Here is a 57,671-nt window from a genome sequence, read left to right as displayed (position 1 = left end):
GTGTCCTCGAGGGTCATGCTCGGCTGGTTCCACCAGGTCGACGGCGCCTTCAGCGTGGCGACCGGAGTGCTCGTGCCGGATCGCCTCAGCTCGTAGGTGAGGTCCATGTCGTCGCGATCCCAGTTGGCCGTGAAGGAGACCCGCGCCCGGTCCGAGACCACGGAGTTGCCGGTCGGCTTCCAGGAGGAGCCGGAGAGCCGTGGCCCGTTCTTCGCCCCCGCGGGAGGGTTCTTCGCGAACCGGACGATCCCTTCGAACTGCGCATTATTGACGCTGACGAACTCACCGGCGATCGAGATGGTGTCTCCGACGCCCGTGATGGACAGGCCAGCCTGCCCCAGCCCGGAGGTGGTCCCGACCAGGAAGTCCGGGTACCAGGCATAGGCCGACGGCCCCGGCGTGCCCTCCCAGTTCTGGTAGGTGCCCCCTGCATGGGGGTTACGACCCAGCAGTCCCCGCGCTTCGGTCGTGTACGCCTCGGCATATCGGTATTGGCGCGTGCTCTGCTCCGGGTGCAGCCCCATGGTCGAGCAGGCATGCGTGTGACTGGTGGTGTAGACGGTCTCCCCGGTCGAGTAGACGCCGTAGTGATCGCCGAGACAGTCCGCGATCCAACGCACGGCCCCGGTCTCAGCCTCCGCGGCGAAAGTACCCTCCAGATTGCCAGTGGTCACGCCAGCGAACACCCATCCCGTTCCATAGACGCCGCTGGCGTCCGCAGCGAGCGCGAAAATACCTGCCTTACCGGCATCTCCACCTGAGCTGGACCCGTTCTTCACGGTCTGCGTGAGCGCCCAGTTCGCATCCACAGCGCCGGTCAGTTCATTGACAGCGGCGGCACCGCGCATCGCCGTGTTCCCGTTCACGCTGGCAAAGCGCCCGGCGACGATGATCTTCTGACCACCGGGGTCAGCGACCATGGCGTCAATCTGCCGATCCGACTGGGGCGCCCACGGCATGAGAGCACCATTGCCGATGCTGAAGGCCGCCGCGTTCGTCCGCGGCGTCCCATTGGCCTGTGTGAACAGACCGCCGGCGTACACCGTCGCACCCTTGGCGACGAGGGCATAGACCCCGCTGCCCCCGACTGAAGGCTTGAAGCTCGTGATCAGCTGTCCGGTCGTGGCGTCGAGCGCGGCGATGTTGTAGCGGACCTGTCCGTTGACCGAGCTGAACGAGCCGCCGATGTAGATCCGGCTGCCGTCGGGCGACGCCGCGACGGCCTTGATGACTCCGTTGACCTGGGGCGCGAACGGCAGCAGCTCCCCGGTGTTGATGTCATAGGCGAGGACGTTCGAGCGGGCGGTCAGCTGCGTGCCGGGCACCGCCAGCGGAGCTCGCGCGTTGTCGAAGTCCCCGACGGCGAAGACGGTCGAGCCGATCGTCGCCTGCGCCCAGACGTAGCCATTGTCGATCTGGACGGTCGGGATCGGGTCCGCGGTGACGACGTTGTCGTCCCGCTGGAGAAGGGGCGGTGGGGACGGCAGCTCGACGGCGTCTGCTGCGAGGTCGGGGGTGAGGGCGAACGCTGCCGTGAGCCCTCCGATGACCAGTGTCAGCGCGGTCAGGAGGCCGAAGCCCCGCCGCATGATGTCGCGCCTGGGCGAAGTGCTCATCGTGGTCCCCTGTCGGGTGGTCCTGGAGGTGGAGCTGCGAGGGATGCTCACGGGGTGCCACCTGTGAACACGGCGACGGGTTCGCCGGCGGAGTAGTTGACGCTCACCGTGACGGATCGTTCGTCCGCCGGGTCGAGCATGAAGACGTAGGTGCCCACTGCCGTGGATCCGGCCGGCACCTCGCCATGCAAGGGATCATGCGGGGCTGCCCAGGTGGGGATGCCCATCTCGCCGTCGTCAGCGATCAGAGAGACGACGGCGGAGCTGACCGGCAGTGGAGCCTTCGTGCCGTTGGCAATCGTCACGCTGACGACGACGGCGCTCCCCGAATACTCACCGGGGGTGGAGGCCTTGATCGAGGTGGTCTCGATCGAGGACAGGGAGACCACGACATCCGTCGGGAGCGCGATGGCGTCATCGAGAGAACCGTCGACCTCCGGGAGCTCGGGCGCCGCGGTCGGGCCCTCCTCCGTCGGATCCTCGGGCGCCTGCCAGGTGCTCGAGGTGGGATCCGTCGGGTCTGCGGGCTCGTCGTCCGTCGTGGGATCGCCCTGGCCCGATGGGTCCCCAGCCTCTGTCGGGGAGTCCGTGCCGGGAGTCCCACCATCGGTGGTCGGCGAGTCCGTCGGAGACTCGTCGGCGGCCGGAGTCTCCTCCTGGGGCGCAGACATCCCGCCCTCAGGCTGCGAAGGCGGCTCATCGCCCTCTGGTGGGGCCGGGGTGCATCCGGCGAGCGTCAAGGCGACCACGAGTGCGGGCGTCGCGAGAGCGGCAGCCACCCGCCGGCGCCGGACCCCGGAGGGCCGAAGGCAGAACGTGCTGAGCATCCCCAGCCCCCAGTCTCCCGCAGATCCACGGACCGCCACAGTGCGGTCATACCGCGAAGGTGCGGCTCAGTCGACATCGTAGATCTTCGGACATACTTCGCGCAACGGGCATTTCGGACTTACGGGTGGGCTGTCACACCTCTACCTACCGCGCGCACACCCAACTGCCCGAGGATCACCGCCGACGCCTCGGCGACATCTTGCAAAGTCCGGCGATGCTCTCGCGGACCATGAATGTGCCCATCGACGATGTCGCGCCCGTCAGCACCGCGCACCCGCCACCATCCCGAGCGCCGCGCGGGCACCGGACCCCTGGCGGTTCGCGCACCGTCAAGATGCATGGCGTACAAGGACACGGCCCCGACGCGCCGAGCGGAGGGCTGAGGCACGAAACCCGCCCCGAGGTAGGCGGCCTCTCGCATCGTGTAGACACGGTCTCGCACCTGGGGCGCCATGCCGACGACGTCCGAGCGCACATCCCTGGCCATCGCCAGGATCAGGGTCGCCTCATCCAGCAGGCCCGTGGTGAGCGGCCGCGAGCGATGGGATGCCGCACCGTCCGTCCGACCGCCGGCCTCCAGCTGCTCGGCGGCGAGAGCACACATCGCGGACCCCGTCCGGGCATGGACTCCTGCACTTTCGATCCGAACGCCTGGACTATCGCCCAGTCCGTGGCGCAGAAGGAGCTCCGCCAGTGGGGATCGACAGATATTGGCTGAACAGACGAGCAGGATCAGTTCCGATCCGGAGGTGTTCACCGCACAGTCCCGAGTTCGCCCATCTCGCGGAACCATTTCACGGCCGTGAGCGCCAGGAAGGCGATGGAGACGAGCGCCAGTGCGCCGTACCCCAGCAGGAATGCAGGCGCCCACCCCCAGAGCACGAACACCAGGCAGACGAGCCCGAAGTCGGTAGGGAGCACGAGGAGCGAGCGACGCAGGGTCCCCCCGCCGCGCTCATGAGTGGATGCGACCGCATGCTTGCCCTTGAGCAGGTCGTTCAACAACATCGCCGTGAAGGTCGTGGAGGCGACGACAGCGAAGGCCAGGGGGATCACCAGGGTCCATGCCCACCCCTCGGGCAGGCTGCGGTAGAGGCCGACGAGCACTGCGAGATGCAGCGAGGAGATCTTCAGGGTGTCAATGAAGTGGTCCAGCCACTCCCCTTGCGGGCTCCCGCCACCTCGGAGCCGCGCAACCTGACCATCTGCCGAGTCCCAGGCGTACCCGAGGACCAGCAGCAGCGCGACCACGATTCCCATCACAGGGCTGACCGGCGCCAAGGCGATCAGGACGATCGCTGCGAACGAGTGCAAGGCGCTGATGGCCGAGACCTGATTGGGCGTGAGTCCCAGTCGATGCCCTACCGCAGCGAGTGCGCGACCCAGCTTGCGATTGACATAGACGGAGTAAGCAGGGGCGCCACGGGCATGACCCTTCTGGGCGCTCTCGAGACTGCGGTACGCCGCGATGGTCACGGTGGCTCCTCCCTGCCGTGCGCTCACGCCGACAGCTCACCGCCCGGGAAATCCGGGGGATATCGTGACATGATACGCATCTGGGGCGAAACGGACATGGGTTCTCGTCATGAGCGCCCGAAGGGCCAACGAGTCCCCACGACGAGGACTCCCCTTCGGACGGACGGGCCGGGATCGTTACCGGCGAGAGAGGTGACGCGAACATGTCTGAGCTGAGCACCACCGCGTATGCGGTGATCATCGTCAACTATGGCGATCCTGCACTGGTCGCGGCGAACATCGGTGCCGATGTAGATGCGGACGAGAACGCCCTGGTCGTGGTCGTCGACAACTACTCGACCGACAACGCTCGGGCCCAGGCCCAGGATCTGTGCCGAGACCGCGGATGGGCGTTCGTCGCCTCGCCGAACGATGGATTCGGCGCCGGAGTGAACCGTGGAGTCGCTGCAGCCCGCGCCCACGGGCACACCGCACTCATCACCCTTAACCCCGATGCGGTCGCCTCGGCGGACGTGCTCCGAGAGCTCGGCCGTCATGTCACGGACGATCCGCTCGCGCTGGTCTCCCCATTCATGGACTCCGGAGACGGACGCCCCCATTTCCGCGGGGCGCGGGTGAACCGGCGCACCGGGCAGATGAGATCCGGCTGGTCGGAGGGCGATCAGGACTCCGAGTGGGCGAACTGGCTCAGCGGCGCGTGCCTCGCGTTCAGCGCCCAGGCCTTCGAGGCGCTGGGCGGGTTCAGCGAGGATTTCTTCCTCTACTGGGAGGACGTCGACATCTCCCGCCGAGCCGCAGAGCAGGGGATGCAGCTAGAGATACGCCCCGACCTTCTCGTCGTGCACGATGAAGGCGGCACGCAGGACGCAGGGAGCGCACGGACCAAGTCGCCGGCCTACTACCGATACAACATCCGCAATCGGATGCTGTTCGGGAGGCGGCACGTGCGAGGGAGGGACTGGGCTCGATGGGTGCTCGCCTCCCCTCGCCAGTCCGCCCTGATCTGGATGCGCGGCGGCCGGAAGCAGGCGTTCACCGAACCACGCGGGCTCCTCGCCGCCGCCCGCGGATTCCTCGATGGGCTGGCGCAGCTGACCCGTACCCCTCGCTCCCCGGAGACCGCCCCGTCCACGAAGCCCCTTCCCCCCGCACCCACCCGAGACCTCACCAGTCCCGTGCGGATCACGGTCGCGATCCCTTCGTACAAGCGCCCGGAGCAGTTGGCCGCCCTGCTCGCGGCGCTGCCGGACCGCATCGCGGAGACCGTGGACGCCACCGTCGACGTGCTCGTGGTCGACAACGATCCGGCGGGCTCCGCACGGGAGAGCGCCGAGACGGCACCCCTGGACGTCCGATACGCCCACGAGACGACTCCAGGCATTTCCGCCGTCAGGAACCGGGCGCTGGACGAGTGCCGCAACAGCGACCTCCTCGCATTCCTCGACGACGACGAGATCCCCCGACCCGGGTGGCTTTCGTCCTTGGTGGAGGTATGGCGCGACCATCATGCGTCCGCAGTCTGCGGACGACTCGTATCCGTCTTCGCCGACAACACCGACCCTTGGATGATCGCCTCGGGAACCTTCTATCGTCGGCAACGCCGCACCGGCACCCACCTCCCGACAGCCTCCACAGCGAACCTGCTCCTGGACGTGCAACAGATCGGAGTGCTCGGCCTCCGATTCGATGAGTCGCTCGGACTCAGCGGCGGCGAGGACACGATGTTCACTCGACAGCTCGTTCAGCGTGGCGGCTCGATCGTGTGGTGCAACGAGTCCGAAGTCGAGGACACGGTCGTCTCCCATCGGCTCACTCGGGAGTGGGCGGCTCAGCGCGCCTTCAGCGCCGGCAATGGCCATGTGCAGGTGAGTCTCCGTCTCACGCCGAGCCCGACCCGCCGCCTCGCCCTGCGGAGCCGATTCCTCCTCGGAGGAGCCGCGCGCATCGCGGCAGGACAGGCGAGGCACCGGTACGGCCGCGCGTCCCGCAACCTGCATCACGACGCCCAAGGCTCCCGCATCTTCCACCGGGGACGAGGAATGGTCGCCGGCGCCCAGGGCCATCTGTACGAGGAGTACTCGCGCACCTGACGCCAGATCGTGCATCCCGCCCAGCCCTCAACTCCTCCCTCAGCTCGTCCACTCCACATCAGAACGGACCCCTCCATGACCCTCAAGGCAGCGACCTTCGCGGCAAAGGCCTCCACGGTGAAATCGGCTGCAGGCCGCTTCCACAGCGAGCTGCTCGCCAACGAGAGAATGTCCCCCGCTGCATTGGCAACCCTGCAGGACCAGTTGGCTCTCGGCATTGTCCGGACTGCGATGAGCACCTCCTCGTACTATCGCAACACCTATGGCGCCCTGGGAGTGGATCCGGAGACGCTCGCCGAGCCGGGCGAATGGGCAAAGCTGCCGATCCTCGATCGAGCGACCGTCAAGGAACGCGCCGCGGAGTTCCCGACCCCCGACGCCGTGGGCCGGAACGTGCGAGATGCGCGCACCGGAGGCAGCACCGGCGAACCGCTCCGCACGATGCACGACGCCCGCGTGCCCTCCCTGGCGTTGAGCTGGCGCATGTACTCCTGGTGGGGGGTGCAGCCGTACGACGATCTCGCACGGATCGGGCGATGGAACTTCGGTCGTCGAGCTACGGTGAAGAACACTGTCTCCTGGTGGCCGACCCGGCAGGTCTATCTCGACGCCAGCGAGCTCACCACCCAGTCGATGACCGCTTTCCACAGTTCACTGAACCGCATCCGGCCCCGACTGCTCGAGGGATACGTGGGCGCTCTGCTCGAGTTCGCCGACTTCCTGGAGCGGAAGGGTCTCACCGTGCCCGCACCTCTTGCGGTCGCCACCACTGCCGCTCCGCTGACAACCTCAGCACGCTTACGTCTCGAATCCGTACTCGGCGCCCCGGTCTTCGACGAGTACCGCGGCTCGGAGTTCGGGTGGATGGCAGGAGAGTGCGAGCAGCGCGATGGGTTGCATATCTTCTCGGACGTACGGCGCATCGAGGTCGTGGATGAGAACGGTGACCCTGCGGCCCCCGGGGAGCTGGGAGATCTGGTCATCACTGATCTTCGCAACCGCGTGTTCCCGCTGATCCGATACCGCACCGGCGATCGCGGGATCCTGCGAGCACAACCCTGCGCCTGCGGCCGCTCCCTCCCGCTCATGGAACAGCCGCAAGGACGCACGATCGACATGATTCGACTGCCCAGCGGAGCCGTCCTCGCTCACCGCATCACGGGTATGTTCGGAGCGCATCCCGAGGCAGTCCGGCTCTTCCAGATCCACCAGCTGGCGGACCATTCGATCACCATCCGCGTGGTTCCCGGCGACGGCACAGATGCTCGCTCGCTCATCGAGTCCACGGTCCAGGACCTGCGGAGCCGCATCCACCACGAGGTTCCTGTGCGGATCGAGTACGTCAATTCCCTGCCGTACACCGGAGGTAAAACGAAGTACATCCTCAGCGACGTACCTGCCTCCTGACCGTCACTGCTGTTCAGAAGGTCGACGTCGGCTGTACGCAGCGGGACTGATCTCTCAGGAGCTATCGTCCGCGTGGCCGCCGACGTGGACGTCCGTAGGACCTGGACCGGATTCCCAGGCATCCCGCGAGGACGCCCAGCCCGCTGGCCACCTTGCTCTCGCCGGGCGCCCGTCGGCCCAGATCGCGGGTGGCGCCACCGAATCCGGCAAGGATCAGGCCTTTGAGGATCTGTCCCGCCCCGATCACGGCCCAGCGCGCCGTGACTCCGAAGCGGCCGCGCAGCGAACCCGCCAGCTCGCGGTCGACCCGCACGTGGGATGAGGCCTGCGCGTACCGTCGCGACAGGTTGAAGCGGCGGGTGTTCCTCGCCGCAGGGACGAGATCGTCCACGACGGACTCGGCGCACACGACGATCTTCCCGCCGGCGGCGGTCAGCTGCCCGGTGAACAGGGAGTCCTCACCCCCGGTCAGGCCGAAGCGGGGGTCGAAGCGCAGCCCGAGCGCTTGCACCCGGGCCATGTCCAGCAGGAGGTTGTTCGTCGCGGCGCGCCGGATCACGGTGCCCGTCGCCACGCCGGTGCGGCGCTGCCCGAGGTAGTACCCGCTCGCGGCGATCCACGGGTCCTCCCCGCCCTCGAAGACGGCGTGCACCGGACCGCAGACGGCATCGGCATCATGCTCGCGATAGGTGCTCAGGTGGTGGACGAGCCAGCCGTCGTGCGGGGTCTCGTCGTCGTCGAGCAGGACCAGCACATCGCTGCCTGCGGCCTCGTCGAGGAGCCGGTTCCGGGCGCTGCTGATCCCCGGCTGCCGCTCCACGACGTAGGTGATCCGTGGATCCCCGACTGCGGCTGCAGCGTTTCTCCCGCTGGCGTCGGGGTCGTTGTCCACCACGAGGACCCTGAACTGGGGCGCCGGATCGAGGACCGTGGCGGCGTGCTCGATCTGCTCGATCACCCGCGGCAGGAGCGCCGCCAGGAGATCGGGGCGCCGGAAGGTGGCCATCCCGACCACGACGCTCTCCACAGATCGCACCGAGGCCTCCTCCGTCGCAGGGAGATGCCCCGTCGACGCCCGACGCGGCCCCTGCCCATCACTCCGCGAAGCTTAGACCGACCCCGGCATTTCGGACAATCGTGCCGGCGTCGCCGCCCTCTGCTCGAGGCATGCACCATCCCAATGCGGACGACCACGCCCTCTCGGAAGAGGACGTGGTCGTCGAGATATTCGGGTGGGCGACGGTGGATTCAGCCTCGGCCGAAGCGGCGCCGGATGATGCCGACGATGCCTCCACGCTCCTTGAGCGATCCCCGGTTTCGCCGGTGGCCGGCCTGCTCGCCCGCCCCGCGGGTCGACCCTGAGGCGGACGACGGCGACGAAGCCGACGGCGAGTGGTTGCGCGCCGTGACGCCCGGTGCCGCCGAGCGCTGGCTCTGCTCCTCCGCCGCGCGCTGCTGGCGCTCCTGCTCGGCGCGGTTCGCCTCGCGCTTCTGCGCGGCGGCCTTCTCCCGGGCGTCGCGCAGCTCGGCGTCACGGGCCTCGTGGCGCAGCCGGCGCCGCTCCCCCGGGCCCTCGGCGATGCGGTAGAGCACCGGCACGATGAGCAGGGTCAGCAGCGTCGAGGAGACCAGGCCACCGATGACCACCACAGCCAGCGGCTGGGCGATGAACCCGCCGTTGCCGGTGATGCCCAGGGCCATCGGCAGCAGCGCGAAGATCGTCGCGGCGGCGGTCATGAGGATCGGCCGCAGACGCTTGGCGGCGCCGGCGTGGATGGCCTCGTCGAGACCCATCCCGTGACGTCGGTACTGGTTCACCAGGTCGATCAGCACGATCGCGTTGGTGACCACGATGCCCACCAGCATGAGCAGACCGATCATGGAGGGCAGGCCCAGCGGCACGCCCGTGATGATCAGCAGGCCCAGCGCGCCGGTCGCCGCGAACGGGATCGACACCAGCAGGATCAGCGGCTGGATGAGGGACTTGAAGATCCACACCAGCAGCACGTACACGAGCAGGATCGCGGCGAGCATGGCGATGCCGAGCTGGCCGAAGGTCTCGTCGATGTCCGCGGCGGTGCCGCCCACGGTCGCCTCGACGCCCTCGGGCAGGTCCGCGTCCTCGATCGCGGCGTTCGCGGCGTCGGTCGCGGGCTTCACGTCGTCACCGTCCGGCGCGATGGAGACGGTGACCGTCTCCAGGCCGTCCTGGGTGGCGATCGAGGGGCGCGAGTCCACCTCGTCGATGGAGGCGACGTCGCTCAGCGGGATGCCGCCGGCGAGCTCGATGCCCTTGAGCTGGTCGAAGGTGTCGATGCCCTCGCCCTTCTCGACGTAGATGTCGAGCTCGGAGTCCCCCAGGGTGACCGTGCCGATCGCGCCGGGGTACATCTGCCCGGCGACCATGCCGATCACGGCCTCCTCGGTGAGCCCGAGCTTCGCCGCCTTCTCGCGGTCGACAGTGACGACCGCGGTGGGCTGATCGGCCTCCAGGTCGCTGGTGACCTCGGTGGCGCCGTCCGGCACCGGGTCGAGCTCCGCGAGGATCGCGTCGTTCGCGGCCTTGCGGTCCTCGGCGGTGGGGCCGGTGATGAGGATGTCGATCGAGTTGGACCCCGTCGGCGAGGCGACGTCGGCCGCCTCGATGGTGCCGGCGTCCGGGATCGCCTCGAGCGCCGCGACCATGTCGTCCTGGAGGGCGGTCTGGTCGGCGTCGGGGTCGGTGGTGATCGAGAAGCTGACCTCGTTCGGTGCTCCACCGGCGCCCATGCCGAACTGGCTGCCGCCGATGGTGGTCTGCACGGTCTCGACACCGTCGAGATCCATGAGGGCCTTCTCGCTCTCCTCCGCCTTGTCGGCGTACTGCTGGAGGCTGGTGCCGGCCGGCAGCGACTGGGTGAGCGAGGCGATGTTCTGCCCGGTGTCGCCGAGGAAGTTGACGTTCACCAGCGGGTACAGGAAGGCGGTGCCCACCAGGACGAGGATCGCGGCGCCCACGGTGATCAGGCGGCGCGGCAGCGAATCAGTGACCAGGTGCAGCAGCGGCGCGTAGATCCGGTGCAGCCAGCTGCGCTCCTCCGTCGCCTCGGCCTCCTCACGGATCCGGGCCACCTGCTCCGCGTCATCGGGGTCCACGACCCCCTGGCTCTTGGGGGCGCGCAGGAACCAGTACGCGAGCACCGGGACGATCGTGAGCGCGACCAGCAGCGAGCTGAGCATCGCGATGCCGACGGTGAGGGCGAAGGGGCGGAACAGCTCTCCCGCCATGCCGGAGACGATCGCGATCGGCAGGAACACGACCACGGTGGCCAGGGTCGACGCGGTGATCGCGCCGGCGACCTCGCCCACGGCGTCGAGGATGGCGCGCATCCTCGTCTTGCCGTAGGCCAGGTGGCGCATGATGTTCTCGATGACCACGATCGAGTCGTCGACCACGCGGCCGATCGAGATCGTGAGCGCCGCGAGGGTGAGCATGTTCAGCGTGTAGCCGGTGACCAGCATGCCGATGAAGGCGATCAGCAGCGAGGTCGGGATCGAGATCGCGGTGACGATCGTGGGCCGCACGCGGCGCAGGAACAGCAGGATCACGCCGACGGCGAAGACCAGGCCCAGCAGGCCCTCCTCGGCGAGCGCGAGGATCGAGTCCTGGATGAAGGGCGCCTGGTCGAAGACGATCGCGCTGTCGGCGTTTCCGCCCACGCTGGGCAGGGTGTCCGCCAGGACGCCCTCGACACCGTCGGAGATGTCCACGACGTTGCCGTCGGCGGTGGCGGTCACCATGACCACGAGGGACTCGCGGCCGTCGGTGCGGGAGATCGAGGTGGGGTCCTGGGTGGTCTCCTCGACCGTGGCGACCTCGGAGAGGGCGACGGGCTGCGGGGCCTGCGGGGCCTCCTGGCCGGGCTGGCCCTGACCCTGGTCGGCCTCCCCGCCGGAGGCGCCGTCGGCCGGCATCAGCATGATGCCCTCGAGGCTCTCGATGCTGTCGATCGACTGGCCGAGCACCACGTCCATGGTGCGGTCGCCGTCGGTGACGGACCCACCGGGCAGCGACAGCCCGTTGGCGTCCAGCGCCGTGGAGATGTCGTCCTCGGTGAGGCCGTGCTCCTTCAGAGCGTCGGCGTCCGGGGTGATCCGCACGATCTCCTCGGGGGCGCCGATGACGGCCACCGAGGAGACGCCGTCGACGCGCTCGAGCTCGGGCTTCACGGCGGAGTCCAGGCGGGCGCCCAGCTCGGAGGGGTCCAGGTCGGAGGAGATCGAGAGCACGACGGCCGGCAGATCGCTCGTGCCGCCGGCGATGACCTGCGGGTCTGCGTCGTCGGGGAGCTGGTCCTCGATACCGGTCAGTGCGGCGTCGACCTGGTTGGAGGCGCGCGCGGTGTCGGTGCCGTAGGTGAGCTCCACCGTGACCATGGAGACGCCGGCCTGGGAGGACGAGGAGGTGCTCTCGACGTTCTCGAGCCCGCTGAGGGACTGCTCGACGGGCCGGGTGATGCGTTCCTGCACCTGCTCCGACGAGGAGCCGGGGGCGCTGGTGACGACCTGGATCTGCGGCAGCGAGACCGAGGGGATGAGCTCCTGGCGCATCGTGGTCATCGCGAAGGCGCCGATGATCGACACGGCGATGCACACCAGTGCGATGAAGGACCTGTTGTTCAGGCTGAGTCGGGCCAGGCGGTTCATCCTGCTCCTCGGGAGATGCTGCGGCGGGGTGGTCGACACGGCGATATCCCGCGTCCGAGGGCTCGTCGTCGGACCCTGTCACGAACTGTTCCATACGGACCTGTATCGAGATATACGACCTCCGTAGGAGATTGGCTCCACCGCCTGGGAGGTGCCCGACAGCCAGGTGCGACGCGGCAGAGAACCGTCGGCCGACGTGGCACGGAGCACGCGGGCGATGTGGCGCGGGACACGGGAGAGCGGCATTCGGGGTGACGGACAATGGGGCCGTGCCCGATCCCGTCCCCGCTCCGACCCCCAGCACCCCCGCCTCCCCCCGGGCCGCGCGCCGCATCGTGGACCGCGACATCCTCCGCCTCGCCGTCCCCAGCCTCGGCGCACTGATCGCCGAGCCGCTGTTCCTCCTGGCGGACTCCGCCTTCATCGCCCGGGTCAGCACCATGTCCCTGGCCGGGCTCGGGCTGGCGTCGGCGATCCTCACCACGGTGATCGGGCTGTCGGTGTTCCTCGCCTACTCCACCACCGCCTCGGTCGCGCGGGCCTTCGGGGCCGGCCGACGCCGCGAGGCGATCGCCCGCGGCGTCGACGCCTGCTGGCTGGCGCTGATGATCGGGGCGGGCGCCGTGCTGGTGCTGCTGCTCGGGGGCGAGTGGATCCTCGCCCTGTTCGGCCCCTCCCCCGAGGTGCTCGCCGAGGCCACCACCTACCTGCGGCTCAGCGCCCTCGGGGTGCCGGCGATGCTTGTGGTGCAATCGGCGACCGGACTGCTGCGCGGGCTGCAGAACGCCCGGGTGCCGCTCGTGGTCGCGGTCTCCGGCGCCGTCGTGAACATCCCGTTGAACTGGCTGCTGATCTTCGGGCTCGACCTCGGGATCGCCGGCAGCGCGATCGGCACGGTCATCGCCCAGTGGGGCATGGCCATCGTGCTGCTGATCCTGGTGGCCCGGGCGGCCCGCCGCAGCGAGGTGCCGTTGCGCCCTCACCTGGGGCAGGTGGCCTCCGCGGGGCGCGAGTCGGTGCCGATGTTCGTGCGCACCATCTCCCTGCGGGTGGTGCTGCTGGCCGGGACCCTCGTCGCGACGAAGCTCGGTGACGTGCAGCTGGGCGCTCACCAGATCGCCCTGACGGTCTTCAACCTGCTCGCCCTCGCCCTGGACGCCCTCGCGATCGCCGGCCAGGCTCTCACCGGGAGGTTCCTCGGGGCGGACGACCCCGTCTCCGTGCGCGCGGTGACCCGTCGGCTGATGGTGTGGGGCGTGGGCGGCGGGGTCCTCACCGGCGCCCTGCTGCTCGCCGCCAGCTACGTCATCCCGGGGCTGTTCACCCCCGACGTCGCGGTGCAGGAGAACCTGCGTGCGGCCCTGTGGGTGCTCATGGTCGCCCAGCCCGTGGCCGGCTATGTGTTCGTGCTGGACGGGGTGCTGATGGGTGCCGGCGACGCCCCGTACCTGGCGAAGGTCGGCGTGATCAACGCACTGGTCACCCTGCCGTTCGCGGCGCTGGTGTACTACTCGGGCTGGCAGGGGCCGTGGGCCCTGGCCGCGCTGTGGGTGGCGTGCACGCTGATCTTCCTGATCGCCCGCGCCGTGACCCTGGGGCTGCGGGTGCGCGGGGATGCGTGGATGCGGCTGGGGCGGTAGAGGCAGGGCAGAAGGCAGAAGGCAGAAGGCAGAAGGCAGAAGGCAGAAGGCAGAAGGCAGAACAGTGCCTCAGGATCCGGCGGGTCGCGCCTCCATGAAGAGCTGCGTGACCAGCACTCCGGCCTCGTCGATGCGCACATCGCCGGCGACCACGTACTCGACGTCCATCGTCTGCTCCTCGCCGGGACTCTCGTCTCCTGAGTCGGTGCGATAGGTGACCGTGGCGGTGGGCCCACCGCCCTCCTCGTAGCCCTCCGCCGCGGCGATACCGCCGAGGTGCCCGCTGTAAGTCAGCTCCGCGACCGGCTGTTCGTGGAACTCCCAGCGGCCGCTGCCGAACTCGGCGTCAGGATCCGGCACGCGCATGTCGCACTGCGAAAGCCCCTCGTCATCGACGTCACCGCATTTCGCGACGAGGGCGTCCATCTCCTTCTGCACCGCGAGCTGGGTCTCCGGGGAGAACTCGAGCCGCGGGTCCCCCTGCACGTCGGCGGCCGAGTGGTCTCCGAGCGTCGGGGGGAGTGTCACCGTCTCCGGCACCGTCTGAAGGTAGTCACCGGGCGGCACCACCTCGATCGTGTACGTGCCCGGGAGCGCGGAGAGTCTGATGAGAGAGTCTCCGCTCGACAGGTCGTCCGCAGCGAACTCGACGCCGTTGAGGCGGACGCTCTCGGCCTCCTCGGGCACGTCCACGGAGAGACTGCCCAGCGTCGCCTCTGTCAGGCTCCAGCGCGCTTCGCCGCGTTCCGAGTGCGCGGCCGGCTGGACCGAGAGCGTCCCGGTGAGGGTCCCGCCGTCCTGCACGGCCTCCACCTCGTAGTCGTACCCGTCTCCGCTCTCTGACCGCTCGACGATCTCCACGTCGCCGACGGTGCCGTCCACCGGCGCCGCCTCCTCGGCGTCGAGCAGGAGCGTCGTGTCCCCGCCCCGGGCAGGCCCCACGAGCGTGCGCAGCGTTGCCGCGTCGCCGTCCTCGAGAGCACTCAGATACTGCTCGACGAGCCGATCCGGGGAGGCCCGATGATGCCGCACGACGAGAAAGGTGATGAGCAGTGCGAGGACCAGCGCCCCCGCGACGGCGACCATGATCAGGGGGCGACGCCTCCGGCCGGACTCCGCCGATACCCGGACGTCACCGACCTCGTCGACTCGGCCGACTCTCATCGCATCCCACCCCCGTGCCTCGCACAGTGCGCGGCTGACCGCAGGGTACAGCGCCGCTCGGCCCCGGTCAGCGCCTCTCAGCCTCGGTCAGCGCCTCCAGAGTTCGCGAGAATCGGCCCCGGCGCGGAACCCGAAGCTCTCGACCAGGGCCATGGCCTCGGGGAACCCGTGTGCGAGGGAGTGCGGGGCGTGGGAGTCGCTGCCGAAGCTGATCGATCGGCCGCCCTCCTCGCTCCACCACTGCGCCATCCACGGCCACAGCCGGCGCGTGTTCATCTCCAGGGCGCGGCCGCTCTGGGCGATCGCGCGCATCGCGGCACGGAACTCCTCCTCGAAGGCCCTGGGGTCGACCGGCCCCTCCTGCTCCTCGGGCCAGTACCGCAGGGCGTAGTCGAGGTGGGTGACGACCTCGAAGGGTTCGTCGCCGGCCACCAGCGCGGGGACCTCCGCGAGGTAGCGGCGGATCACCTCATCGGCCGGCAGGCGGCGGAACAGGGTGTTGGGCTCGGCGCGACCGGCCTCGAACTCGAGGGTATGCAGGGAGCCGATGATCCGGTCGAAGCGGCTGAGGTCGAGCTGGCGGCGGGCGGCCTCGGTGCGCAGGTGGGGCTGGCCGAACTCCAGGCCGGTGCCGATGCGCAGCTCCGGGAACGCCGCGCGACACCTCTCGATGCTCTCGAAGTAGCCGTCGACGTCGAAGCGCGGGATGGCGACGATCCCGTCATCCCCCAGCAGGTGCGACTCATGATCACCGAAGTCCTCTGGATCGCTGAACCAGGCGTCCTCGAGGTCGAGGTGCTCGGTGAAGAACAGCGCCGGCAGGCCGATCCGCACCGCACGGGCACAGGTCGCCTCCATCGTGCCCCGAGCGGCGGAATCGGGGCCGCCGGTGTCCCAGGAGAACTCGCTGTGCACGTGGCTGTCTGCGGGGAGGGTCATGGGAACAGCCTGCCACGACGCGCAGCCGGGCCGGGTTCGAGTCCCGCCGTATGCCACGTAGGACAAGCGGCAGGATCAGGGAGAGGCGAGGCCAGCGGAGCACAGGAAGCCGGAGGAGCACGGCGAAGCCAACGGAGCACAGGAAACCGGAGGAGCACAGCGAGGCCAGCGGGGCACGGTGGGGCCAGCGGGGCAAAGTTGGGGGAATCGGCCATCGATAACCCCAACTTTGCCCCGCTGACCCCGCTGAATCCGCTGAATCCGCTGACCCTGATGGATCCGCTGACTCCGCTAACGCTGCTGACCCTGCTGACGCTGCTGACACCGCTGGGCACACTGGCGCTGTCGGTAGGCGTCGGAGGCGGCGTGGTCGGGCGCCGGAGGGGGTGTGGTCAGGCGCCGGAGGCGGCGTGGTCAGGTGCCGGCGGGGACCTCCGCCTCGGCGCGCACTTCGCGGGTGGCCTGGACGAGGTGGCGCAGGCTGGCCTCGGTCTCGGCGTAGCCGCGGGTCTTCAGGCCGCAGTCGGGGTTCACCCACAGCCGCTCGGGACCCACCACGGCGCGGGCACTGCGCAGCTGGTCGGCGATCTCCTCGGCGCTCGGCACGCGCGGGGAGTGGATGTCCCACACGCCCGGGCCGATGCCGCGGGGGAAGGCCCCCGGGTCGATGGCCTCGAGGATCTCTCCGCGGGAGCGGGCCGATTCGATCGAGGTGACGTCCGCGTTCAGGGCGTCGATCGCCCCGACCACCACGTTGAACTCGCTGTAGCAGAGGTGGGTGTGGATCTGCGTGGCCGTCTGCACCCCGGAGGTGGCCAGGCGGAACGAGCGCACGGACCAGTCGAGGTAGTCCGCGTGCTGGGCCACCCGCAGAGGGAGCAGCTCACGCAGCGCGGGCTCGTCGACCTGGACGATGCCGATCCCGGCGGCCTCGAGATCGGTGACCTCGTCGCGCAGGGCGAGGCCCACCTGATCGGCGGTGTCGCCGAGGGGCTGATCGTCGCGCACGAAGGACCAGGCCAGGATGGTGACGGGGCCGGTGAGCATGCCCTTGACGGGGCGCGGGGTGAGGGACTGGGCGTAGGTGGCCCAACCCACCGTGATGGGGGCGGGGCGGTGCACGTCGCCGAACAGGATCGAGGGACGCGTGCAGCGGGAACCGTAGGACTGCACCCAGCCGTGCTCGGTGGTCGCGAAGCCCTCGAGGTTCTCGGCGAAGTACTGGACCATGTCGTTGCGCTCGGGCTCGCCGTGCACCAGGACGTCCAGTCCCAGCTCCTCCTGGAGCGTGATCACGCGGGCGATCTCGTCCTGCATGGCCTGCTCGTAGCCGGCGTCGTCGAGCGTGCCCTTGCGGTGGGCGGCGCGGGCAGCACGCACCTCACCGACCTGCGGGAACGAGCCGATCGTGGTGGTGGGGAGATCCGGCAGGCCCAGTGCCTGCCGCTGTGCCTCAGCGCGCACCGCATACTCCGCGCGGTCGGTGTCCGCTGAGGTGGTCGCCGCGGCGCGCTCGCGTACGGCGTCCACGCGCACCCCGTCGAAGGTGCGTGGCACCGAGCGGGGGCCGTCGATGTTCCCGGGTCGCACGTCCCCCGCGGCGAGGGCGACGATCTCGGTGATCTTCTCGTCGGCGAAGGCGAGGGTGGCCAACAGTTCTGCGGGCAGCGTGGCCTCCAGCTCCAGGGTGTGGGGGACGTGCTGAAGGGAGACGGACGTGGACACGGAGATCGCGTCGGCCGACCCGCCGGCGGCGGTGACGCGCGTGCGCAGCTCGGCCAGGCGCGCCGCGGCCGTGGGCAGCTCGGTGCGCCACACGGAACGGCCCTCGACGAGGCCCGCGACCAGCTGCACGTCGCCGATGCTCGCGAGCTGGTCGACGGTGGGCAGGCCGCCCCGGGTGAGGTCGATGTGCACGGCCTCGGCCCCGGTGGCGAGCAGCACGGGCAGCAGATCGTCGATCCCACCGTAGGGCGTGGTGACCAGCAGCTGCGGTCGCGACACCGTCTCGGCGAGGCGGCCGACGGACCGCTGCAGAGCATCGGCGAGCTGGTCGCTGGTCAGACGCTGATCCGCGGCGAGCGCTGGCTCGTCGAGCTGGACCCAGCCGGCGCCCGCGGCGTGCAGGCGCTCCAGGAGCTGGGCGTACACGGCCACGACGTCGTCCAACCGGTCCAGCGGGTCGAACCCCTCAGGGGCGCCGTCCTGCGCCTTGGCCAGGAGCAGCAGCGTCAGCGGGCCCACCAGCACCGGGCGGGTGCCGGCGCCGTCCTCGAGGGACTCCGTGAACAGCTCCACGAGGCGCTGCGAGGCGAGGTGGAGGTCGGTGTCCGGGCCGATCTCGGGCACCAGGTAGTGATAGTTGGTGTCGAACCACTTCGTCATCTCCAGCGGCGGCTGCTCGGCGGTGCCGCGCGCGAGGGCGAAGAGCCCGTCGTCGTCGACCGTCCCGTCGGGGCCGACCACGGAGGCGAAGCGGTCCGGGATGATTCCGACGGCGAGCGCGGCGTCGAGCACCTGATCGTACAGGGAGAACGACTCCGGGGCGGCGTCGGCGGCATCCAGGCCCAGCTCGGCGAGGCGGGCACGGGTGGCGCGGCGCAGCTCGCGGGTGCGGCGGGCGAACTCGGCGTGGTCGATGCGGCCGGCCCAGTAGGCCTCCTCGGCCTTCTTCAGCTCGCGGCCGGGGCCGATGCGGGGGTAGCCGACGGGCGTCGCGGCGGGCAGGGGCGTGGTCTGCGTGGTCATCGGGGGTCTCCTTGCGACGTGGTGGACCAGCGGTCCAGATCGAGGTGATCGAGCACGTCGAGCGCGTCGGCGTGCGAGTTGAAGGTGAACAGGTGCAGTCCGGGGGCGCCGGCATCGAGCACCCGACGGGCGAGGTCGACGGTGAAGCCGACGCCGATGCGGCGGCGCTCGACGTCGTCGGCCGCGATCTCCAGGCGATGCAGGAGCTCGCGGGGCGCCTCGACGCCGCTGATCTCGGCGAGCCGCTCGAGACGTCGGGGATTGGTGGCGGGGACGAAGCCGGGCACGACCGGGAGGCGGATGCCGGCGACCTGCGCCCGGTCCAGCAGCTGGCAGTAGGCGTCGGCCTCGAAGAACACCTGGGTGATCGCGAAATCCGCGCCCGCCTTCTCCTTGGCCACGAGCACCTCGGTGTCGTGGCTGGTGGTGGGCGATTCCGGGTGACGGTAGGGATATGCGGCGACGCCGATGCTCACGCGTCCGCCGGCGAGAGTGGCGGTGCGCTCACGCTCGATGTCCCGGATCAGCTCGATCAGGGGGCGGGCGAACGGGATCTCGTCGTCCTCGAGGCGGTGGCCCTCGGGCTGGTCCCCGCGCAGGGCGAGGATGCCGCGCACCCCGCGGTCCAGCAGCGCGTGGATGATCGTGGTCAGCTGAGCCCGGGTGGAGTCGATCGAGGCCAGGTGCACCAGGGGGCGCAGGCTGGTCTCGGCGAGCACGTGCTCGGTGAGCTCGAGGACGCGGGCGAGGTTGCCGTGGCCTGCGCGGCTGGTCACGGAGACGTAGTCGGGGGCTGTGGCCTCGAGATGGCCGATGGTGTCGCGCAGGCGCTCGAAGGAGACATCCGACCGGGCCGGGAACAGCTCGTAGCTGAGCGCGGGGCGATGGCGCACCGGGGAGGTGCGCTCGAGCTCGGGCAGCGTGGTGGTCGCGGACATGCAGGGAAAACTACGGTCGTCCAGGAGCGGCAGGGAAGGAAAGTGTGCACGTGTGAACCAGCGCGACGACTCCGCGGCTCCCGAGCCACCGGGGTTCACGCGGGGTCACGCCCGGACGTGCCGAGGGGGCCTCGGCACCCGAAACCGGGGCCGGTACCGGTGCCGGGGCCGGCGCCGGGGCCGCCGGGCTCTCAGCCCGCCTGACGCAGCGTGCGGTGGGCGAGGATCGCGGCGAGCACCATGAGGATCGCACCGATGCCGCTGGTCAGCTGGACACCGGAGTCGAAGGCGGTGCGCGCGGACTCCAGCAGCGGGCCGGCCACGGCCTCGGGCAGGGTGCCCGCGACGGATGCTGCTCCGCCGAGCGTCTCGGAGGCCGCCTCCTGGTGTGCGTCGGTGAGCCCCGCGGGCAGCTCGACCTGGTGGCGGTAGGCGGCGTTGAGCAGACTGCCCAGCACGGCGGTGCCGAGCACAGCTCCGGTCTCGTAGGCGGTCTCGGAGATCGCGGAGGCGGCGCCGGCCTTCTGGGCGGGGACGGCGGCGAGGATCAGGTCGTTGCTGAGGGTCTCGGCCGCCCCGATCCCTGCGCCGAGCAGGCAGAAGGCCGCCAGGAGCACGAGGTCGTTCCCCCCGCTCCCGGTGAGCGCGACCAGGGTGAAGGCGATCGCGTTGAGCGCGAGCGCGCAGCTGATGACGATGTGCGCGGGCACATGGCGCACGATCCGCACCACCACGAGCCCAGCGACGATCGTGACCACCAGCCCGGGGACCAGGACCAGGCCGGCCTCCATCGGGGAGCGGCCGCTGACGAGCTGGAGGTGCTGGGACAGGAAGTAGAGGAATCCGACCAGCGAGAACACGCTGAGCAGGTTCGCGAGGACCGCGCCGGTGAACGCCGGCCGGGTGAACAGCGAGACGTCGAGCATCGGGACGGGCCGGGCGAGCTGGCGGCGCACGAAGGCGACGCCTGCCACCACGGCCACGAGCAGGCAGCCGACCACGAGCAGGCTCACTCCGCTGCTCGCGGCTGTCTTGATGGCGAACACGAGTGGCGTCATGGTGGCCAGCACGAGGAGCACGCTGAGCGGGTCGAGCGGGCCCGGAGCGGGGTCCCGGGACTCAGGCAGGAGGATCGGACCGAGGATCAGCAGCGGCAGCATCACGGGCACGGCCAGCAGGAACACGGAGCCCCAGGCGAAGTGCTCGAGGAGGAACCCGCCGACGATCGGGCCGAGGGCCGCGCCGCCGGAGAACGCGGCGGCCCAGATCGCGATCGCGGTGCGGCGCTGGGACGGGTCCTCGAAGAGGTTGCGGATCAGGGAGAGCGTGGCCGGCATGAGCACGGCGCCGAACACCCCCATCAGTGCGCGGGCGGCGATCAGCGTGGGAGCGTCCGGGGAGAGTGCGGCCAGTGCGGAGACGGCCGCGAAGCCGGCGCTGCCGATCAGCAGGAGCCGACGTCGGCCGAAGCGGTCCCCGAGGGCGCCCATCGGCACCAGCAGTCCGGCGAGCACGAGCGAGTAGATGTCCACGATCCACAGCAGCTGCTGACCGCTGGGCGCCAGTGCCTCGGAGATGACCGGGAGCGCGAAGGCGAGCACGGTGTTGTCCACGGAGACCAGCAGCACGGGCAGCATGAGCACTGCCAGCGCGATCCAGGTCGAGCGCGTGGCGCGCCCGGGGGCGGTGACGTCGACGGCGGGAAGCACAGGGGACTCCGAGTTCTGATGCGAAGGGGGTATCGATGTCGCGAGGAGTCCGAGCCGGGCCGGGTCCGGTCGGGACGGCGACCTAAGCAGACTAAACCGTCCAGACGGTATAGTTCCAGGGGGAGAGGGTCAGATCACCCGTGGGGGGCGGACCGGATCACCAGTAGGGTCGACCCCATGACAGCTCGCGACGCAGTGCTCGACGCCTACCAGGCCATCCTCCTGGAGCACGGCCAGCGCGCCACCACGCTGGCGGCCGTCGCCGCGAGGGCCGGCGTCTCCAAGGGCGGCCTGCTCTACCACTTCACGTCGAAAGAAGCCCTGGCGGCAGGCCTGATCGCCCGCCTCGACGACCTCATCGACGAAGACCTGCGGGAGATGAGTGCCGCACAGGACGGCCCCTCCCGCTACTACGTGCGCACGTCGGTCTGGACCGACGGCCCTCTGGACCGCACCCTCGTAGCCGTCGCGCAGCTCGCCCAGGAATCCCACGCCGACGCGAGGGCCGCGATGTCCCGTGCTCGCCGGCAGTGGCTCGCCCTGATCCGCGAGGAGGTGGGCGAGGAGGCGACAGCCCACGCGATCCTCCTGCTCGGCGACGGGCTCTATTTCGATGCCGCACTCAGCGGGGGCATCCACCCGGACCGCGAGGACCAGTTCTCCGTCGAGCACCTGCTGCCGATCGTCGACCGCCTGCTCGACGCCGCTCCGGCCTGACTCCGCGCAGCGCCAGACCGTCAGGCCTCGGCGCACCTCGCACCACTTGCTGGACCTCACGACTTTCCATGTCCGTTTTTTCCCTTTCTACCCCTTTGCCCGCTATGCTGGAGCGACAGAGCCACCCATGCACGGGCGAGCTCAGGACGCTCGAAGGAGTTCAGGGATGCGGATCGGTTATGCGGCAGGAGCCTTCGATCTCTTCCATGTGGGGCACCTGAACCTGCTTCGCCACGCCAAGGAGCAGTGCGACCTGCTGGTCGCCGGTGTCGTGAGCGACGAGATGCTGCGCGAGGTCAAGGGCATCGAGCCCGTGATCCCGACTGCAGAACGGGCGGAGATCGTCCGCCAGATCCGCTACGTCGACAACGTGCACATCGAGACGACCCCGTCGAAGCTCGACGCCTGGAACGAGGTCGGGTTCACCCACTTCTTCAAGGGCGACGACTGGCGCGGGACCGAGAAGGGCCTGCGACTGGAGCAGCAGTTCGCCGCGGTCGGGGTGGAGATCGTCTACTTCCCCTACACGGCGCACACCTCCAGCACCACGCTGCGACGAGCACTCTCGGCGATCACCTCCGCTGCGGCACCGCAGCCCGCCGCCGCACAGAAGAGCTCCACCGTTCTGCCACTGCCGGCCATCGCCCTCTGACGTCCGCGGCGCAGGCCGCTCCCCACGATCGCCCGACGGGTCGGTCCTCCATCCCGAGGGCCGACCTCTCCTTGTCCTTCGTGCGGTGACACATCTCGTGCGGTGCCAGGTCGCGGCTCCGGCGCCACGTCGCTGCGTCGGACCCGACCACCTGCCGTTCACCGAGGACCCGGAGAAGTGGACACCCCCGAGAGGGGGTCGGTGCCTCATCCTCTCGGGGGCGCGTCGTGATCCGCCGCTCTGCGGGCGCCCGACATCCGGCCCGGCCCGTCGACTCCGTCAGACCCCTCAGTACGCCCCACGCGAGGCGAGGACCGCGCGCACGGTGCGGCCGAGGATCAGGAGGTCCTGGGTGAAGGACCAGTTGTCCACGTAGAAGAGGTCCAGGCGCACCGTGTCCTCCCAGGACAGATCGCTGCGACCGGAGACCTGCCACAGACCGGTGATGCCGGGTCGGACGGCCAGCCGACGACGGGCATCCTCGTCATACCCGGTGACCTCCTGCGGCAGCGCGGGGCGCGGACCCACCAGGCTCATGTCGCCGCGCAGCACGTTCCACAGCTGGGGCAGCTCGTCGAGCGAGTAGCGCCGCAGCACCTTGCCCACCCGGGTGATCCGGGGGTCGTCGGCCATCTTGAACAGCACGGCGTTGCCCTTGTCGCGGGCGAGCTGCTCGAGCTCCGCACGGCGCGCCTCGGCGTCGATCACCATGGAGCGGAACTTGAGGAACTCGAACGCCGTTCCCGAGCGTCCCACTCGGTCCTGACGGAAGATCACTCCCCCGCGATCGCTCCACCACACGCTCAGCGCGAGGACCGCGAACACGGGAGTGAGCAGAATGAGGAGCGTCGCGCTGGCCACGATGTCGAAGGCTCGCTTCGTCCACTTCAGGGCATTGCGTGCGCGCGGGAGATCCATATGGACCAGGGGCAGGCCGGCGACTGGGCGCATCCTGATGCGATCGCCGGAGATCTCGCTGACACCGGGGACGACGATCACGGCGACGTCCTGGTCCTCCAGCTCCCACGCGATCCGACGGAACTCCTCCGCGCTGGCGGACGAGCCCGCGGTGAACAGGACGACGTCCGGCTCCTTGCTCCGCACCAGCGGGAGCAGTCGGGACTCATCCCCCAGGACCGGGACGCCGGCCTCCTCATCCTGGGCATCCTCGTACATCGGTGTGACCGCCCCGAGCACGTCGTAGCCGAGCCAGGTCTCCCGTGCCAGCGTGCGAGCGATGCCGCTCACGTGCCCTGCGGATCCGACGACGAGCACCTGGAGCCGCAGCCGCCCGCGGACGCGCGCGCCGTTGACCGCGCGTCGCGCCGCGAAGCGCACGAGCAGCAGCAGCGGCGGGCCGACGAGGAAGAGCGTGACGAAGAAGGGTCGTGACAGCGGGATGTCGGCGAGGAAGAGGATCGCGCCGAGGATGCCGACCGCTCCCACGCAGGCGGTGAGCACATTGCGGTAGATCTCGGCGCCGCTGGCGATGAGGCGGGGATTGACGCCCCCGAACACCACGATCGCGAGCATCCATCCCGCACCGATGACGATGCTGTTGTGCACGACCGTCCCGGACAGTCCGGGGGCGCTGTCGAGGAACTCCAGGTTCTGGCGGATCACGAACGCGATCAGGCATGCCAGAGCGATGACCATGGCATCGGCGAGGAGGAGCGACCCGGTGATGAGGAGATCCCCCCGCCGGGCCCGTCGCCGACGCCGCCGGGACGGCGCAGTCAGGGGCGTGGCCAGCGGCGCAGCCACCCGTTCGATGACCGGCACGCTCACCGCATGAGGAGCGTCGACAGCCGTGATGGCCTGCTGAACCGACATGAGAAGCCTTTCGGGGAGACGTCGTGCGGACGCCTCGCGCGAGATCAGCCTGGATGTCGACTCCTCGCATCGCACCGTTGCGACCCGAGAGTTCGTCCAATGTCCGTTTCGCGGCTTTCGCCCGTTACGTCACTATACATCCGTTATGACCGATGTGAAGGGTGTCGGTCGGCGCACGTCGACCAGCGCGCCTCGCCCCGCCATCAGGGCATGGAAAAAGCCGGCGCGAACCACGTCATGCGTGGTTCGCGCCGGCTTCGCGGCGTCAGAGGTCGATCAGTGCGTGTTGAGGTGCTGCTGCAGCGCCTTGACGGTCCCGTAGGACGTGCGGAAGTCCCACACACCGTTGCTCTTCAGGCCGATCGCGGCGCGCAGCTTGCCCGTGGTCTCGGAGCCGATCTTGCCGTCGGCCGTAGCACCGACCTTCGACTGCAGGGCCTTGATGTCGCTGGAGGAGAGCGAGCCGTCCTGCGCCACACCCACCCAGGCCTGGAGGGCGCGGGTGCTGGCGGGACCGAACTTGCCGTCCACCACGAGGTTCGCGGAGCTCGAGGAGCCGTCGGTCGACGGCGCGCTCGGGGCCGGGGCGCTCTTGGCGGGGGCGCCGCTGTTGAGGAACGACTGGAGCGCCTTGGTGGTGGAGTAGTTGGTGCGGAAGTCCCAGGCGCCGTTGCTCGTGAGGCCGATCGCGGCGCGCAGCTTGGCGGTGGTCTTCGCGCCGATCTTGCCGTCAGCGGTGGCGCCGACCTTCTTCTGCAGGACCTTGATGTCGCTCGTGGAGAGGTAACCGTTGGGGCTCACACCGATCCACGACTCCACGGCGCGGGTGGTGGCGGGGCCGAACTTGCCGTCGACCGCGAGCCCGGAGGTGGAGGGGCTCTCGCGATCATCGTCGCGGGAGGAGCCGCCACCCGTGGATCCGCCGGGCTGGGCGTTGGAGTCAGCGCCGCCGTTGGCCTTGGTGAGGCCTGCGCGCTTGCCGCAGACGGGCCAGGCGCCGGGGCCCTGCTGCTGCAGGGTGCGCTGGGCGATGGCGATCTGCTCGGACTTCGAGGCCTTGTTGGCGGTCGAGGCGTACTGGCCGCCGCCGAAGGCCTTCCAGGTGGAGCTGGAGAACTGCAGGCCACCGTAGTAGCCGTTGCCGGTGTTGATCGCCCAGTTGCCGCCGGACTCGCACTGGGCGACCTTGTCCCACACGGAGTTGTCGGCGACGGCGACCCCGCCTCCGGCCACGCTCAGGCCGGCGGCGACGACGGCGCCCCCGGTCGCTGCGGCCACCTTCGGCGCCACGCGCACACCGCGGAAGTAGACAGCGGAACCATCGGCACGATGAGAAGGGATTCGGCGTGATGCGGACATCGGGGACTCCTGGGGAAAGGATGAGGAAGCGCACGGAACGGACGCTTCCGACGGGCCATCCAGCGCCGTCCGATCAGCGTGCACGCAGGCCATGAGCCCGCGCGCCCGTTCCGGGCTCCTGCCACCGTGCCCCGGGCGCACCTCCCGGAAAAGGCTTGCAGACCAATCCCGACCGCTAATTTTAGGGTTCTTTTACCGAAACTCCCGGAATCCAGAATGACACCGCGGGAATTACTGAGTACAAAGGGCCGCGCCCGCACAGTCGCGGGGGCCTGCCTGCACCGCGCGCCTGCCCCCGTGCGTACGGGTCAGATCACCGAGCGGCCACCGTCGATCCGCATGTCCTCCCCGGTGATCATCGCGGAGTCCGGGCTCGCGAGGAAGGCCACGAGGGCGGCGATCTCCTCCGGGGCCACGAACCGCCCGGCGGGGATCTGGGCGCGCGCCGCATCACCCTTCTCCCCCACCCAGATCTCCCGCGCCAGGGCGGTGTCGGCGATCGTGGGGGAGATGGCGTTGAGGGTCACGCCGCGGCTGGCCCACTCCACGGCCAGCACGCGGGTGAACCCCAGCACCCCGGCCTTGGAGGCGGAGTAGGCGGCGTGCTCGACCAGGCCGATCCCGGCGGCCTGCGAGGCGATGTTCACGATGCGCCCGTAGCCGGCCTCGAGCATGGCGCGGCCGGCGGCCTGGGTCATGAAGAAGCTGCCGGAGAGGTTGACCGCGAGGGTGGCCTGCCAGTCCTTCTCGGACAGGTCCTCGCCGGGGGCGAAGCGGCCGATACCGGCGGAGTTCACGAGGATCTGGGGTGTCCCGACCTCGGCGACGACGCGGGTGATCGCGTCCTGCGCGGCGGCGGCGTCGGCGATGTTCGCGGTCACGGCCAGGTGCTCTTCACCGGGCAGCGCGGCGATCGCGTCGGCGAGCGCGGGGGCGATGTCGACGCCCACGATGCGGGCGCCGCGCTCGGCGAGGTGGGTGGCGATGGCCTGGCCGATCCCGGCGGCGGCGCCGGTGATCACGGCGATCTGATCGGTGAAGTCGGTGGTCATGAAGGTTCTCCTGTCCTCCGCCGGCCGGCTCGGGGCAGGGACGCGCGCTCGGCCGCGGAGAGGGCCGATGATGCGCGTTCCCGGTGACGGCGGGCCCGCGATGTGATTGCCTGGTCCTCCCAGTGTCTCCCGACACCGTAGTCCTCACCCCGTGGAGCCGCACATGACCTCGCACCCCGCTGCCGATGCAGAGAGTGAGCCCGCACGCGAGCCAGCAGCGGATGCCCTCTTCCCGTCCGCAGCGTGGCAGCCCCTGCCCCGCGCCGAGGGACGCGAGCAGCCGGTGTCGATCGTGCGCCGCGACGACGTCGTCGCCACCCCGCCAGGATCGGGAACAGGGTCAAGGACGGGAACAGAGGCAGGGGCAGGTTCAAGAACGGGAACAGGCACAGGCACAGGCACAGGCACAGGCACAGGCACAGGCACAGGGAACGGCGACCAGCCGGGAGCTGGACCGGCCCGGCTCGAGGAGCGCCGCTCCCCCGTCGGCGGCGAGGGGCCCCGGGTGCTCGCGCGCGACGGCGACACCGCGCTGGTGCGCTTCCGGCATGCGGCCCGCGCGGCCCGGGCGGTCGCCCTGCAGGCCAACGGCTGGTGGCGGCCCGAGCCCCGGGAGGCCTGCGATCTGCTGCCCACGGGGGACGGCTGGTGGGAGGGGACCTTCGAGGTCCCCGCGGACTGGCGGGCGACCTACGGCTACGTCGAGCATCTCGAGGACGGGGAGCCGCCGTGGTGGGAGGCCGGCCTCAAGAGCCCCGGTGCCGCCGTGGTCTCCGACCTCTCCAATCCCCGTCGGCACCGGGCGGGGCGCGGAGGTGCGCTGCGCGCGGTGGTCTCCGTCCCGGACGACGGCCCGTTCGCCCTGGGAACGACACGGGACGGCGAGCCCTCGCCGCTCCTGCACACCTTGGACACCACGGCGCAGGAGCCGCTGACCCGCTGGTGGGCCTCGCGTCCCGGCGATCCGGGCTGCGAGGACCTCGATCCGTCGGCCCCGCTGCCGCTGCTGGTGGTGACCGACGGGCTGCAGCACGTGGACCAGCTGGGCACGCCGGCGGGCCTGCGCCGCGGGGTGGCCAGCGGGGCACTGCCCCCGCTGGCGGCGGTGTTCGTGGAATCCGGTCCGCGGCGCGAGGAGGTGCTCGGAGTGCCGGGCGGGCAGGCCCGCTGGATCGCCGAGACGCTCGTGCCCCGCCTGCAGGAGCACGGCCTCGGCGACGGCCGGACCCGGGTCGCCGTGGTCGAGGACGCCGCGCGCACGATCGTCGCCGGCTCGAGCTTCGGTGCCCTCACCGCCCTGTTCGCCCTGGCGCGGGCCCCGCAGCGGATCGGCGCGGCGATCGCGCAGTCGACCTCCCTATGGCGCTACGCACCAGGGGCGCTGGCCGGGCCGCTGGGCCGCGCCGGCGGGGAGCACCCGGTGCGGCTGCGACTGCATGCCGGCCGCTTCGAGGAGACGATGGCGCAGCAGGCCCACGACCTGGTGGAGACGCTGCGGGCCGACGGCATCGATGCCAGCTCGGCCGTGCACAGCGGCGGCCACGACTGGGCGTGGTGGCAGCCGACCATGCTGCACGAACTGGCATCGCTGCTGGCCGAACGCCCCTAGGATTCTCGGTGTGACACCACCGCGCTCCGTCAGCCCCCTCGGGGCGATCTGGCGCGTCCTCGCGATCCTGGCCTGCCTCGCCGTCCTGGTCACCGGCCAGCTCACGCGATCCAACGACCTCTTCCCCTTCGGCGTGCTCGACCAGTTCTCCTCGGGCACCGATCCGAACGGGCAGGTGGTCAACACCTGCCTCCAGGGGGAGCGCGCGGGCGAGGAGCCCTTCGACATCCCCTTCGGCCCCCGTTCGGTGGGGATCGCCCGGGCCGATGTCGAGAACACCCAGAGCGCGATCGTGGCGGACCCCGAGCTGCTCGCCCCGCTCGCGGCGGAGTACGACCGCCGTCATGCGGACGAGGAGCCGTTGACGGCGCTCGTGCTGTGCCAGCGGATCACCCCGCTGCGCGACGGCACCGCCCACGGCGAGGTGCAGTTCGTGGAGGTCACGAGGTGGACGGCCGCATGAGATCGATCCTGCTGCCCACCCTGCCCGTCGCCCGGGTCCAGGTGCTGCGCGTGCTCGTGTACGCCTTCGTGGTGCTGGACATACTCACCCTGTCCGGCGATGTGATCGCCCTCGCCGGGAACAGCGACTTCTACACGCCGCTGCTGCTGGCCCGCATCCTCCACGTCCCGGCCGTGACCCCGCTGGTCGCGCAGCTGCTGCGGGCGGTGATCCTCGTCGCCTGCGTGGCGGCGGTGGCCGGCTGGAAGCCGCGGATCTCCGGCACCGTGGTGGCGATCGCCTTCTGGGCATGGATGTTCTACAGCCAGGGCTATGGCTACGTCGCCCACGACCACATGGCGCTGATGGTCGCGGTGGCGGTGCTGCCCACGGTCGCGACCCCGTCGGCCCCTCGCCCCGCCGGCCCTGTCGACTCTGCCGGCCATGCCGACCCCGTCGGCCCTGCCGACTACACGGACCCCGCTGCGGGCGGCGCGCCCCTGGACGAGGCGCGCAGCGAGGCGGCCGGCTGGGCGCTGCGCTGCATCCAGCTCGCGGTGGTCGCCACCTACTTCTTCTCCATCGTGCCCAAGATCCTCTACACGGAATCGCTCGCGGCCTGGGGGAACAGCGCCATCCTCACCTGGGCGTCGCTGCGCCGCGGCAGTCTGCTCGCGCACTGGCTGGTGGAGCACACCCCCTGGGTGTTCGTGCCGGCGCAGTGGGGCGGCCTCGCTCTGGAATCCCTCTCCCCCGTGGTGCTCTTCCTGCGCGGCCGGGCGCTGTACATCGCGATCGCCCTGTACATGAGCTTCCATCTCGCCACGCTCGTGCTGCTGGGCATCCACTTCCTGCCCACCGTGATCTGCTGGGCGGCGTTCCTGCCGCTGGAGCGGTGGCGGCAGCTGGGTCGGGGCCGACGGGCTCCGCGCACCCCGCGTGCTCCGCGCACCCCGCGCGCCCTGTGAACCCACGATCCCGCGATCCCGCGATCCTCGGCCGGGGCAGTGACACGATGACCGCATGACATCCCTCCTCCTCGCCGCCCTCGGGAGCTCGTTCGCCGCCGGCCCCGGGATCGACCCGATCGTGGACCACGAGGCCCAGCGCTCCGCCGGCAACTACGCGCACCAGCTCGCAGAGCTCCTCGGCGCGCGGCTCGTGGACCGGACGGTCTCGGGAGCGACGACGGCGAACATCGTGGACACCCCGCAGGTGACCATGGAGGGCCGGGAGCTCGCCCCGCAGCTCGAGGGCGTCCCCGCCGACGCCGACGTCGTCACCGTGACCGCAGGCGGCAACGACCTCCAGTTCGCGGGCGCGATGCTCCACACCGCGTGGCGGCGTCACGATCCTGCCTCGCCCCTGCTCGACCTGCTCGGGGCGCAGTTCCCGCACGGGATCCCCGCTCCGACCGACGCCGCGGTCACCGCGGCCGCCGAGGGCCTGGTGCGGATCGTCGAGGAGACCCGGCGCAGGGCCCCGGACGCCCGGGTCGTCCTCGTCGACTACCTGACCGTGCTCGACGAGGGCACCGCGGCCAGCGGGACCGCATCGTTCACGTCTGCCGAGATCACCGATCTGCTCGCGATCCAGGGAGCCATCGCACGGGCGTTCGCGGACGCCGCCGAGTCCACGGGCGCCGACCTCCTCCGCGCCTCCGCGCTGAGCACCGGCCACGCTCTCGGCGCGAGCGAACCGTGGGTGCAGCCCTTCCACACGGACCCGCTGAGGACCGGCGCCTCGTTCCACCCCGATCGAGCCGGCATGACGGCGATCGCGCGTGCCCTCGAGGAGCTGCTGCGCGCCGATTAACCCCTGGTCTCCTGTCGTACCCGGCGCCTACTCTTCTCCAGTGCACACCTTCGACGACGCGTCCGAGCACACCGGATCGTCCGCCCCCGAGAACTCCTCGTCGACCGGCTCTCCCGTCGGCCCCGCGCCCACCCGCCCCGCCGCGTCGGACGCCATCGACCCCCGCAACCGCAGCGTCATCATCCTGCTGCTGATCAGCGCGTTCGTGGTGATCCTCAACGAGACGATCCTGTCCGTGGCGCTGCCGCCGATCATGGATGACCTGGACCTGGCCGAGACCACCGCGCAGTGGCTGACCACCGGGTTCATGCTCACGATGGCCGTGGTCATCCCCACGACCGGCTACCTGATGGGGCGGTTCTCCACCCGCCAGGTGTTCGGGATCGCGATGACCACGTTCACGATCGGCACGCTGATCTGCGCCGTCTCGCCGGCGTTCCTGCCGCTGCTGCTGGGCCGCATCGTGCAGGCCTCGGGCACCGCGATCATGATGCCGCTGCTGATGACCACGGTCATGAACCTGGTGCCGCCCTCGAAGCACGGCATGGTGATGGGCAACATCTCGATCGTCATCTCCGTCGCCCCGGCGCTCGGTCCCACGATCTCGGGCTTCATCCTGTCCTTCGCGCCGTGGCGCGCGCTGTTCCTGCTGGTGCTGCCGTTCGCGCTGATCGCGCTCGGGTTCGGGCTGCGCCGCATCGAGAACGTCAACGAGGCGACCTCGCAGCCGGTGGACCTGCTCTCCGTGCTGCTGTCCGGCGTCGGCTTCGGCACCCTCGTGTACGGCCTGACCGGCATCTCCGGCGGCGGGCACGGCGGCTCCGGTGCGGCCGACGCCGCCTCCGGCGGGGCACCCACCGCGGCGATCGTCTGCCTCGTGGTCGGCGTGGTCTCGCTGGCGCTGTTCGGGTGGCGCCAGGTGCTGCTGCAGCGGGTGGAGCGGGCCCTGCTGGACCTGCGCACCTTCGCGACCCGCAACTTCAGCGTCGCCGTCGCGCTGATGATCGTGATGATGGGGTCGATGTTCGGGGTCGTGGTGCTGCTGCCGATCTTCCTGCAGCGCGTGCTGGAGCTGACCACCCTCCAGGTGGGCCTGATGATGCTTCCCGGCGGGCTCGCGATGGGTCTGCTCGCACCGCTGGTGGGCCGCCTGTTCGACAAGGTCGGGCCGCGGCCTCTGCTGGTCCCGGGCCTGGTGGCCGTCGTGGTCGGCATCGGGATCATGTCCCGCGTGCCCGATCAGGCCTGGCTGATCGTGGTGGGCCACGTGATCATGTCCCTCGGGCTCGCGTTCGTGTTCACGCCGCTGATGACCACGGCGATGGGATCGCTGCCACGGCGGCTGTACCCGCACGGCTCGGCGATCGTGGGCACCGTGCAGCAGGTGGCCGGGGCCGCGGGCGCCGCCCTGATGGTCTCGATCATGGCGCGCGTCTCCCGCGGCACCGTCGAATCGGGCGGCGACCACCTCGCCGGGATCGCCGACGGCACCTCCGTGGCGTTCACGATCTCCGCCGTGCTGGGCCTCGTGACCGTGGCGATCGCCCTGTTCATCCGGCGGAACCCGGCTGACGCCGGCGACGCACCGGTCGTGGCGGGCGATGCATCCTCCGGCCCGGACGACGTCGCTCCCGAGGGCGGGGCGGGGCCGGCGAGCGGGATACCGGGTCCGGAGGATCACGACATCACGGACCGTTCTGTCGTCGACTGAGGCTCGTGCCCCGCGAGCCGCTCGCCCAGCGAGAACTCAGCGGCATCACACCCCGGCGACGATGCCCGGCTCGCAGAGCTCCACGAGGTCGCGTGAGGTGACCTCTCCGTCCAGGAGCACGATCCCGACGACGTCCCCGGACTCCGGATCGTCACAGTAGGTATAGGAGAATCCGTTCGGGGAGTCCGGCGCCAGCCGCAGCTCTCCGGAGGGTCGGGAGTACGCCATGCCGCTGAACTGGACCGGCTCCTGGATGCCAGGCGCATCGTCACCTCGGCTCCGGGCGGCGCCGTCAGGCGAGAACGTCGCCGTCCCGGTCGCAGTCACGGACAAAAGGAAGCCGCCTGAGCTGCTGACGTCGATCTGCATCGGGTCGTCCAGCACCCAGATGCCCGGAGCCTCCGAGATCTTGTCGCCAGGTCCAGCGGGGTCAGCCTCCGACGTGCCGGACTCCGCATCACTGGACTCCGCAGCGTCGGACGCCAGTCCGTCCGAGACGGTGAACGGGCAGTCCTCGGCGACGTCGGATGCGGTGCCCGGGCATTCCTGAGGCAGCTCATCGACCCGCTTCCGCACCTCCTGGTGCCCCGCCTCGTTGAGAACGGGCTGCAGCTCGCCGACCGGCTTGCGCCAGGTCCCCAGCACGGGCGGCGCCTCGATGGTCACCTCTGGTTCGTCCTGCCAGGGTCCCGGCGCGGCGACCGTGACCTCGTAGGTGCCGGGCAGCAGCTGCACGGCGATCTGCGGGGAGTAGAGGTTCGCCTCGAACATCAGGTCCTCGATCGGCAGCGCCACGCCGTTGATCCGGATCTCCTGCATCCCCAGCGGGATGTCGATGAGGAACTCCGGCAGGTGCACCGGCGCCAGCTCCCAGTCGACCGGGGCGAAGGCACTGTCCGCGTGCGACGTGAGGGCGAGCCGCGTGCTGCTGTGCTCGGAGCCGTTCGAGAGCGTCGCGGTGACGGTCGCGATCCCGGCACCGACGTCCACGTCGTCGATGGTGAAGGAGTCCAGGCGATCCGTCGCGGCGCCGAGGATCTCCGCGGTGAGGGCCGCGCCGCTCGCGTCGGGCGCGTGCTCGACGTGCTCGCGCACCTCCTCGAGGTCACCGTCGACGATCGCCTGCAGGAAGTCCGTCGCCACGGACTCCGGGTCGACGGTCGCGGTGAGCAGGCGCGGCAGGCCGACGACCAGCGCTGCGAGGAGCAGCACGACGGATGCTCCAGCGATCAGACCGCGCCTGCGCCTGGACAGACGGCTCCAGGCGGAGGCCCGGTGCGGCCCACCGTCCCCTCGCTCCTCCTGCCGCATCTCGCCGCTCTGCCCCGCTGTGGTGTGCGGTGCGGCGGCGGTTCGCGGTGCCGTGGCAGGAGCAGTCTTCGCGGTGGTCGGCGGCGCCGAGGGGTCGGTGTCCTCGCCCCAGCCGAGCTCCAGCGAATGTCCCTGACCTCGATCCCGGCCTCGACGGCGGCCAGTGCTCTGGCTGCCGCCCGGCGTGCGGTCGCGTCGTCGCGGCCCCATAGTGCTCTCCCCCGTCGGATCCCTGGTACTACGTCCCGGGCCGGCAGCACTCCTGGCTGGCCGCGGCCCAGATCTACAGCGCTCCGGGATTCGCCTTCTCGCGCGCCCGGTCCGCGAAGCTCACGGCCATCGCGGCCAGCGTGAGCGCCATGATGATCGCGATCGCGATGATGAAGGCCTCGAACCAGTCGTGCCCGCCCTCGGTGAGGGAGAAGATGATGCCCGGGATCATCGCGGTGCCGATGGCGGCACCGATGCGCTGACCCAGCTGCAGGATACCGCCGGCGACCCCGCCGAACCTCGGGTCCACGGAGTTCAGGGTGAGGGTCTGGTTCGGGGAGATGGTCATGCCCTGGCTGAGACCCATGAGCGTCAGCGGTGCGGCGAGCCACCAGAAGGGCACGACCCCGTTCTCCACGAACCCGGCCAGCAGGCCGGTGCCGAGCAGGCCGCAGAAGGCGACGGCGAAGCCCACGATGACCATCCGTCGGCCGAAGGTGAGCACATAGCGCCCGGCGATCTGCGAGGAGATCGCCGCCGCGATCGAGGAGGGCAGGCCCATCAGCGAGGCTTCGAACGCGGTGTGCCCCAGGTGCATCTGCAGGTAGAGCGGCACGATGATCCACACGCTGGTGGCACCGAGGAAGTACACCGAGACCACGAGGATGCCGTTGCGGAACGCCTGGTTGGAGAAGATCGCGGTGTCCACCATCGGGGGCTTGCCCGCGCGCTTGTAGCGCTGCTCCCAGAACCACCACAGCCCCAGCATCAGCAGCCCCACCGGGAACGACAGCCACACCAGAGCGCCCGCCCCGCGCTCGAGGAAGGGCAGCATCACGCCCAGGATCGCCAGGCACAGCAGGACCGTGCCGATGGGGTCGAGGTCGGGCCGGCTGCGACCGCGTGCCTTGTCGTCGGGGATGTATCTGAAGGCGCCCAGGATCGCGACCAGACCGATCGGGATGTTCATGAGGAACATCCAGCGCCAGCCCTGCTCGGGGCCGAGAATCTGGATCAGCAGACCGCCGATCACAGGACCGATCGCCGTCGCGACGGCGACGGTGGTGGCCAGCAGCGCGAAGGCGCGGGCACGGTCCTGACCGCGGAAGTGCTGCTGGATCAGGGCGACGGTCTGCGGGTTCAGCAGGCCCGAGCCGATGCCCTGCAGGATGCGGGCGAGGTTGAGCATCTCGACGTTCGGGGCGAGACCGCTGAGCAGGGAGCCGAGCGTGAAGATCCCGACGCCGATGATGAACATGCGGCGCCGGCCGGTGGCGTCTCCCGCACGACCGGCGGGCACCAGCAGCATGCCGAAGGCGAGCGCGTAGCCGGAGATCACCCACTGCAGCCCGCCGGAATCGGCGTCGAGACCCTCGCCGATGGCGGTGAGTGCGACGTTGATGACGCTCACGGCGATCAGCGCCATGAACAGAGGAGCGAGGAGGACGGCGAGCAGGGGTTTGCGGCGCACCGGAGGAGTCGGCGCACTGGGGTCAGGGATCACCTGGCCACCTTATGCATCCACTGCAGATTTGAGGAGGCCGAGGTGAGCAGAGGGACAGCGCGCCGCCCACGGGCTGGGCTCGGGGACCCGGCACGTGGGCGGCTGCGGCGGGCGGATCAGTCCTGCGGCGGCTGCCCGCCCATCCAGTCCTGGGAATCCGCCGCTGCCGGGCGTGGCACCTCACGGGCATCGTCGCGGTACGGCCCGGCCGGGATCACGTAGCCGGTGCGACCGGAGAGCTGGGGCGCGGCCAGCTGAAGGTCACGGGCGGCGGGGCGCGCCGAGTAGTCGGCCCCCGGGAAGCGGCCGAACTGGCCGGCGCTGCCGGCGGGGCGGCGGCGATCGGCGTCGTCCAGCATCGCGAGGGCGTCGCCCGGGGTCGGGAAGCGCGAGGACCACACGTGCCCCGGGGGCAGCGGGGACTGGAACGCGGTGCCGGAGGGACGGATCCACAGCGAGCCGGGCTTGGAGCGGTCGCGCAGGGAGTGGGCGCGCCAGGTCGTCACGGGGTGGGAGGACAGCAGGTTCACCCAGTGCACGAAGAAGCTGGGGTCGGTGGCGGCTCGATCGGCGAGCTCGTGGACGTTGACCTCGGCGTTCAAGTACTTGCCGCCGGAGAGCACGGCCACCACGCCGGGAGAGCCGGCCGGGGCGTAGGAGTAGCCGAAGTTGTCCGCCGTGTACTCCTGGGAGCGGGAGAGCGCGGGGCCCAGGATCGGGATCATGTTGATGATCGTGGTGAACACCAGGCGGAAGTAGGAGACATGACCGGCCGCGAGATGGCCCACCTCGTGGCCGATCACGAAGCGCAGCGCCTCGGGGTCGCGCACGCTCCCCCCGATCTCGAACAGGTCGGAGTAGACCACCACGAAGCGACGGAAGCCGTGACCGGAGGCGAAGGCGTTGATCGTGCCGTTGCCCAGCTGCACGTAGGCGTCGGGAACGCGGCGCATCCCGTACTGCTGGGCGGCCTCGACCACCATGCGGTAGCCCTCGGGGAACTGGGTGGGGCTCATCCGCACCGCGTTCGTGCGCAGCTGCGCGTACATCGTGGCGCGCACCCACCAGAAGATCAGCGGCGCAAGGGGAAGGATCGCCACGAGCTGCGCGATGAACGGCACGATGTTGACGTACTTCCAGAGCTCGTTGACCGTCCGCTGGCCCTCGGCGAAGTACAGGTAGCCGGTGGTGACCAGCAGTGCGGCCCACAGGAGATACCCGAGGATCGTCAGCACCACGCCGAGCACCAGCAGACGCATCTCCCAGGGGTGGCGGATCGCTCTCTGTCCGCGGAACCCGTGGATGGTGGAGCCGTTGACGAGGGTGGGATCGCCCGGGTGGAACGGGTCGGGCGCCTCGCTGCGGGGCGCACCGTGCTCCTCGGCACCGGGGTGCTGCGGAGCTCCTGGGGGCGGGATCGTCATGGTGGGGTCCTTCCGTCGGCCGGCCCGTGGTGGGTCGCTGCGACCGACGGTAGAACTCGAGCCTGGGCGGCGCCAGCTCGTGGCCCCCGTTCGGGCTGATCATGGCCGCAGGGCCGAGCAGATCGAGCCGAAGGGCGGGGGTGGGTCCACCGCAGGGCGGACCCTGCTCCACCGTGCGGCGGATCCCTGCGCCCTGGATCCCCTGAGCCGAGTGGAACAGGCCGCTTCGCGACCCGGTCGGCTCAGCGGAACAGCCGGCCCAGCAGGGCCTTCTTCGCGCCCTTGTACGGCGGGTAGACGAGCTTCAGGGTGTCCGGGGTGAGCGGCTTGCGGGCGACCGGCTTGGCGTGGGTGAACGTCTCCAGCCCCGCTCGCCCGTGGTAGGCGCCCATGCCGGACTCCCCCACGCCGCCGAAGGGCAGGGTCGGGGTGCCGATGTGGGCGAGGGTCAGGCCGATCGCGAGGGATCCCGAGGACGTCTCGGTCGCGAAGCGCTCCTCGGTCGTCCGGCGGGAGGTGAAGACGTAGGCGGTCAGCGGCTTCTCGCGCTCGCGGATCCGGGCGATCGCCTCGTCGGCCCCGGAGACGGCGAGGATCGGCAGCACGGGGCCGAAGATCTCCTCGTCCATCACCGGATCGTCCCAGTCCACGCCGGTGAGGATCGTGGGCGGCAGGTAGCGGTTGCGGCGGTCCGCCGTGCCGGTGCCGCCGATGATCGCCCGGTCGTCGTCGATGAGGGCGTGCACCCGGTCGAAGTGTTTGCGGTTGACCATGCGGCCGTAGTCGCGGGCCCGCTCCGGACGGGTTCCGTACATCGCCCGCACCGCCTTGCGCAGCTGCGGCACGAGGCGCTCGATGGTGCGCGGGGTGGCCATCAGATAGTCCGGGGCGATGCAGGTCTGGCCGGCGTTGGTGAACTTGCCCCACACGATGCGTCGCGCCGCGACGGCGAGGTCCGCCCCGTCGTCCACGAACACCGGGGACTTCCCGCCCAGCTCGAGCACGGTGGGCGTGAGGTGCTCGGCGGCGGCTCGGGCCACGATGCGGCCCACGGTGGCGTTGCCGGTGTAGAAGATCAGGTCGAAGCGCTGCTCGAGGAGGAGCGTGGTCTCCTCCACACCGCCCTCGACCACCCGCACCCAGTCCGGATCGAGGTGGGCCGCGACCAGGTACGCGATCGCGGAGGAGGTCGCCGGGGCCACCTCGCTGGGCTTCAGCAGCACCGTGTTCCCGCCGGCGATCGCCGCGACGACGGGCGCGAGGGTGAGGTTCACCGGGTAGTTCCACGGGGCGATGATCAAGGTGGTGCCCAGCGGTTCGCGGTGCAGCTCCCCGGAGGCGGGGGCGAGCAGCAGACCCATCGAGAACTTCTCGGGCCGCAGCCAGCTCCTGAGGTGCTTGGAGACGTACGAGATCTCCTCGCTGACCACACCCAGCTCGGTGATCGCGCTCTCCAGGCGGGACTTACCCAGATCCTGCGCGAGCGCCTTGGTGAGCCGGCCCCGCTCGGCGCGCAGACCCTTCTGCAGCGCCGCGAGCTGGTTCAGGCGCGCCCGGATGCTGCGCGTGCTGCCGGCGTCGAACGAGGTTCGCAGGGCTGCGACGTCCTCGAGGATCCGTTCGCACCGAACAGCGGATGCCGGGTCTGCGGACTCCGTGGAGTCCGTGGAGCCGGCATGGGGAGCGTCGGAGGTCGAGGGGTGCGCGTCGGTCGCCATGGTCCCAGCGTAGAACCCTCGCCCGGGCGCCGGCCGTGAGCGGTCCCTGCGTCCGCTCCGCGCGGAATCCGGGTCCCGGACGATGCGGCGCGATGCCCGATACTGGAGGTGGACCTCGGGCCGACGCGCGGGCCGACGAAGGAGGACATCGATGACGACTGTGCTGATCGCGGCACCGATCCTGCTCTCCCTGACGCTACTGATCTCCGGGTTGGCGAAGCTCGGGGCACGTCAGGGCACCGAGGATGCGATGACGTCGCTGCGGATCCCGCTGCGCCCGTTCCACGGGTCGATCGCCTCGGTGCTGCCCGTCGCGGAGATCGTGCTGGCCCTGATCCTCTGGGTGCCCGCGGTCCCTCTGCAGGTGATGGTCTCGCTCCTGGTCGCCGCGCTGATGCTCACCTATCTGGTGATCATCGCGCGGGCGCTGACCTGGGACGAGACCGTGGAGTGCTCCTGCTTCGGCACGCTCGCCTCCCCGACCGTCTCCCGCGTCACGCTGGGCCGCAACGTGCTGCTCTCGGCGCTCGCACTGCTGACGATCCTTTCCGCGGCCTCCGGGTCCATGACCGCGGTGCTCGTGCAGCAGCCGCTCTCGCTCGTGAACCTCGGCGTCGTGCTCCTGCTGGCCGTGGTGCTGACCGTGCTGTCGCTCGGGGGGACGACGCCCGAGGCCGAGGAGGGTTCCCCGGCCGCCGGCGCCCGTGGTCCTGCCGGCGAGCGGGCCCCCGCCGCCGGTGCCGGCGCCAGTGCCAGCGCACGTGCAGGCGTGGGCACTCCCGTCCATGACGAGTCCGAGATCGACGACGAGGGCGAGCTGCTCGACTACGAGCGCGACGCCGTCCCCGCCGGCGTGCTGCAGCGGCCCGACGGCTCCCTGGTCACCCTGCGCGTTCTGAGCGCGCAGCAGGCCGCCCTGCTGGTGTTCGTGAGCGAGGGCTGCGGCCCCTGCGAGCGGGTGCTCGACGAGGTCCCGGGATGGATCACCACGCTCTCCCCGTTCATGCAGGTGAAGACGGTGTTCTCCCGGCCCCTGGAGAAGCTGCGCGAGCGCACTCTCGCCCGGGTGGGCGATCACGCCCTGCACGATCCGGTGTTCAGCGCCCGGGAGGCGCTCGGGAGCCGCGGCGCCCCCAGCGCGGTGCTCCTCGGGGCCGACGGCATGCTCGCCGGCGGACCGGTGACCGGCGGCAGCGACGTCATCGCGTTCGTCCAGGAGATCCAGGAGCAGCTGCAGAGCGCGCAGGCCGACGGGGAGCTCCCGATCCCCGAAGGCTGACACTCCGGGTCAGGGCACGCTGGCCTGGGCGAACCGTCCTGCACCGTGGGCGGTGAGCGGTCCGTCGGCCGCCGGGATGAAGACCGCCTTCCCGGCGGGGAGCGCGTGGGTCCCGGACGCCGTGTTCAGGGTCATCTCCCCCTCGAGCGCGAGCACGATGCGGGGCCCCGTCCCCGGGATCGGGTGACCGCCCGCCCCTGCGCCGGTCGTCCCCGCACCGCTCAGCCCTGCACCGCTCTGCCCAGCACCGCTCTGCCCTGCACCCGCGCCGTCCGCCGGCGGGAGCTGCGTGATCGCCAGCTCGAAGTCGTCGACCGGTGCGTAGTAGGCGACGGAGGTCGGGTTCTGCCGTTCGGGCGCGACCCGCAGCGGCGGCGCGGCGGTGACGCTGACGCACTGGAGCACCTCGTCGGCGTCGACCTTCTTCGGGGTCAGGCCAGCCCGCAGCACGTTGTCACTCGTGGCCATCACCTCCAGACCGGTGCCATGGAGGTAGGCGTGCAGCGCGCCGGGCGGGACGTACATCGCCTCCCCCGGCTGCAGGGTCACCGGATTCAGCAGCAGCGCGGCGACCACGCCCGGGTCCCCGGGATGGTGGGCGGCCAGCAGGGCGACGAAGCGATCGATGCGCGGGGACGGCGAGGCATTCGCCTCCGCCCGGGCCCGGCAGGCGTCGACGACCTCGTGCACGGCCTCGGGAGAGGGCCGCATCGAGGCGGAGACCAGGGTGCGGAAGGCGGCGCGCATGCCGTGCGCGGTGGGGTTCGCGACCAGCAGGCTGTGCAGGCGGTCGGTGAGCGCCGTGCCCAGGCCCTCCAGGATCACGGCGGCCCGGCGCGGGGTCCGGAACCCGCACAGCGCGGTGAACGGCGTCAGAGCGATCAGCATCTCCGGCTTGTGGTTCGCATCGCGGTAGGTGCGCCGCGGAGAGTCCAGCGCAAGCCCGGCGGCGTTCTCCGCCGCGAAGGACTCCTCGGCGTGGGCGCGCGTGGGGTGGACCTGCAGGGAGAGCGGGCGCTCGGCGGCGATGATCTTCAGCAGGTACGGGAGACGGCCCTGGAACGCCCGGCCGACGTCGGCACCCAGCATGCGCACCGGATCGGCGGCGATCAGCGCATCGAGGCTCTCACCCCCCGCGGTGCTTCCACCTCCCGCAGTGCTCGGCCCTCCCGTGATGCTCGACGGAGCCATCGGGTGCGCGCCGAACCAGGCCTCTGCCCACGGTCTCCCGTCGGGCGCCTTCCGCAGGAGCGCGGGGATCTCCGTCTCCGAGCCCCAGGCGTAATGCTGCAGATGACTCTCCAGGTCCAGCATGCTCACGCAGCGCCCTCCACGCTCACGCAGTGCCCTCGAGGATCTGGGCGATCAGCCGGGCGGGCTCGTCCGCGGCCAGAGGCGGAGCGGGGGTCGGGTCGCCGCCGGTGGGCCGCATGCCGTACCGCTCCCAGTGCTCATGCACCCAGGCTGGCAGCTTCGGGCCGTGCACCCAGGCGGGCAGCCCGCGCACGGCGGCCTCGAGGACGTCGGCGGAGAGCATCGAGACGATGGGCCGGTTCTGGTCCCTGACCGCGATGCCGCTGGGCTGGAACTCGATGCCGCGCCGGTGCAGGAGCGCATGGGCGGCGCGCGCGATCCGGTCGGTCTCCAGGAGCCCCGGCTGGTAGAGCGCGCCCGCGGAACGGCAGTACGAGTCCGCGGTGGCCAGCGGAAGGCGGCGGGGCAGCTCGATCGCGCCGAGCTGGCCCAGGAACACCGGCTGATCCTCGAGCCCGCCCCTGTCGACGGGGCCCTCGTGGGCGGCCTGCCACAGGCGCTGCGAGCCCACGACCCGCACGTCGATGTCGTCGCGCTGGGCGCGATGGAAGTCGCCGTCCTCCTCGGACCAGGCCAGCACGGTGGTCTCCGGGGGCAGCGGGGCGGCGTACGGGGTGAGCACGTCGTCCTGGACGACCGCCGCCGGGACACCGGCCCCCAGCGCCCATTCATGGACCAGATGGCCGATGCCGAGGTGCCAGCCGAGCGTGATCACGGAGGTGATGCCGGCGCCCTCGAACGCCGAGGTCGGATCCAGGACGGACTCGTGCCGCCACTCGGGTCCGGCGACCTCGTCCAGGTCGGTCCCGGCCCTGGTCAGCACCATGGCCGGACCGTGCATGTACGGCAGGGCGGCGAGCAGGCCCTCCGGGGTGGTGCCCACGGGGAGGTCGACGCCGAGCAGCACGCGGCCGGTCGCGCCCGCCTCGCCGTCCCGGGTGTGCAGCACGTACCCGCTGGGGACGGTCCGCGGGCGCAGCGGCCGCAGAGCCCTGCGACCTTCCTCATGGACGCCCGGGGCACGCCGCCGGGTGGACCTCCACTCCTGCCAGCGCTCCAGGCTGCGCGGATGGATCAAAGCCATGGTGCAGCACCCTTCCGTGGACGAACGACCCCGAGCGCCCAGCATTCCACAGGACGAGCCCGCAATCGGCGCAGCCTCACCGGGGCATGTTGCGGAGGTTCGTCGCCGCCATGTCCAGCATCTTGCCCACGCCGCCACCGAGCACGATCTTCGTCGAGGCCGTCGCGAAACCACGGATCTGCTGCGCGGAGATCTTGGGCGGCATCGACAGGGCGTCAGGGTCGGTGACCACGTCGATCAGCATCGGGCCCGGGGTGGCGAGCGCCTCGGCCAGCTGCTTCGTGAGCTTCTTGGGGTCGGTGATGCGCACCGAGCCGATGCCCACGCCCTTCGCGATCGCCGCGAAGTCCACCTGCTCGTGATCGGTGCCGTAATCCGGCAGGCCCTCCACGAGCATCTCGAGCTTGACCATGCCGAGGCTGGAGTTGTTGAACACGACGATCTTCATGTTGAGGTCGTGCAGCTTCACGGTGAGCAGCTCACCCATCAGCATGCCGAGCCCTCCGTCGCCGCTCATCGAGATGACCTGGCGCTCGGGGAACGCCTTCGAGGCGCCGATGGCCTGCGGGAGCGCATTGGCCATGGTGCCGTGGTGCCAGGAGCCGAACAGGCGGCGCTTCCCGTTGGGGGTGATGTAGCGGGCGCCCCACACGTTGCACATTCCGGTGTCCACGGTGAACACGGCGTCGTCATCGGCGAGGGAGTCCAGCGTCGCGGCGACGAACTCGGGGTGGATCGGCTTCATGCGCTCCACGTTCTTCGTGTACGCGGAGACCACGCCGGTGAGGGCCTTGTGGTGGGCCTTGAGCATCCGGTGCAGGAAACGGTGGCTCTTGGTGCTGGTCAGCAGCGGCAGCACCGCCTGCAGGGTGAGCGCCACGTCGCCGTGGATCGCGAGGTCCAGCGGCACCCGTCGGCCCAGCCGGGAGGCCTCGGCGTCGATCTGCACGACCTTCGGGGGGTTCTTCCCGTCGGGCCCGGGCAGGAACTCGCTGTAGGGGAAGTCGGTGCCCAGCAGGATCACCAGATCCGCCTCGTGCATCGCGTCGTAGCAGGCGCCATAGCCGAGCAGGCCGCTCATGCCCACGTCGTACGGGTTGTCGTACTGCATGAACTCCTTGCCGCCGAAGGCGTGACCGATCGGTGACTTGACCCGCTCGGCGAGCTCGAGCACCTCCTCGCGGGCGTCGCGCACCCCGGCCCCGGTGAACAGGGTGACGGAGTCGGCGGCGTCGATCAGCTCGGCGAGCCGGCCGACGGGAGCCGCTGCGGGCTGGACGCGGCCGAGGTCGGTGGCCAGGTCCTTCGTGAGCGCGCCGTCGACCTCCTCGTCGGCGACGTCGCCGGGCAGCACGAGCACGGAGACGCCGCTCTTGGCGATCGCGGTCTGCACGGCGATGTGGAGCATGGTGGTGCCGTGGGTGCCGGAGTTGACCATCTCGCAGAAGTGGGAGCACTCCTGGAACAGGATCTCGGGATGGGTCTCCTGGAAGAAGCCGGTGCCGATCTTGGCCGACGGGATGTGGGAGGCGATGGCGAGCACCGGAGCGCCGTCGCGATGCGCGTCGTACAGGCCCTGGATCATGTGGGTGTTGCCGGGGCCGCACGAGCCCGCGCACACGGCGAGCTTCCCGGTCAGCCGGGCCTCGGCGCCGGCGGCGAAGGCGCCGGCCTCCTCGTTGCGCACATGCACCCAGTCGATGCCCTCGGTGGTGCGCACGGCGTCGACGACGGGGTTCAGGGAATCGCCGACCACCCCGTAGATGCGCTCGACACCGAGGTCACGGAGCTGGGTGACGAGGAGCTGGGCGAAGGACATGCGGGGCATCGGGTACCTCCTGGAGATAGGTCAGCCGGGCGGCACCCGGCACGGGCTAGTCCCCTCGAGCGTAGCCCTGCAGGTGGGCACGGCGACGGGCTTCGAGGCAGGAGCCTTGTCACCGCCGCCCGGGGCGCTCCACGATCGCGGCCGCATTCAGGGCTGCGCGCAGCTCGCGAGCGGAGGGATTGCGCAGCACGTCCTCGCCGAGCAGCACGGTGGGCGTGAGCTCGTCGCCGCCGTTCACGGCCCGCACCCGGGCGTTCGCGCTCTCGTCCCGCCATACGTTCACCCAGGTCACGCGAGGGTCTGAGCGGATCTGCAGCAGCAGACGCTCGCAGTAGACGCACCCCGGCTTCCACAGCACCACCGCCTGGCCGGACGCGAGGAGATCCGCCGCCCGGGGCCACGGCGTGTGGCGACCGCGCCGACCGGACCAGAAGGTCAGGGCGAGGACGGCGGCCATCCCGGCCACCCCGGTCAGCACTCCCGTCCGCAGGTCCTCGACCCCGAGCATCACGGCGACCACGACGACGCCGAGCGATCCCACTGCGAGGCTGCTGAGTGTGCGCCGGTCCATGGGTTCACGATACGCCGGGCCTGCCGGGCCAGGCGGGCTGCCCTGCGGTGTCCCGGCCGCTGCCGGACCGGCCCTCGAGCACCGTCGGACAGGCCGTCCGGACAGCGCGGTGCCGACCTCCGATGCAAAACGTTTATCTCAAGGTGCGCGAAGCGGCCCGCGGGCGCGATGCAGCATGCATAGTGGTGACTGGAAGCACCCGGAAACGCTCAGAGTCGCTCACCTCCCGGAGTCGTCGAAGCAGTCCGGCCCTCGCCCGCACCGCCTCGAAAGGCTCCGATGACGCGCCGATCGTCCCCCTCCCCCGGTCCCCAGCAGGATCGCCCCTACTCCTCTTCCTCCCCTTCTCTGCCCTCCCCCTCCCGTCGGACCGCGCACCCGAGCGGTCCCCGTCGGCCCGTGCGAACGCTCGTCCTCGGCGCCGCCGTCACGCTGCTCGCCCCGTTCTCCCTCGCCGCCCCGGCGAGCGCGGACCCCACCTATGTGGCCCTCCCGCAGAGCGCGATGAGCGTGATGGACGCGGACTCCGCCGAGGAGGGATCGCCCACCGCGAACGTGCTGGACGGAGATCCGTCGACCATGTGGCACACCGCCTGGAGCGACGGGGTCGACGACCTCCCCCACCACCTCTCGGTGCAGGTCTCCGAATCACCGGTCGAGGTGGCGCGCGTGCGCCTGCAGCCCCGCCAGGACTCCCACGGATCCGGCCGCATCGGCGACTACGAGATCTACACCTCGACCGATCCCGACTGCGCGGACACCGCCTACACCCAGGTCGCCGAGGGCGGTTTCGACGGTTCCCTGACCGACGCCGCCACGGAGCGCACGGTCACCCTGGACTCGCCCGTCGAGGCGAGCTGCGTGAAGGTGGTGTGGCTCAGCTCCTGGGGCGGCAAGGCATCGGACCCCGAGACGTCCCCGCCGGAGAAGGTCGCCTCGCTCGCCGAGCTGAACGTCGACGTGATCGGGGAGGAGGCCGATCCGGATCCGATCGTCGTGGACCCGCCCGAGGGCACCGTAGAGATCGCGGACGCGGACCTGGCGGTGCGCCTGCACCCCGACTTCCCGCAGGTCGTGGACTACACGCTCGGCGAGGGCAGCCTCGCAGGCCGCTACGGCGAAGCCCCCACCTCCGTGGTGATCGACGACGTCTCCTATGACGTCGAGGTCACCGCTCCCGAGGTCTCCGAGGACGGCCTCAGCGCCACCTACCACCTCACGGTCCCCGCGCTCGAGGGCACGAGCTTCGACGCGGTGATCTCCGTCGAGGGCAGCACCATGACCTGGACGCTCACGAACTTCGAGGATCCCGCCGGCGCGATCCACCGCCTCTCCATCCCGCGCCTGGACCTCGCCCCCGCCAACGGCACCGAAGCCGGCGCCCAGGTGGTGGGCGCGGATCTCTCCGCGGACCGCGACCGCAGCGGCGACCACGTCTACGATCTCGCCTCCCTCGACGAGGGCACCGCGCTCGAGGACCCCTCGCACGTGGCGCTGATCGCGGGCGACCAGCTCGCGGCCGGGTTCGAGACCAACGCGGTCGAGGACAACACGGCAGGCGGCGCGACCGCGGGCCGCGTGCAGACCGACAACTCCCGCTACATCGTCGCGCTCGCCCAGGGCGACGGCGCCTCCTACGGCACCGTCTCGCCGGGCACCTTCGTGGTGCGCGGCTCCACCGCGGATCTCGGCCTCGGCGCCGACGCGGACCCGTTCGTGCGCGTGGCGATCACGGCCGACGCGAACGAGGACGGCGCGCTGGACTGGCAGGACGCCGCGATCGCCGCCCGCGGCGTGCAGGAGGAGATCGTGGGCGGGGACGCCGTGAAGAACGAGGTCATCAAACGGATCCCGTTCAACATCGTCTCCCAGGCCACGCACCCGTTCCTGCGCACGCTGGACGACACCAAACGGGTCTCCCTCGCCACCGACGGCCTGGGCCAGTCGGTCATGCTCAAGGGCTACCAGGCCGAGGGCCACGACTCCGCCCATCCCGACTACGCCGGCCACTACAACGAGCGCGCCGGCGGCCTCGGGGATCTCGAGACCCTGGCCGCGGCGGGCGAGGACTGGAACGCGACCTTCGGCGTGCACGTCAACGCCACCGAGTCCTACTCCGAGGCCTACGCCTTCTCCGACGACCTGCTCCAGCAGCCGCTCAAGAAGGGCTGGGGCTGGATGAACCAGTCCTATGCGATCGACGGCCCGAAGGACCTCGGCATCGGGAACGTGCTGGACCGTTTCCAGGACCTCCGCGACGAGGCGCCCGAGAACCTGTCCTTCCTGTACATGGACGTCTACTACCCCAACGGCTGGGAGGGGCAGCGCCTCGCGCAGGAGCTGCAGGCGCAGGGCTGGTCGGTCTCCACCGAGTGGGCCGACAAGATGCCGCGCGCCTCGACCTGGTCGCACTGGGCGAACGACGAGAACTACGGCGGCTCCACCAACAAGGGCATCAACTCCCAGGTGATCCGCTTCCTGGACAACGACGAGAAGGACATCTGGAACCCGGACCCGCTGCTGTCCAACGCGAACGTGCAGGAGTTCGAGGGCTGGACCGGGCACCACGACGCGAACGCCTTCTTCGACACGGTGTGGCAGCGGAACCTGCCCACCAAGTACATGCAGCAGGCGCCGATCATGCAGTGGGGCGACGGCGAGGTGGTGCTCGGCAACGGCACCGTCGCCACGTCGGACGTCGACTCCGTCGGCGGCACCGAGATCCCCACCGATCGCACCATCACCCACGGCGGCGCGACCGTCTACGAGGACGGCGCGTACCTGCTGCCCTGGTCCGACGGGGCAGACGCCGCGGTCGCCGACGGCGGCTCCTCCGAGCCCGCCGCGGCGACGGGCACCGGCGGGACCGGGGACCGGCTCTACCACTACAGCCCCGAGGGCGGGAGGACCACCTGGACCCTGACGCCCGAGTGGGCCGACCAGGGCTCCCTGGTCATGTACCCGCTCACGGACACCGGCCGCGGCGGCCGCATCACCGTGCCGGTCCGGAAGGGGCAGGTCACCCTCGAGGCGGAGGCGGGCACGGCCTACGTGCTCTACCCGACCTCGGACATGCCCGAGAAGGCCGATCCGCAGTGGGGCGAGGGCAGCCCGGTCACCGATCCCGGGTTCTTCTCCGGTCGCCTCGGCGCCTGGTCGCCCGAGGGCGCGGTCGAGATCGAGACCGACGGCAACCGCAACCTCCAGGCCGTCGTCGGCGCGGGCGCGGCGGGCATCTCGCAGCAGCTCCACGACCCGGCCGATCCCACCAGGGACCTGCCCGCCGGGACCTACAGCGCCTGGGCGTCGGTGCAGATCGATCCCACGGACACCCGCGACGTGACCGTCTCGGCCACCGGTGACGGGGTCGTCCCCACCGCCCACCAGGCCGGCGCGGACGGGATGGCGACCACCGTCGTCGACTCCTCGATGGCGGTCAACGCCACGGCGTCCGACGACAAGCACGAGCAGTACTTCCAGCGCGTGCGCGTCACCTTCACCACCGATGGCTCCCCCGTGACGCTGGCGGTCACCGCCGGAGACGGCGAGACCCCGGTGCGGGTGGACGATGCCCGTGTGGTGCCCTTCGTGGCCCCGGAGGATCCGGACGCCACGGAGCAGACCGTGCTGTTCGAGGACTTCGAGCACGTGGACACCGGTTACTGGCCGTTCGTGACCGGCTCCGCCGAGCTGGGCGGCGACGCCCGCACCCAGCTCGCCGAGCTGCACGCCCCGTACTCGCAGGCCGGCTGGTACGGCCCGAACACCGACGGGGACGTGGTCGAGGGCGGCAAGCTCCTGGACAACGTGCTCGACGGCGACTGGTCGCTCATGGCCCACGAGGAGAACGAGGGCCTGATCCTGCGCACCACCACGGGATCACTGCCGCTGGAGGCCGGGCACCGCTACCGGGTCTCCTTCGATCACCAGACCGGCTTCGACGGCTCGTACAGCCTGATCGTGGGCGGCGACTCGCTCGCGGCCGACGGGGAGGAGCCGGGCACCACCGTGCTCGACCGGGAGGCGATCCCCGAGGCACGTGGGACCGACGCCCGCTTCAAGCACGAGTTCACGGCCGGGGCGTGCGATGCGACCTGGATCGGGATCGAGAACACGGGCAGCGGCCCGCAGAACGATCTCGTGCTCGACAACCTCCGCGTCGAGGGCCTCGGCGAGGCCGACGGGGCGACTGCCGCTCCCGAGTGCACCGAGGTGGAGGAGGCACCGGCGGAGTGACGAGCGGGCCGGGATCCCGCCGTCGGCCCTCGGCCGGAGAGGGTCCTGAACGGGACCGGGACGGGGCGCCCACCGCCAGCACGGCAGTGGGCGCCCCGGTCGATCAGGCCGTCTCGGCAGGTGCCTCCGTCGGCGGGGCGTCGCGCACCAGGCGCACCCGCTGCACGCGGCGCTCGTCGACCTCCACCACGTCGAGGCGGCCGCCGTCGACGTGCACCACGTCCCCGGCCACGGGGATCCTGCCCAGGCTCGCCATGATGAATCCGCCGACGGTCTCGTAGCCGCCCGTATCCGGCAGTTCGATCTCGGTCGCCGCCTCGAACTCCTGCAGGATCAGCCCGCCGTCGAGCGTGCCGTCGCCCTCGACGATCCGGTCGAGACCGCCGGGTTCCGGCCACGACTCGAGGTCGAACTCGTCGTAGATCTCGCCGACCAGCTCCTCCAGCAGGTCCTCGAGGGTGACGATGCCGTCGGTGCCGCCGTACTCGTCGGCCACCACGGCGATCTGGTCGGCGTGGGCACGCATCCGGTTCAACGCCTGGAGCACCTCGACGGTTCCGGGGATGTGCTCGATGGGACGCACGAGATCCGCCATCCGGGTGGTCGTGAGGTCATCGACCAGCAGCAGGTCTCGCACGTGGACGAAGCCGAGGATGTCGTCGACGTCCTCGCCGGTGACGGGATAGCGGGAGTAGCCGGTGTCGCGGATCTCGGCGCGCACCTCGGCCACGGTGTCGGTGCCCTCGAGGAAGTGCACCTGGTGCCGGGGCCGCATGACCTCCACGACCGTGCGCTCGGAGGCGTCGAAGACATCGGCCAGCACGCGGGATTCCGCATGGTCGAGCGCCTCGGAGCTGCGCACCATCGAACGGATCTCCTCGGCGGAGACGGACTCGCGGTTCGCGTGCGGGTCACCGCCCAGCAGGCGCACCACCACGTTGGTCGAGGTGGACAGCAGCCAGATCACGGGGCGCATGGCCTTGCCGAACAGGCTCAGCGGCGGGCCCACGACCTTGGCCACACCCATCGCGTTCTGCATGGCCAGCCGCTTGGGCGCGAGCTCACCCAGCACCAGCGAGAGGTAGGCGATCACCAGGGTCATCCCGATCAGGGCCGCGGTGCTCGCCGGCGACTCCGACAGCCCCATGCCCACGAGGACCGGGGCCAGGGAGGGGGCGATCGTGGACGCGCCGTAGGCGGACGAGAAGAAACCCGCGACCGTCACGCCGATCTGCACCGCCGACAGGAACTGGTTCGGATCGCGCACCAGCGTCGCGGTACGCTCGCCGCGCGGACCCTCCTCCTCGAGCTGCTTGATCTGCGATTCCCGCAGGTTGACGATCGCCATCTCGGTGCCCGCGAACACGCCTCCGATGAGCACGAAGAGCAGCACGAGGGCGACGTTCAGCAGAACGGAAGGATCCATAGGGCAAAACTACCGGTAGCGCCTGTGCTGGGACGGGGACCGCGTCGCGACGTCGCCGCTTCGATGAAGCGGCGCACAGCAGATGGCCGGCGGCTCCCGGCGGCCCGACCGGCAGCTCAGAGCAGGGGCAGCAGGTCCTGCCAGACGGCGCGCATGATCTCCGCGGCGCCCCGGCCCTCCAGATGCGAGGTGATCGTGATGACCGCGTCCTGCTGGGGGAGCACGAGGATCAGCTGACCGTAGGCGCCGTCGGCCCGCCAGGCACCGTCGGGCGTGGACTGCCAGATCCCGTAGCCGTAGTGGACGCTCTCGGGCTCGGCGTCCCCGGTGGCGACCCAGGCGCCGTCGGCATGCATCGCGTCGATCCAGGCGGCCGGAACGAGCTGGGCACCCTCGTGCTCGCCGCGCTGCAGCAGCAGTCGGCCGATACGCGCCAGCTGCCAGCTCTTGAGGTGCAGGCCGGTCGCGCCCCAGCTGTGCCCATCACGGGTGGTGTGCCACTGCGGGTTGGGCAGGCCCAGCGGCTCGAACAGCCGCGACATCAGCCAGTCGCGCATGCTCTGCCCCGTGCGCTCGCTGATCACGCGGGAGAGCAGGAAGATCGAGCCGTTGGAGTACTCCCAGCGCTCCCCCGGCGTCGCGATCAGGTCGGTGCCGAGGAACAGTGCGGCGAGGTCCTCGTGATCGCGCTGCTCGTCGAGGAACCCGAGGATCGGGGAGCCGGAGGTCATCGTCAGCAGATGCCGGAGACGCACCTGGTCCATGCCGCGGCCATAGCCGCCCGCCGGAGCGGGGAGGTGGTCCACCACACGATCCTCGACGTCGAGGAGCCCCTCACCGGCGGCGATGCCCACGGCGAGCGCGGTGACCGTCTTCGAGCAGGAGTAGATGTTCTCGACCGTGTCGTCCATGAAGCGGTGGGAGACGTCCTCACGGCCGGCGCGGTGCACGTGGATCGCCCGCACGCCGAGGTCCCGCTCGAGGATGCGCTGGCGCAGCGGGAGCAGCAGCATCTCGTCGCCGATCCCCGCGGGGTTCACCGGCTGCCCGGCGGGTGCTGCGGGAGCGGTCTGTGCAGACGTGGTCGCGGCAGGCGTGGTCTGTGCAGGCGTGGTCGCGGCAGGCGTGGTCTCTGGGCTGGCGGCATCGGCGGGGCTCATGCGACGACCCTATGGCGCGCCGGACTCGCCGTCACCGGCAGTCCAGGATCCGCAGCCCAGGTTCCGCAGGCCGGGACCCGAAATCAGGCGGCAGAATCATCCCTGAGTCGGATACGTGCACCGTGAAATCAGGCAACAATAGGAGAAGTCGTCGGCGCCGCTGGCAGCTCACCTTCCCCGGACCTCCTCTCGGCGCCGTCGCCGACCAGAACGAAAGGCGACCATGGCCGCCCTCCGTCGCTACGTCTTCCCCCTGATCTGGATGCTGATCCTCGCGGTCATCGCCCTGTCCCTCGCCCGCATGGCGTTCTTCCCCGCCGATGCCTCCGGGGCCGACGAGGATCCCGACGTCCCCACCGCCGAGTTCGACCAGTATGCGGTGGTGCCCGTCGAGACGTCCGACATCGCCTCGGCGCTGACGCTCCCCGCCACGGTGCAGCCCGATGAGGGCACCGAGCTGAAGGCCACCGATGAGGGCGAGATCAACAAGATCTGGGCCCGCGAGGGCGACACCGTCGAGAAGGGTCAGCGCATCCTGCAGGTGCGCGTCCCCGAGGAGCCTGCGCCGGTCGACATTCCGGCCGAGATGCCCGCCGAGGGAACGGCCGACGGCGAGGACCCGAGCGGAGAGGGCGCCGACGCGGAGCCCGTCGAGCAGCCGGCACCGCAGCCGGTGCAGACCGAGCAGCAGTACAGGTACCTCACCCTGTACGCCAACGCCCCCGGGAAGATCACCGGCCTCACCCTCGCTGAATGGGAGTCCGTCGCCACCGGCGACGTCGTCGCCACGATCTCGCCCGGGACCTACTCGATCGTCGCCGAGCTGACCCCCGAGCAGCAGCTCTCCCTGCTCGACGTGGACATCGACGCCTCCGCGATCCTCCCCACCTCCACCGATCCGGTGCACTGCAAGGCCCCCGGCATCACCGAGGACACCGAGGTCGAGAAGCCCGAAGCCCCCCAGATCGACCCGATGACCGGCGAGGAGAACACCTCGAGCGTCTCTGCCGCCCAGCTGGAGTGCCCCGTCCCCGACGGCACCCGGATCGTCCCGGGCCTGAGCGTCGAGGTGACCGTGAAGCTCGGCTCCGCGAGCGGCGTGCTCAGCGTTCCCACCACCGCGGCCGAGGGCACGGGCGAAAACGGCACCGTGTACGTGCTCGACGAGGTCACCGGGGAGCCGGCCCCCGTGGAGGTCGCGCTCGGCCTGCGCGGCGACGGGATCGTCGAGATCACCGAGGGTCTCGAGGAGGGCCAGGAGATCCTCCAGTTCGTGCCCGGCGTGGACAACCCCGAGGCCGACATGGGCGGCGGTGAGATGTGGTGAGCACACCACCTCCCCTGCTCGAGCTGCGCGAGCTGCGCCGCTCGGTGCGCCTGCCCAGCCGGGAGGACCTCCACATCCTGCGCGGCATCGACCTCACCGTGCAGGCCGGTGACCACGTCGCCGTCGTCGGCCGCTCCGGATCGGGCAAGTCCACCCTGCTGAACCTGCTGGGCCTGATCGACCGCCAGACCAGCGGCGAGCTGCTGTTCGACGGGGCCGACGTGTCCCGCCTCGGCGACCGCCGACGGGCCCGCCTGCGCGGCGCCTCCATCGGCTTCGTGTTCCAGCAGTTCAACCTGCTGGAGCGCCGCACCGCCCTGGAGAACGTGATGATGCCGCTGATGTACGGCAGCGCCGGCCAGTTCTGGCGGCGCGAACGGCTCGCGATGGAGATGCTCGACCGGGTGGGTCTGGCCGACCGCGCGCAGCAGCAGCCCAGCCGTCTCTCCGGCGGCGAGCAGCAGCGCGTCGCCGTGGCCCGCGCCCTGGTGCGCAGGCCACGGCTGATCCTCGCCGACGAGCCCACCGGCGCCCTCGACGTCACCACCGGCGAGGCCGTCATGGCACTGCTGGACGAGATCGCCCGGGAATCCGACGCCGCCCTCGTGACCATCACCCACGACCTGCAGGTCGCCGCCCTCTCGCGGCGCTCCTACCTGCTGGACGAGGGAGTGCTGAACGACGTCGGCAGCACCGGGGCGCAGGATGCGCTCTCGGCGACCGTCGGCCTCCGCGCCGGGCGCGAGGCGGTCGCCGCTTCCACCGCTTCAGGATCTCCGTCCGCTCCGGGCGCTTCTCGCCAGGAGGTCCAGGCATGACCGGGTTCCTCGCCTCGATCGTCGAGGCCTATGGCGAGCTGCGCGTGAACAAGGGCCGCATCCTGCTGTCGTTGATCGGTGTGGCCTTCTCCGTATTCGCCCTGACCGCGGTCATGGGGGCCGGCGGGATGCTCGGCAGCTCCCTGCTGCAGTCCTCGGAGAAGAGCAGCGGACGGGACACCGTGCTGGCGATCAGCTCGATGGGTGACATGGGGATCACCCTGGACGAGTTCGGCAACGAGGTGGCCGCGCCCTCCGGCGACCAGGACCAGCTCACCGGCGCGGAGCTCGATGAGCTCGTGTTCTCGCAGATCGATCGACTCGGCATCGAGCATCGCACCCGCCGCGCCTACGCGGACGTGCGGATGCAGACCACGCAAGGAGTGCAGACCTCTGCGCTCAACGGCGTGGACCCCTCCTACGCCACGATGTACCGGATGCAGGTCGAGCAGGGCCGGTGGATCTCCGACTCCGACCAGCACCGCCTGGCACCGGCGCTGGTGGTGAACCAGCCCCTGTACGAGACCCTCGGCAGACCGGAGCTGGGCACCGAGCCCGTCACCCTGTACGGACCCACGGGTGCGCAGGAGTCGGGGCAGGCGATCATCATCGGCGTGCTCCCCCCGGACGCCTCGACCGACTATGGCCCGCAGGCGTACATCGCCACCGACGGCCTGGCCGCGGTGCCCGGCTATGACAAGAACACTCCGACCGCGTCCGAGTACCTCGTCTGGGTACCGCCCGAGCAGGCCGACGCCGTGCGAAGCCAGCTCTCCAGCGCCCTGTCGGGCAGTGGTGCGGGCAGTTTCGACGTGTACCCGACCTCGTTCGCCATGGAGGAGATGTCCGTCTTCAAGGTCTTCGGGTATGCGGTAGCGGGCGTGGCCGTGGTGATCCTGCTGCTCGGCGCGATGGGACTGGTGAACATCTCCCTGGTCACGGTGCGGTACCGGGTGCGGGAGATCGGGATCCGCCGTTCCTACGGCGCTACCGGGGGCCGCGTGTTCTTCGGGGTGCTCATGGAGTCGGTGGTCGCCACCGTGCTGGCCGGAGCCGTCGGCGTGGGAGCAGCGGTCGCCCTGGTCAAGTCGTCCTTCGTGACGGATTTCTTCCGCGACCAGGGCTTGGTGGACCTCCCGCCGTTCCCGGTGGACGCCGTGGTGGTGGGCCTGCTCGCCGCGACCGCCGTGGGCGTTCTCGCCGGCGCCCTGCCCGCGATCATCGCCACCCGCATCAAGGTGATCGACGCGATCCGGAGCTGAGCGTGGGCGTGAGGGCCCGCCTGGTCGGGAAGGTCCGTCCCCGGCGCGCCGGCCCGACGACGCAGCAGCGCGTCCCGGGCATCCGCCGGCTCAGGGCCGGTAGACGGTCCTGGGCCGCAGCGGGTTGCTGATCGAGGGACCGTCGATGCTCACCTCTGCGCCCTCGAAGCGCACCTTCGAGATCCAGATCTGGCGGCCGGGGTCCTGGCCGATGTGGTCGGGATGCCAGGCGTGGTAGACGTACCAGATGCCGTCCGAGGTGCTCACCGGCATGCCGTGCCCCGGCCCGGCGGCCACGTCGTTGGCGGAGAGGACGGGCTGGTCGGAGAGCTTCGTCCACGGCCCGTCGATCGCGTCGGCGACCGCCACGCCCACCCCGTAGGTCTCGTTCCAGTACTCGCCGGCGGAGTAGAAGAGGTAGTACCGGCCCTCGTGCGTGATGATCGCGGGCCCCTCGATCGTGTAGATCTCCCAGGCCTGATCTCGTTCGAGGATGCGGCTGCGCTCACCCTCGAGGGAGTGTCCGTCGTCCGCGAGACGCTGGGCGAACAGGAACGAATCCTGATCGGCGGCGTTGCCGTCGTTCTTCCACAGCAGCCACAGCGAGCCGTCCTCGTCGCGGAACGGCGAGGCGTCGATGCAGCCGCCCTCCTCGGGGGTGGACAGCAGCGGGGCGGCCGCCGAGTCGAGGAAGGGCCCCTCGGGCTGGAGCGCGACGGCGACCCCGATCGCCTGCCGGTCCGTGGCCCGCTCCCAGGCGGTGTAGTAGGCGTGGTATCTGCCGTCCACCTCGATGACCTCCGGGGCCCAGTGCCTGCCGCTGTTCGCCCACGAGGCGATCACGGGCTGGCCGTCGCCCACCCGGCGCCAGGTCACGAGGTCCGGGGACCTCAGCACCGGCATGTTCCCGGCGGCGCCTGCCGTCGAGTACAGGTAATACCCCTGGTCCACGCGCAGGATGCCGGGGTCGGGCTGGTTGGTGGCGATCACGGGGTTGGTGTATCCGGCCGCGGCGCTGGCGGCGGGGAGGCCTGCCCCGACTGCGGTCGCCGTGAGGGTTCCTGTGGCCAGGAGGGTGCGGCGGGAGAAGCGGGCGAGGGGCGTCATCGTCGTCGTCCTTTGTGGGATGGCGGCCGTGCGGCGGTGCCCGACCACCAGTATTCCTACGTGAGAATTCCCGAGGTGTCCAGGTTTCGCGGACGATTCGGTCCGAACGGACGGCAGGTTCGTGTCAGATCAGCACGGGATCCGGCACGGGCGCGTCGGCGGCGCGGCCGACGGGCTCGAGCAGGCGCAGGCCGTCGCGTCGACTGACCACCACGACGATCACGGCCGTGACGACGAGCAGGGCGATCGCTGCGGCGGCGCCGCCGGCCAGGGCGGCGTCGGCGTGGACCGGTCCGGCCTCCGTGCTCGCGAGCGCGGCGGCGGAGGTGCCGGGAGCGGCGACTGCCGCGCCGAGCGCCCCCACGCCGGCTCCGGCGCCGCTCCCCGCGGCCAGCGCGGAGACGATCAGCGCAGCACCCGTCGTGGTGGCGGTGAACAGGATCGGGAGCTCGAGGCCGCCCGTCTTCCAGGCGAGCACCGCGGCGGCGAGCGCTGCAGCCAGGGCGGGGAGCATCACGGCGGCGGTGGCCTCGCGGCCGATGACGGCAAGCGCGGCGACCACGAGAACGGCGATCACGGGGCTGCGCAGCCACGTGCCGACGGCCTGGAGCACGAGGCCTCGCAGCGCCAGCTCGAGCCCGACGGCCTGCAGCGGGACCAGGATCAGCACGAGCAGCACCACCAGGAGCAGCTGGAGGATCGGCGCTCCCCCGTCGGCCGCGGAGGTTCCACCTGCTGCCGGCGCACCGTCGGATCCGGCGCCCATCAGGCCACCGGCGAGCGCCGCGACGGCGACCACCACCAGGGCGCCGAGCACGGCGAGGAGGATCGTGGAGCGCAGGCGTTCGCGCCGCGGCCGGGCGGCGACGGACCACGTGGGACCGAGCGGACGCCAGCCGCCGATCCGCACGCCGATCACTCCGGCGGGCCACCACAGCGCGCCCATCGCGAGGGCGATGCCCACGTCCAGCGGGCTGGTCGGATCACCGCTGGTGACGCCGATCGCGACGTTCACACCGGGGGCGAGCGCGAGCACGAGGATCGTGAGCACCAGCAGCACAGAGGCCAGCACGACGTAGGCAATGAGGGCGGCGACGACGGTCAGCAGCGGTCTGCTCCAGGCGGACCAGGCCGGGCGCAGCGTCGCCAGGCGGTGATAGGGCGTGAGTCGTGCGCCGGGCTCGGAAGGCCTGGCGTCGGCGGAGGCGGCACCGTTCATGCGGCGTGCTCCGCGCTGTCCGCGCCGCTCTCGGTGATCTGCCGACGACGATCCTCCTGGGCGCGGGCCTGCGCGGCATGCGCCTGGGAGGCCGCGGCCGACAGGCCGAGGTCCTCGATGCTGAGCGCCTGGGCGAGCGGTCCGAAGGGATGCTCGCTGGTCAGCGTGCCGTCGGCCGTGAGATGCACGAGCTCGCCGGAGTCCAGGAGGCGCCAGGCGGGGTCGTCGTCCAGGGGCTCGCTCGCGAGGACGACGGAGTTCGCGCCGCGGGCATCCTCGCTGCGTGCGCGCACGGCCAGGGAGTCCGAGGACTGCTCGATGCGGTCGCTCTGCGTCTCCGCAGTGGCGGGACGCTCGAGGATCCACAGCTCGTTGGTGGCCGGCAGACGCACCGCGACGAGCTCCTCCCCCTTCATGACCAGGACGTTCACGGAGTACACGG

At 70.8% G+C, this 57,671-nt stretch carries 42 protein-coding genes (2 of these 42 running past the window's edge); 15 read left to right on the top strand and 27 right to left on the bottom strand.

The window, feature by feature from the left end; translation table 11 throughout:
• From ACT3UL_RS14170 to ACT3UL_RS14155, 4 genes are all read right to left on the bottom strand, one after another.
• Positions 1 to 1,616 carry part of the coding region annotated (locus ACT3UL_RS14170; RefSeq protein WP_444578894.1) for a LamG-like jellyroll fold domain-containing protein on the bottom strand (this coding region is incomplete at its 3' end). Its footprint begins 1,096 nt before the window's first position, so 1,616 of the 2,712 annotated nt are shown.
• Positions 1,617 to 1,663: 47 nt separating this feature from the next.
• Positions 1,664 to 2,287 (bottom strand): hypothetical protein, encoded by a 624-nt coding sequence (locus tag ACT3UL_RS14165; protein WP_444578893.1) that lies wholly within the window; start codon positions 2,285 to 2,287, stop codon positions 1,664 to 1,666.
• Between the two features lie 275 nt (positions 2,288 to 2,562).
• Positions 2,563 to 3,237: an arsenate reductase/protein-tyrosine-phosphatase family protein gene (locus tag ACT3UL_RS14160; protein WP_444578892.1), complete on the bottom strand. Its 675-nt coding sequence runs from the start codon at positions 3,235 to 3,237 to the stop codon at positions 2,563 to 2,565.
• Positions 3,198 to 3,920 (bottom strand): CDP-alcohol phosphatidyltransferase family protein, encoded by a 723-nt coding sequence (locus ACT3UL_RS14155; protein WP_444578891.1) that lies wholly within the window; start codon positions 3,918 to 3,920, stop codon positions 3,198 to 3,200. The genes ACT3UL_RS14160 and ACT3UL_RS14155 overlap by 40 nt, the downstream gene beginning before the upstream one ends.
• 203 nt (positions 3,921 to 4,123) lie before the next feature.
• Here ACT3UL_RS14155 and ACT3UL_RS14150 point away from each other — a divergent pair, with 203 nt between their 5' ends.
• Positions 4,124 to 6,010 (top strand): glycosyltransferase family 2 protein, encoded by a 1,887-nt coding sequence (locus ACT3UL_RS14150; protein ID WP_444578890.1) that lies wholly within the window; start codon positions 4,124 to 4,126, stop codon positions 6,008 to 6,010.
• A gap of 75 nt (positions 6,011 to 6,085) precedes the next feature.
• Positions 6,086 to 7,417, top strand: a complete 1,332-nt coding sequence (locus ACT3UL_RS14145; protein ID WP_444578889.1) for a phenylacetate--CoA ligase family protein — start codon at positions 6,086 to 6,088, stop codon at positions 7,415 to 7,417.
• A 61-nt stretch (positions 7,418 to 7,478) separates the two neighbouring features.
• Here the strand turns inward: ACT3UL_RS14145 and ACT3UL_RS14140 are convergent, their stop codons facing one another.
• Both ACT3UL_RS14140 and ACT3UL_RS14135 read right to left on the bottom strand, forming a co-directional pair.
• Entirely contained in the window at positions 7,479 to 8,453 is a 975-nt protein-coding gene (locus ACT3UL_RS14140; protein WP_444578888.1) for a glycosyltransferase family 2 protein, read from the bottom strand.
• 212 nt (positions 8,454 to 8,665) lie between these two features.
• On the bottom strand, positions 8,666 to 12,103 hold the full coding sequence (locus ACT3UL_RS14135) for an efflux RND transporter permease subunit (RefSeq protein ID WP_444578887.1): 3,438 nt from the start codon (positions 12,101 to 12,103) through the stop codon (positions 8,666 to 8,668).
• A gap of 335 nt (positions 12,104 to 12,438) precedes the next feature.
• Between ACT3UL_RS14135 and ACT3UL_RS14130 the strand changes: the two genes are divergently transcribed.
• Entirely contained in the window at positions 12,439 to 13,743 is a 1,305-nt protein-coding gene (locus tag ACT3UL_RS14130; RefSeq protein ID WP_444578896.1) for an MATE family efflux transporter, read from the top strand.
• Positions 13,744 to 13,812: 69 nt separating this feature from the next.
• Here the strand turns inward: ACT3UL_RS14130 and ACT3UL_RS14125 are convergent, their stop codons facing one another.
• The 5 genes from ACT3UL_RS14125 to ACT3UL_RS14105 form a co-directional block, all read right to left on the bottom strand.
• Positions 13,813 to 14,907: a hypothetical protein gene (locus tag ACT3UL_RS14125; RefSeq protein ID WP_444578886.1), complete on the bottom strand. Its 1,095-nt coding sequence runs from the start codon at positions 14,905 to 14,907 to the stop codon at positions 13,813 to 13,815.
• Positions 14,908 to 14,994: 87 nt separating this feature from the next.
• Positions 14,995 to 15,846, bottom strand: a complete 852-nt coding sequence (locus ACT3UL_RS14120) for a PHP domain-containing protein (protein WP_444578885.1) — start codon at positions 15,844 to 15,846, stop codon at positions 14,995 to 14,997.
• Positions 15,847 to 16,260: 414 nt separating this feature from the next.
• Positions 16,261 to 18,594 (bottom strand): 5-methyltetrahydropteroyltriglutamate--homocysteine S-methyltransferase, encoded by a 2,334-nt coding sequence (gene metE / locus ACT3UL_RS14115; protein ID WP_444578884.1) that lies wholly within the window; start codon positions 18,592 to 18,594, stop codon positions 16,261 to 16,263.
• Positions 18,591 to 19,532 carry a methylenetetrahydrofolate reductase gene (locus ACT3UL_RS14110; protein WP_444578883.1) on the bottom strand — a complete coding sequence of 314 codons (942 nt, stop codon included), beginning with the start codon at positions 19,530 to 19,532 and terminating at the stop codon, positions 18,591 to 18,593. Before ACT3UL_RS14110 ends, metE begins: the two co-directional genes overlap by 4 nt.
• Positions 19,533 to 19,723: 191 nt before the next feature.
• Positions 19,724 to 21,241 carry an MFS transporter gene (locus ACT3UL_RS14105; protein ID WP_444578882.1) on the bottom strand — a complete coding sequence of 506 codons (1,518 nt, stop codon included), beginning with the start codon at positions 21,239 to 21,241 and terminating at the stop codon, positions 19,724 to 19,726.
• 177 nt (positions 21,242 to 21,418) lie between these two features.
• On the opposite strand from ACT3UL_RS14105, the gene ACT3UL_RS14100 reads away from it, so the two are divergent.
• Together ACT3UL_RS14100 and ACT3UL_RS14095 are read left to right on the top strand one after the other, a co-directional pair.
• Positions 21,419 to 21,958 (top strand): TetR/AcrR family transcriptional regulator, encoded by a 540-nt coding sequence (locus ACT3UL_RS14100; RefSeq protein ID WP_444578881.1) that lies wholly within the window; start codon positions 21,419 to 21,421, stop codon positions 21,956 to 21,958.
• Positions 21,959 to 22,124: 166 nt separating this feature from the next.
• Positions 22,125 to 22,610, top strand: coding sequence for an adenylyltransferase/cytidyltransferase family protein (locus ACT3UL_RS14095; protein WP_444578880.1), 486 nt, complete (start codon positions 22,125 to 22,127; stop codon positions 22,608 to 22,610).
• Positions 22,611 to 22,898: 288 nt separating this feature from the next.
• On the opposite strand, the gene ACT3UL_RS14090 is transcribed toward ACT3UL_RS14095, so the two are convergent.
• The 3 genes from ACT3UL_RS14090 to ACT3UL_RS14080 form a co-directional block, all read right to left on the bottom strand.
• A complete protein-coding gene (locus ACT3UL_RS14090; protein WP_444578879.1) occupies positions 22,899 to 24,443 on the bottom strand; it encodes a sugar transferase in 1,545 nt (514 codons plus the stop codon).
• 276 nt (positions 24,444 to 24,719) lie between these two features.
• A complete protein-coding gene (locus ACT3UL_RS14085; RefSeq protein ID WP_444578878.1) occupies positions 24,720 to 25,802 on the bottom strand; it encodes a transglycosylase family protein in 1,083 nt (360 codons plus the stop codon).
• Positions 25,803 to 26,110: 308 nt separating this feature from the next.
• Entirely contained in the window at positions 26,111 to 26,854 is a 744-nt protein-coding gene (locus ACT3UL_RS14080) for a GolD/DthD family dehydrogenase (protein WP_444578877.1), read from the bottom strand.
• A gap of 505 nt (positions 26,855 to 27,359) precedes the next feature.
• On the opposite strand from ACT3UL_RS14080, the gene ACT3UL_RS14075 reads away from it, so the two are divergent.
• Genes ACT3UL_RS14075 through ACT3UL_RS14055 form a run of 5 tightly spaced genes read left to right on the top strand, consistent with a single transcriptional unit; the run spans position 27,360 to position 32,431 of the window.
• Positions 27,360 to 28,463 carry an alpha/beta hydrolase gene (locus tag ACT3UL_RS14075; protein WP_444578876.1) on the top strand — a complete coding sequence of 368 codons (1,104 nt, stop codon included), beginning with the start codon at positions 27,360 to 27,362 and terminating at the stop codon, positions 28,461 to 28,463.
• Between the two features lie 10 nt (positions 28,464 to 28,473).
• On the top strand, positions 28,474 to 28,926 hold the full coding sequence (locus ACT3UL_RS14070) for a hypothetical protein (protein WP_444578875.1): 453 nt from the start codon (positions 28,474 to 28,476) through the stop codon (positions 28,924 to 28,926).
• Complete coding sequence (locus ACT3UL_RS14065) at positions 28,923 to 29,873, top strand: hypothetical protein (protein WP_444578874.1); 951 nt, start codon at positions 28,923 to 28,925, stop codon at positions 29,871 to 29,873. The genes ACT3UL_RS14070 and ACT3UL_RS14065 overlap by 4 nt, the downstream gene beginning before the upstream one ends.
• A gap of 55 nt (positions 29,874 to 29,928) precedes the next feature.
• A complete protein-coding gene (locus ACT3UL_RS14060) occupies positions 29,929 to 30,720 on the top strand; it encodes an SGNH/GDSL hydrolase family protein (protein WP_444578873.1) in 792 nt (263 codons plus the stop codon).
• A gap of 40 nt (positions 30,721 to 30,760) precedes the next feature.
• Positions 30,761 to 32,431, top strand: coding sequence for an MDR family MFS transporter (locus ACT3UL_RS14055; protein WP_444578872.1), 1,671 nt, complete (start codon positions 30,761 to 30,763; stop codon positions 32,429 to 32,431).
• A gap of 45 nt (positions 32,432 to 32,476) precedes the next feature.
• Here ACT3UL_RS14055 and ACT3UL_RS14050 read toward each other — a convergent pair whose 3' ends face one another.
• The 4 genes from ACT3UL_RS14050 to ACT3UL_RS14035 form a co-directional block, all read right to left on the bottom strand.
• Positions 32,477 to 33,643: a hypothetical protein gene (locus ACT3UL_RS14050; RefSeq protein ID WP_444578871.1), complete on the bottom strand. Its 1,167-nt coding sequence runs from the start codon at positions 33,641 to 33,643 to the stop codon at positions 32,477 to 32,479.
• A 382-nt stretch (positions 33,644 to 34,025) separates the two neighbouring features.
• A complete protein-coding gene (locus tag ACT3UL_RS14045) occupies positions 34,026 to 35,456 on the bottom strand; it encodes an MFS transporter (protein ID WP_444578870.1) in 1,431 nt (476 codons plus the stop codon).
• Between the two features lie 116 nt (positions 35,457 to 35,572).
• Positions 35,573 to 36,880, bottom strand: a complete 1,308-nt coding sequence (locus ACT3UL_RS14040) for a M48 family metallopeptidase (protein ID WP_444578869.1) — start codon at positions 36,878 to 36,880, stop codon at positions 35,573 to 35,575.
• A gap of 242 nt (positions 36,881 to 37,122) precedes the next feature.
• Positions 37,123 to 38,598: an aldehyde dehydrogenase family protein gene (locus ACT3UL_RS14035; protein ID WP_444578868.1), complete on the bottom strand. Its 1,476-nt coding sequence runs from the start codon at positions 38,596 to 38,598 to the stop codon at positions 37,123 to 37,125.
• Between the two features lie 151 nt (positions 38,599 to 38,749).
• On the opposite strand from ACT3UL_RS14035, the gene ACT3UL_RS14030 reads away from it, so the two are divergent.
• The gene (locus tag ACT3UL_RS14030; RefSeq protein ID WP_444578867.1) at positions 38,750 to 39,877 is read left to right on the top strand and encodes a MauE/DoxX family redox-associated membrane protein; all 1,128 of its coding nucleotides are present in this window, start codon (positions 38,750 to 38,752) and stop codon (positions 39,875 to 39,877) included.
• Positions 39,878 to 39,886: 9 nt separating this feature from the next.
• Here the strand turns inward: ACT3UL_RS14030 and manA are convergent, their stop codons facing one another.
• The 4 genes from manA to ACT3UL_RS14010 form a co-directional block, all read right to left on the bottom strand.
• Complete coding sequence (gene manA, locus ACT3UL_RS14025; protein ID WP_444578895.1) at positions 39,887 to 41,191, bottom strand: mannose-6-phosphate isomerase, class I; 1,305 nt, start codon at positions 41,189 to 41,191, stop codon at positions 39,887 to 39,889.
• A gap of 22 nt (positions 41,192 to 41,213) precedes the next feature.
• Entirely contained in the window at positions 41,214 to 42,275 is a 1,062-nt protein-coding gene (locus ACT3UL_RS14020) for a hypothetical protein (protein WP_444578866.1), read from the bottom strand.
• A gap of 76 nt (positions 42,276 to 42,351) precedes the next feature.
• The gene (locus ACT3UL_RS14015) at positions 42,352 to 44,103 is read right to left on the bottom strand and encodes a pyruvate dehydrogenase (protein ID WP_444578865.1); all 1,752 of its coding nucleotides are present in this window, start codon (positions 44,101 to 44,103) and stop codon (positions 42,352 to 42,354) included.
• Between the two features lie 109 nt (positions 44,104 to 44,212).
• Positions 44,213 to 44,674, bottom strand: coding sequence for a glutaredoxin family protein (locus tag ACT3UL_RS14010; protein WP_444578864.1), 462 nt, complete (start codon positions 44,672 to 44,674; stop codon positions 44,213 to 44,215).
• A 399-nt stretch (positions 44,675 to 45,073) separates the two neighbouring features.
• On the opposite strand from ACT3UL_RS14010, the gene ACT3UL_RS14005 reads away from it, so the two are divergent.
• Positions 45,074 to 48,910 carry an endo-alpha-N-acetylgalactosaminidase family protein gene (locus ACT3UL_RS14005; protein ID WP_444578863.1) on the top strand — a complete coding sequence of 1,279 codons (3,837 nt, stop codon included), beginning with the start codon at positions 45,074 to 45,076 and terminating at the stop codon, positions 48,908 to 48,910.
• Between the two features lie 103 nt (positions 48,911 to 49,013).
• On the opposite strand, the gene ACT3UL_RS14000 is transcribed toward ACT3UL_RS14005, so the two are convergent.
• Together ACT3UL_RS14000 and ACT3UL_RS13995 are read right to left on the bottom strand one after the other, a co-directional pair.
• Positions 49,014 to 50,336 carry a hemolysin family protein gene (locus ACT3UL_RS14000; RefSeq protein WP_444578862.1) on the bottom strand — a complete coding sequence of 441 codons (1,323 nt, stop codon included), beginning with the start codon at positions 50,334 to 50,336 and terminating at the stop codon, positions 49,014 to 49,016.
• Between the two features lie 116 nt (positions 50,337 to 50,452).
• Positions 50,453 to 51,496 (bottom strand): serine hydrolase, encoded by a 1,044-nt coding sequence (locus tag ACT3UL_RS13995; protein ID WP_444578861.1) that lies wholly within the window; start codon positions 51,494 to 51,496, stop codon positions 50,453 to 50,455.
• Between the two features lie 223 nt (positions 51,497 to 51,719).
• Here ACT3UL_RS13995 and ACT3UL_RS13990 point away from each other — a divergent pair, with 223 nt between their 5' ends.
• Genes ACT3UL_RS13990 through ACT3UL_RS13980 form a run of 3 tightly spaced genes read left to right on the top strand, consistent with a single transcriptional unit; the run spans position 51,720 to position 54,903 of the window.
• Complete coding sequence (locus ACT3UL_RS13990) at positions 51,720 to 52,823, top strand: efflux RND transporter periplasmic adaptor subunit (protein ID WP_444578860.1); 1,104 nt, start codon at positions 51,720 to 51,722, stop codon at positions 52,821 to 52,823.
• Positions 52,820 to 53,641, top strand: coding sequence for an ABC transporter ATP-binding protein (locus tag ACT3UL_RS13985; protein WP_444578859.1), 822 nt, complete (start codon positions 52,820 to 52,822; stop codon positions 53,639 to 53,641). The genes ACT3UL_RS13990 and ACT3UL_RS13985 overlap by 4 nt, the downstream gene beginning before the upstream one ends.
• Positions 53,638 to 54,903 (top strand): ABC transporter permease, encoded by a 1,266-nt coding sequence (locus tag ACT3UL_RS13980; RefSeq protein ID WP_444578858.1) that lies wholly within the window; start codon positions 53,638 to 53,640, stop codon positions 54,901 to 54,903. Before ACT3UL_RS13985 ends, ACT3UL_RS13980 begins: the two co-directional genes overlap by 4 nt.
• Before the next feature lie 90 nt (positions 54,904 to 54,993).
• Here ACT3UL_RS13980 and ACT3UL_RS13975 read toward each other — a convergent pair whose 3' ends face one another.
• From ACT3UL_RS13975 to ACT3UL_RS13965, 3 genes are all read right to left on the bottom strand, one after another.
• Positions 54,994 to 56,010: a glycoside hydrolase family 43 protein gene (locus tag ACT3UL_RS13975; RefSeq protein ID WP_444578857.1), complete on the bottom strand. Its 1,017-nt coding sequence runs from the start codon at positions 56,008 to 56,010 to the stop codon at positions 54,994 to 54,996.
• Positions 56,011 to 56,134: 124 nt separating this feature from the next.
• The gene (locus tag ACT3UL_RS13970; protein ID WP_444578856.1) at positions 56,135 to 57,229 is read right to left on the bottom strand and encodes a CAAX protease; all 1,095 of its coding nucleotides are present in this window, start codon (positions 57,227 to 57,229) and stop codon (positions 56,135 to 56,137) included.
• Positions 57,226 to 57,671: the 3' end of a class II glutamine amidotransferase gene (locus ACT3UL_RS13965; protein ID WP_444578855.1), read on the bottom strand. 499 nt of this gene lie beyond the right edge of the window; only the last 446 of its 945 coding nucleotides appear in the window; its start codon lies off the right edge, out of view; its stop codon occupies positions 57,226 to 57,228. The genes ACT3UL_RS13970 and ACT3UL_RS13965 overlap by 4 nt, the downstream gene beginning before the upstream one ends.

This window comes from Brachybacterium sp. 107 (assembly GCF_052379725.1).
In the GTDB taxonomy this organism is placed as follows: Bacteria; Actinomycetota; Actinomycetes; order Actinomycetales; family Dermabacteraceae; genus Brachybacterium.
This window is presented reverse-complemented; position numbering and strand designations above follow the sequence as displayed.

Coding starts and splice junctions, on each gene's coding strand:
- ACT3UL_RS14165 (WP_444578893.1), bottom strand. CDS start 2,287: ATGTCTGCGCCCCAGGAGGAGACTCCGGCCGCCGACGAGTCTCCGACG.
- ACT3UL_RS14160 (WP_444578892.1), bottom strand. CDS start 3,237: ATGGTTCCGCGAGATGGGCGAACTCGGGACTGTGCGGTGAACACCTCC.
- ACT3UL_RS14150 (WP_444578890.1), top strand. CDS start 4,124: ATGTCTGAGCTGAGCACCACCGCGTATGCGGTGATCATCGTCAACTAT.
- ACT3UL_RS14145 (WP_444578889.1), top strand. CDS start 6,086: ATGACCCTCAAGGCAGCGACCTTCGCGGCAAAGGCCTCCACGGTGAAA.
- ACT3UL_RS14135 (WP_444578887.1), bottom strand. CDS start 12,103: ATGAACCGCCTGGCCCGACTCAGCCTGAACAACAGGTCCTTCATCGCA.
- ACT3UL_RS14125 (WP_444578886.1), bottom strand. CDS start 14,907: ATGAGAGTCGGCCGAGTCGACGAGGTCGGTGACGTCCGGGTATCGGCG.
- ACT3UL_RS14120 (WP_444578885.1), bottom strand. CDS start 15,846: ATGACCCTCCCCGCAGACAGCCACGTGCACAGCGAGTTCTCCTGGGAC.
- metE (WP_444578884.1), bottom strand. CDS start 18,594: ATGACCACGCAGACCACGCCCCTGCCCGCCGCGACGCCCGTCGGCTAC.
- ACT3UL_RS14110 (WP_444578883.1), bottom strand. CDS start 19,532: ATGTCCGCGACCACCACGCTGCCCGAGCTCGAGCGCACCTCCCCGGTG.
- ACT3UL_RS14100 (WP_444578881.1), top strand. CDS start 21,419: ATGACAGCTCGCGACGCAGTGCTCGACGCCTACCAGGCCATCCTCCTG.
- ACT3UL_RS14095 (WP_444578880.1), top strand. CDS start 22,125: ATGCGGATCGGTTATGCGGCAGGAGCCTTCGATCTCTTCCATGTGGGG.
- ACT3UL_RS14090 (WP_444578879.1), bottom strand. CDS start 24,443: ATGTCGGTTCAGCAGGCCATCACGGCTGTCGACGCTCCTCATGCGGTG.
- ACT3UL_RS14085 (WP_444578878.1), bottom strand. CDS start 25,802: ATGTCCGCATCACGCCGAATCCCTTCTCATCGTGCCGATGGTTCCGCT.
- ACT3UL_RS14080 (WP_444578877.1), bottom strand. CDS start 26,854: ATGACCACCGACTTCACCGATCAGATCGCCGTGATCACCGGCGCCGCC.
- ACT3UL_RS14065 (WP_444578874.1), top strand. CDS start 28,923: ATGAGATCGATCCTGCTGCCCACCCTGCCCGTCGCCCGGGTCCAGGTG.
- ACT3UL_RS14060 (WP_444578873.1), top strand. CDS start 29,929: ATGACATCCCTCCTCCTCGCCGCCCTCGGGAGCTCGTTCGCCGCCGGC.
- ACT3UL_RS14040 (WP_444578869.1), bottom strand. CDS start 36,880: ATGACGATCCCGCCCCCAGGAGCTCCGCAGCACCCCGGTGCCGAGGAG.
- ACT3UL_RS14035 (WP_444578868.1), bottom strand. CDS start 38,598: ATGGCGACCGACGCGCACCCCTCGACCTCCGACGCTCCCCATGCCGGC.
- ACT3UL_RS14030 (WP_444578867.1), top strand. CDS start 38,750: ATGACGACTGTGCTGATCGCGGCACCGATCCTGCTCTCCCTGACGCTA.
- manA (WP_444578895.1), bottom strand. CDS start 41,191: ATGCTGGACCTGGAGAGTCATCTGCAGCATTACGCCTGGGGCTCGGAG.
- ACT3UL_RS14020 (WP_444578866.1), bottom strand. CDS start 42,275: ATGGCTTTGATCCATCCGCGCAGCCTGGAGCGCTGGCAGGAGTGGAGG.
- ACT3UL_RS14015 (WP_444578865.1), bottom strand. CDS start 44,103: ATGCCCCGCATGTCCTTCGCCCAGCTCCTCGTCACCCAGCTCCGTGAC.
- ACT3UL_RS14010 (WP_444578864.1), bottom strand. CDS start 44,674: ATGGACCGGCGCACACTCAGCAGCCTCGCAGTGGGATCGCTCGGCGTC.
- ACT3UL_RS14000 (WP_444578862.1), bottom strand. CDS start 50,336: ATGGATCCTTCCGTTCTGCTGAACGTCGCCCTCGTGCTGCTCTTCGTG.
- ACT3UL_RS13995 (WP_444578861.1), bottom strand. CDS start 51,496: ATGAGCCCCGCCGATGCCGCCAGCCCAGAGACCACGCCTGCCGCGACC.
- ACT3UL_RS13990 (WP_444578860.1), top strand. CDS start 51,720: ATGGCCGCCCTCCGTCGCTACGTCTTCCCCCTGATCTGGATGCTGATC.
- ACT3UL_RS13980 (WP_444578858.1), top strand. CDS start 53,638: ATGACCGGGTTCCTCGCCTCGATCGTCGAGGCCTATGGCGAGCTGCGC.
- ACT3UL_RS13975 (WP_444578857.1), bottom strand. CDS start 56,010: ATGACGCCCCTCGCCCGCTTCTCCCGCCGCACCCTCCTGGCCACAGGA.
- ACT3UL_RS13970 (WP_444578856.1), bottom strand. CDS start 57,229: ATGAACGGTGCCGCCTCCGCCGACGCCAGGCCTTCCGAGCCCGGCGCA.